This is a genomic window from Shewanella fidelis ATCC BAA-318 (assembly GCF_000518605.1).
Classification (GTDB): Bacteria; Pseudomonadota; Gammaproteobacteria; order Enterobacterales; family Shewanellaceae; genus Shewanella; species Shewanella fidelis.
Map to the genome: position 1 here is coordinate 1 of NZ_KI912462.1, position 46,407 is coordinate 46,407.

Below are 46,407 nucleotides of genomic sequence, written 5' to 3' on the forward strand. Positions count from 1 at the left end.
TGTGCCGTGTCAGTGGATGCGCATTATAGGGAGTTTTGATCTCAGTGCAAGCGCTTTTTGAAAGAAAAATCATGTTTTTTCAAAAAGATATTATAAGCACATCATACACACTACATACCCCCAGACTTATCCACAAAAGTGGCTATAAACGCCGTTTTAATAGACTTTAATTGAGATTGCATCAGCTAGTGTACAAGCAATAAAAAAGGGTGACTCTGCGAGTCACCCTTTTTCAATATCTCTGAACGATTAGCTTTAACTGAATGTTCTAGTGTTCTAGTGTTCTAGCTTAGCTTACCGTGGCATTGCTTATACTTCTTACCTGAACCACACGGACATGGATCGTTACGGCCAACTTTCTCGCCATCTCGAACAACAGGTTGTGTTGCCGCTAATGCCGCTGCCTCTTCTGCACCGACTAGTGCTTCAGCTTCAGCATGTTGGTAATCACGACGGATCTTGGCATCTTCTTGACGACGACGCTCTTCCATCTCTTCTACATCAGATTGTGCCTGTACTTGTACTTTAGACAGAACACTAATTACATCATGCTTTAGAGATTCAAGCATTTGTTGGAATAGCTCAAATGATTCACGCTTATACTCTTGCTTTGGATTCTTTTGCGCGTAACCACGTAAATGAATACCTTGTCGCAAATGATCCATCGCAGATAAGTGCTCTTTCCATAAACCGTCTAGCGTTTGCAGCATAACTGCCTTTTCAAACTGACGTAGAACTTGCTCACCCACCATCTCTTCTTTGGCTTTATAAGCATTTACCCAAGTTTCAACAATACGCTCACGTAATGTTTCTTCGTGTAAGTCGTCTTCCTTATCCAACCATTCTTGAACAGGAAGGTTCATTGCGTATTCTTGTTGAAGGCGTTTCTCTAACCCCTCAACGTCCCATAGTTCTTCGACTGATTGACGAGGAATGTATTGGTCGATTAAGCCATTAACCACATCTTCTTGGATGTTAGTAATGGTGTCTTGAATGCTATCTGCATCCATAAGTTCGTTACGTTGGGCGTAAACAACCTGACGTTGATCGTTAGCAACATCATCAAACTCAAGTAACTGCTTACGAATATCAAAGTTACGTGCTTCAACTTTACGTTGTGCATTTTCAATTGCACGTGACACCCATGGGTGCTCAATCGCTTCACCTTGCTCCATACCTAACTTCTTCATCATTGATGAAACACGGTCTGAAGCGAAGATACGCATTAAGCTATCTTCCATCGATAAATAGAAACGTGATGAACCAGCATCACCTTGACGACCTGAACGACCACGTAGCTGATTGTCAATACGGCGAGATTCGTGACGCTCAGTACCAAGAATATGCAAACCGCCGGCAGCAACCACTTCATCATGACGGATCTTCCAATCCGCCTTAATTTTGGCTTTCTGCTCGTCGGTAGCGTTGCCTAAGGCTTCGATTTCCATGTTCCAGTTACCGCCAAGCACGATATCTGTACCACGGCCAGCCATGTTAGTTGCAACCGTTACCGCACCAGTGCGGCCTGCTTGCGCTACGATGTCTGCTTCGCGCTCATGGAACTTAGCATTCAAGATCTCATGTGGGATCTTTTCTTTCTTTAATAGGCTATGCAGTAACTCTGATTGTTCAATCGAAACTGTACCAACCAATACAGGTTGGCCACGCTCACGACAACCTACGATATCTTTCACGATAGCCGCATACTTCTCTTCAGCTGTTAGATAGACTAAATCAGCATGATCTTGACGGATCATTGGGCGGTTAGTCGGTACAACAACAGTATCTAGACCATAAATATGCTGGAATTCGAATGCTTCGGTGTCAGCTGTACCCGTCATACCGGCAAGTTTTTCATACTGACGGAAGAAGTTCTGGAATGTAATTGACGCTAATGTTTGGTTTTCATTTTGAATATGAACACCTTCTTTAGCTTCTACCGCTTGGTGTAAACCTTCTGACCAACGACGACCTGGCATAGTACGACCAGTGTGTTCATCAACGATGATCACTTCATTATCTTGAACGATGTAATCTACATCTTTCTCGAATAACGTGTGTGCACGAAGTGCAGCATTTACATGATGCAGTAATGAGATATTAGCAGCTGAATATAGCGAGTCGCCTTCAGCTAACATGCCGCGCTCAGTCAATAGCACTTCCACTTTCTCTTGACCGCGCTCAGTCATGTGAACTTGCTTTGACTTTTCATCAACAGAATAGTCACCTTCACCAATAAACTCTTCTGTGTCTTCTTTCTCTTGAGCGACTAGATTAGGGATCAGTGTGTTGATCTTGATGTATAGCTCAGAGCTATCTTCAGCTGCACCAGAAATAATTAACGGTGTACGCGCCTCATCAATAAGGATTGAGTCAACTTCGTCAATTAGGGCGTAATGAAGTGGACGTTGAACGCGTTCGCTTGGCGAAAACGCCATATTGTCTCGTAGGTAATCGAAACCAAACTCATTGTTGGTACCATAGGTGATATCTGCGTCGTAAGCCGCTTTCTTTTCTACTTGTCCAAGACCAGCAACGTTAATACCAACGGTTAAACCAAGGAATTCGAATAGAGGACGGTTATTTTCAGCATCACGAGCTGCAAGGTAATCGTTCACGGTAATAACGTGTACGCCTTTACCTGTTAGACCATTTAGATAAGCAGGCAGAGTTGCCGTTAACGTTTTACCTTCACCTGTACGCATTTCTGCAATACGGTTACTATCCAAAATCATGCCGCCAATAAGTTGGACATCAAAGTGACGCATTTCAAACACGCGCTTTGATGCTTCACGTACCGTTGCAAAAGCTTCTGGTAAAACACCTTCTAATGATTCACCACCGTCTAAACGCTCGCGGAAGTGGGCTGTTTTTGCTTTTAATTCTTCATCTGATAGTTTTTCATACTCAGCTTCTAGTGCGTTAATTTTATTAACCACTTTACCAAATGCTTTAAGAGTACGATCGTTGCGACTACCAAATACTTTTGTCAGTAATTTACCAAACATCTGAACCACTTCTATGTTGTTGGCCAAGTCCCTTTTAGAGCCTGAAAGCCGATTTTACGATTAACCTGCCTTGCGGTAGACATATTTTTGCGGATCTATCTGTTGTCCACCGCGCAACACTTCATAGTGTACATGAGGCCCTGTTGAGCGCCCTGTACTCCCCATAATAGCGATTATATCGCCTTTAGCGACCACATCACCCACATTTACTGACAAAGCTTTATTATGACCGTAGCGAGTACTAAGACCATTTCCATGATCAATTTCTACTAAATTACCATAACCAAACATCTTGTCCGCCCATGTCACCACGCCACCTGCGGTCGCGATAACACCGGAGCCCTCTTTTCCAGCAAAGTCGATACCTTTATGCATCGTACGTTTGCCATTAAAAGGATCATTACGTAAACCATAAGGCGATGATAACCAACCTTTCTGAATTGGTCGCCCAGATATATAACGTTCTTCATCTATATGGAGATTAGATGCTACTGTTTCAAGTAGTGAAAGCTGAACATTATTATTATCTATTCGTGATACCAGCTCATCCATATCGGCAATAAGCTGATCGAGTTCGATGTTAGTACCTAGTTCACTGATACCACCCACACCGACTTCTGAAGAGAAATCAAATTGATCTTCTAGTTGATTATTTACTGCAACTTGCTGGCCTAATGCCTCTAAACGCGTGAGTTTAGCTTGCATACGCGCAACATGGGCTACCAACATCGAAAGCTGAGTCTCAGTTGCATTTTTTAATGCAATTAATTCCTCTTTTTGTGCTTCACGCGCTACGCGCTCATTATCGACATTAGCTTGTTGCTGTATAAGTTGCTTAGCATTATGCTGATATAAACCTGTTCCTGCTGCAATCAGCAAGATAGGTAAAAGCAGCCAACGCTTTCCTGGTTGCCAGCGGGTGGCACCATTTCGACCTTGAATAAAAACTGTTACACTCATAGCCTAATTAAGCCATTTTATTATCATATGAAAAAGCCCCCTCAGGATCTCAGCCAGTTACTGCATCAGCAAGGCACTATGCCTCATTTAGCTGAAAAATCAGAACTGTTATTACACTTAGATCAATACGTGAAACAAGTGCTAACTGGTCCAGTGACAGAGCAACTCAAGGTTGCTAATTTACGTCAAGGGATCTTGGTTATTGAAACAACAACGGCTGCTTGGGCGGCAAGAATAAACTTCCAAAAACCCAAAATACTACAATTACTACAAGCCGAAACGCTCCCCATGCTTACCGCAATCGAGGTTAAAGTCAACCCAAGCTTGTTAATGTATCAAACAAAACCCAAAGCCGCTCACAACCTGATTAGTGAAAATGCTGCCGCTCACATCGAAGCATTAGCAGAGCATACAGAAGGGACATTAGCGCTAAAACTAAAACGGCTGGCTGCATTAGCCAGCCGTTCAAGGCAATCTTAATCGCGATTAAGCGAACACTGCACCAGCTGGTACAGAGAAGCTAACTGGTGCATCAGCTTCTTTTTCAAAGCTCACTATTTCCCATGCGTCTTGTTGTGCAAGCATGGCACGCACTAGTTGATTGTTAAGCGCATGTCCTGTCTTATATGCGCAAAATTCACCAACAATTGCGTGACCAGCAACGTACAAATCACCAAATGCATCAAGAATTTTATGCTTAACGAACTCGTCCTCATAACGCAGGCCATCGGGGTTGAGGACGCGATATTCGTCAAGTACAACAGCATTTTCCATGCTGCCGCCTAATGCAAGATTATTAGCTCTTAGGTACTCGATATCTCGCATAAAACCAAACGTTCTAGCACGGCTGATATCTTTTACAAAAGCTGACGATGAAAAATCCATAACCATATGTTGTTGACTACGAGCGATTTCAGGGTGGTTAAAGTCAATTGCGAAATTAACACGGAAGCCTTTAAATGGCTTCAACTCTGCCCACTTATCACCGTCTTCAACGCGAATTGGTTTAGTGATCTTTATATACTTTTTAGCAGCGCTTTGCTCTTGGATACCTACTGATTGCAGTAGGAATACAAAAGGACTAGCACTACCATCCATAATTGGAATTTCAGGTGCATCGACTTCGATAATAGCGTTATCGATTCCTAATCCAGCCAACGCTGCAAATAGGTGTTCAATTGTTGAGATACGAACACCATCATCGTTAACTAATGCGGTACACATAGTCGTTTCACGTACTTGATCCGCGACTGCTGGAATCTCAACAGCTGGTGTCAGATCGGTACGCACTAACTTAATACCTGTGTTAACTGGCGCGGGCTTAATGATCAAAGTCACCTTGTTGCCGGAATGCAATCCAACACCAGTAGTCTTAACCATATCTTTGACAGTTCTTTGAAAAATCATGTATTTACCCGTTAATTATCTCAACAAAAAAGCAGCTTTCACTCACTTTTTAAGCGTGAGCGAGCGATGCTGGTCGGATATCCTAGCATATCTTTGCAAATTAACCAAAATTCACGCAGCTTTTAGACAATATATTAGTATCGCCCCAAAGCTATTAACTATTTATTAACACTGAATTTAATCAGCTTGCTTACGCAAAAATGCTGGAATGTCTAAATAGTCAAGTTCGTTCTTCTTCTCGCTTACTGGTGTTGCAACTTGCGGTTGCACTGCTGGTGCAGTATTACCGTGCGACACAGTTGGAGCAACCGTATCTTCAGCAACAAAAGTCTCTTGGCGAGTCTCTACAGGAACGATAGGTTCTGGACGTGGAGCTGGCTTTGAAACAAGCTGAATATCAGGTTTCTTTTCAGCACCTATGCCCGTCGCCACTACTGTTACACGTAGCTCATCTGACATTTCAGGGTCAATTACTGCACCCACAACAACTGTCGCGTTGTCTGAAGCGTAAGCTTTAACATGGTTACCTACAGTCTCGAACTCTTCGATACTCATGTCCATGCCAGCTGTAATATTAACAAGTACGCCGCGTGCGCCAGCTAGATCAATATCTTCTAGTAGCGGGCTAGCAACAGCAGCTTCTGCCGCCTCTTCAGCGCGATCTTCGCCGCTAGCAACGCCTGTGCCCATCATGGCATTACCCATTTCAGACATAACCGTTTTCACGTCAGCAAAGTCGACGTTGATTAGACCTGGACGAGTAATTAGTTCGGCAATACCTTGCACAGCACCAAGTAATACGTTGTTAGCTGCAGCAAATGCATCTAATAAAGATGTGCCACGACCTAGTACTTTAAGTAACTTTTCGTTTGGAATCGTGATTAACGAATCAACATGCTTCGCTAACTGTTCAATACCTTGATCGGCAAACGTCATGCGCTTTTTGCCTTCGAATGGGAAAGGCTTAGTCACAACTGCAACGGTTAGAATACCTTCTTCGCGAGCGATCTCTGCAACAACTGGAGCCGCACCGGTACCTGTACCGCCGCCCATACCCGCAGCGATAAAGATCATATCTGAACCTTTAATCGCATTACGAATGCTTTCTTTATCTTCTTCTGCCGCTAAACGACCAATCTCAGGGTTTGCACCAGCGCCCAAACCTTTAGTCACGTCACGACCTAATTGAATTGTGGTTGATGCAGCAGACTTGCGCAGCGCTTGTGCGTCAGTATTTGTTGCTACAAACTCAACACCTTCGATGTTGTGTTTAACCATATGCTCGACAGCATTACCACCGCCGCCACCGACACCGATGACCTTAATCACCGCTTCGTCTGTATGACTATCCATGATCTCAAACATGGTCTTTTCTCCGTTCTGCCTGCGTTATTAACTAAAACTCACCTTTAAACCAGCTTTGGACCCGATTCCAAACACTGGTAACCCCTTGACGTTCAGGACGTTCGAACTGACGTTCGATCACTCTGCGCGCCCCATAATGAAGCAACCCAACTCCGGTAGAGTAAATAGGTTGATCCACATATTCATGTAAACCTTTAACTGGTAGCGGTTGCGCCATTCTTACTGGCATACCGAATGTTGCCTCGGCAATATCAACTGCACCTTCGATTGAAGCTGTACCGCCAGTAATAACGATGCCAGCAGCAATCTGGTCTTCTAAACCGCTTTCTTGTAACTGTTTTAAAATAAGCTCAAATAGCTCTTGGTATCTTGGCTCTACTACTTCAGCTAAGGTATGACGTGACATACTTCGAGATGGACGACCACCCACTGACGGCACTTCGATACTCTCTTCACGGCTAACCATTGAGCTGCGAGCGCTAGCATGCTGCACTTTGATCTGCTCAGCATGAGACAGAGGTGTGCGGAAAATCTTAGCAATATCATTGGTCACTTGGTTACCTGCAACAGGAACCACAGCACAATGTCGCAACGCGCCATTAGTGTATACAGCGATATCAGTGGTACCACCGCCCATATCAACTAAACAAACACCTAGATCTTTCTCATCATCAGTCAGCACTGAGTCAGCCGACGCTATTGCTGAAAACACGAGGTCATCAACTTTTAAACCACAGCGCTCGACACTCTTAGTAATGTTCTTCGCCATATCATTGGCACAGGTAACAATATGCACCTTAGCTTCCATACGCATGCCAGACATGCCGATAGGACTTTTAATCCCATCTTGTACATCAATTGCGTACTCTTGCGGTAACACATGCAAAATACGACGCTCTGTTGGTATTTTCACTGAGCGTGCTGTATGAATAACGTTATCAACGTCTTCTTGAGTCACTTCTTCATCGTTAATCGACACCATGCCATTTTCATTTTGGCATTCGATATGTTTACCTGAAATGCTCAAGTAAACCGAAGACACTTGGCAATCAGCCATGAGTTCAGCTTGATCGAGTGCTCGCTGTACACTACGTACAATAGAGTCGAGGTCGTTTACGCCGCCTTTATCCATGCCTCTTGAAGGATGGTTACCTAGGCCGACAATACTGATCTCACCGTCCGGCAACACTTCACCTATGATCACAGCGACTTTTGACGTCCCTATGTCCAATCCCACAATCAGATTTCTATCTAGATTCTTGGTCATTAATTAACGGCTCTCTTTTGTGCATCATCCCAACCTACGGCCAAACCTGTGTCGTAGCGCAAATCCACGGTTGCTACCTGCTTACCTTGTTGTTCAAGTTGCGGGTAAACGTGGATAAATCTTTGTATCCTTGCCATCTTGTCTTCTCTGCCAAGCTCTAACTTAATGCCATTATTGAGCTCAGCATGCCAAGCATGCCGTGGACTTAGGCTCAAACTTTGTAAGTTAAAGCCATTAATTCTTAATAGTTCGCCAAGCTGCTGGTAAGTAGTCAGCACTGACTTACCTTGTGCTTCTGGCCCAGTCAAAAACGGTAGATTAGGTATACCTTCTTTTACTGGAGCATCAAATACTTCGCCATAAATATTGAGCCAAGCATCACCATTCCAGTGAGCGACAGGCTTTTGCTCCACCAAATATATCTTTAATTTGGCTGGCCATTCCCGCCTTACCGAAGCTTGATAGACCCATGGTAAAGCCTCTAGTGCATCTTGCACTTGGTTCACGTCTGCAGAAAAAAAGCTTCTTTCCATCAAGTCTTGCAGTGCCAGCTGAATTTCACTGTCTTCGGTATATAAGCGCTCACCTTTAACTGCAACAGCCTCAATCGGCAAAGCATCAGCGTCGTTGAGTACGTTATTAAGCTTCATCGCTGCCATGGCAAATCCGACTAACACACACAGCAAAAACACCACACCGAAGCACAAGTACCAATCGGCTTGTAAAAGCAACACTCGAACACGCTGACCTTTCTCGCGCCAAGACACCTTTAGGCTTCCTTTTGCAACCGCAAACCCGGAAAATCGGCCATTATATAGGCCTTATTCCAAGCGTCAAAATTTGATGTGTAAATTAAGCTATCTGATTCTAAATTACACATTTTTTGTATCATTTTTAGCATCAAAGCCAAGATTTGACTCGGCTAAACTTTTTGACAACAAACCAATGTTGCCTGCACCTTGAGTTAGTAGTAAATCGCCATCTTGTAATATCTCTGGCAATATCGCTTCTAGCTGCTCGCTATCTGCAACAAATACCGGTTCAACTTGACCGCGCACACGAATAGAACGACACAGTGCTCGACTATCTGCTCCCGGAATTGCGGCTTCACCTGCCGAATACACATCTAACATCAACAAACAGTCAACTTGCGATAGCACTTCAACAAAGTCTTCGTATAAGTCACGAGTTCGACTATAACGGTGCGGTTGATAAATCATTACTAAGCGACGCTCTGGCCAGCCAAGTCTTGCAGCTTTAATGGTGGCAGCAACTTCACTTGGGTGATGGCCATAATCATCGACCAACTTAATTTCACCTTTGCCTGTGCTAAATTCACCAATTTGCTGGAAACGACGCCCAATACCTTGGAACTCAGCTAACGCTTTAACGATTGCTTCATCCGCGATCTCATCTTCTGTCGCAACAGCGATTGCTGCGAGGGCATTAAGCACGTTATGTTCACCAGGCAAGTTAACTGACAGTTCTAGATCATCAACACCTGAACGACGCACTGTAAATTCACAGCTATAACCCGTTTGCTTAAAGCTAACTGCTCGCACGTCCGCATCTTCACTAAAGCCATAAGTTACTACTCGGCGCCCAATACGCGGCAATAATTCCCGTACAATAGGATCATCAATACAAACAACTGCAACACCGTAAAATGGCAAGTTATGTAAAAAGTCGACAAAGGTTGTTTTTAGCTTTTCAAGATCACCTTCGTAGGTGTCCATATGATCAGCTTCAATGTTTGTCACCACACTCACCATTGGTTGCAAGTGCAAAAAGCTTGCGTCACTCTCATCCGCTTCTGCGATTAAGTAGCGGCTATGGCCTAAACGTGCATTTGTTCCAGCACTATTGAGTAAGCCGCCTATTACAAAGGTCGGATCACGATCGGCTTGACCATATACACTGGCGATTAAACTGGTCGTAGTGGTTTTACCGTGAGTGCCTGCCACTGCAACGCCATGACGATAACGCATCAACTCCGCTAACATTTCGGCGCGACGAACAATAGGAATTCTCAACTCCTTTGCTGCAACTAACTCGGGGTTATTCGCGCTGATAGCAGTAGAAACCACCACCACATCGGCATCTTTTACCTGACTTGCATCATGGCCGATATAGATGGTTGCACCAAGTTGAGTCAACCTTTGGGTTACCGTGCTCTCTGCGATATCAGAGCCACTCAACTTGTAGCCTTCATTAACCAATACTTCTGCAATGCCACCCATACCTGCACCGCCAATGCCAACGAAATAGATATGTTTGACTCGGCGCATTTCAGGGATCATCGATCTTAGCTGTGAATGCTTTTCTGCTGCGTTACTCATTTCAACCCTTCTCAGCTAATCGAATACAGACGTTAGCAACTCGCTGAGTTGCGTCTAAAATTGCTACGTCTCGAGCACGTTGGCCCATATTACATAATTCTTGTTTATCAGATGCCAACATCGACAACTTGGTCATCAGCTTGCTGGTATCAACTATTGGCTGTGGCAACAAGAAAGCCGCCCCAGCATTAACTAACACTTTGGCATTTTTAGTCTGGTGATCATCTACTGCATGTGGGTATGGCACCAATAAACTAGGCAAACCAACTGCAGCAAGCTCTGATACAGTTAATGCACCTGAGCGGCAAACCACGACATCCGCCCAACGATAAGCTGCTTCCATATCGTCAATAAATTCTGCAACACTGACGCTGCCATCTTGGCCTAAACGTTGATACTCCGCTTTGACCGCTGCCAAATTATCGCGACCAACTTGATGCCAAACCGTCATTGAATGAGTTTTACTCACTCCTTCAAGCACGCTTGGCATTACATCATTAAAAATTTTAGCGCCTAGGCTACCACCCACAACGAGCACCTTAAGTGAGTCATCATCACAAACTGGCTTGCGCTGTTCTCCCAAAGCAATGAGTTCTTTTCGAATTGGATTACCAACAGTTTCCGCTTTTACATCGGTAAAAGTACCCTCAAAGGCACATAAGACTTCTGCTGCGATTTTGGACAACAATCGATTGGTCATACCGGGGATCGCATTTTGCTCATGTAGCACCAAGGGAATACCGCATAACTTTGCGGCTACACCACCTGGCCCGCTAGCAAAACCGCCCATGCCCATGACAACATCCGGCTTAAAACTCTTAATAACTGCACGCGCCTGCATGATCGAACGTAAGATCTTAAAAGGTGCAGCTAACTTGCGTATAATCCCGTTGCCACGTACGCCTTTAATATCAATAAAATCGATATCAAAGCCATGTTGCGGAACCAATCGAGCTTCCATACGCTCAGCGGTCCCTAACCAACGGACCTTCCAGCCTTGCTGACTTAAATATTTTGCAACTGCTAGCGCAGGAAAAACATGACCGCCAGTTCCACCGGCCATGATTAAAATGCGCTTTTCTTCAGTTTGCTTAGTCATGGTTTTACTCATTATTTTCCTGCACGGCCATCAACGGCCTGAATAACACTTAAGCGTCGCTCATAATCAATACGGATCAGCATCATGACAGCTGCCGTCATCACCCATAAGCTACTGCCGCCATAGCTAATAAATGGCAGGGTCAATCCTTTAGTTGGCAGCATACCAATACTGGCGCCGACGTTGACCACAGTTTGAAAACAGATCCAAATCCCTATGCCATAAGCGAGGTAACCTTCAAATGCTCTTTCCAAAACCAAGCACATATTACCTAGCTTAATCGCTCTCAATGCCACAAAGAGCAACACAGCCAACACTGCGATAATGCCGATAAATCCAAGTTCTTCACCAATAACGGCAAAGATAAAGTCGGTATGCGCTTCAGGCAAATACTCTAACTTCTGAATGCTGTTTCCCAAGCCTTGACCAAACCAATCACCTCGGCCATAGGCCATTAGTGATTGAGTTAGCTGATAACCACTACCAAATGGATCCTGCCAAGGATCTAAAAACGAGGTAACTCGGCGCATTCGGTATGGTTCAAATAACACCAAAGCCACAAATGCTAAAATCCCCGCCAATATCAAAGCAAAGAAATCAAATAAGCGCGCACCAGCTAAAAACAGTAAACCCACAGTACCAACAAAAAGTACGACCACTGTGCCTAAGTCAGGCTGGGCTAAAATTAACACCGCATAAGCTGCAAATACTGCAATAGGCTTATAAAAACCTTTGGCGTTTTCTCTAATCTCTTGATGGCGTCTAACTAAATATCCCGCCATATATATCGCAAAAGCAAACTTTGCGATTTCTGCAACTTGAATACGAATTGGCCCTATTGATAACCAACGCGTAGCGCCATTTACGGTGGTACCTACCAGCAACACAGCCACTAACATCAAGCCAACAACGAGCAGCAGTAAAGGACTAAAATTCTGCCAATGTCGCATCTCAATCTGCAGCACTACGGCTGCAATCAACACGCAACCGATAAGATAAGCACCGTGACGCCACACAAAATGAAACGGGTTACCCGTCAATGTTTGCGCTTCTGGCATTGATGCAGACATCACCATCACAAAGCCAAAGCTAATAAGCGCCAACACAGCAAACAATAACGACCTATCGTAAAGATGCTTAGTCGGCGTGATGTCATCATTAAACAAATTTGCCAAGGGCCATTTAAAGCGCTCACCAAATAGGTTCAACTGCTTGATCTTACTGAGCATCGAGCGCAACAACCAAGCTACGGAACTCTTCACCACGAGCCATATAATTCGGATACATATCTAAACTGGCACAAGCTGGAGATAAAATAACAATATCTCCCGGTGTCGCAATTTCACGTGCAGCAGCCACAGCTTCAGCCATAGTTGCAACCTTAATTGCATCAGGCTTCAATGCGGCAATTTTGTCTCCATCTCGACCTAAGGTAATTAGCTGGCTAACTTTCTCTAGCACTGGTTCTAGGTTCGCTAAGTCCGCGCCCTTGCTATCGCCACCCGCAATAAGAATCAGCTCACCTAAGTGATCACTCAAACCATCAATAGCAGCAACGGTTGCGCCAACATTGGTTGCTTTAGAATCATTGATATAAGTGACACCATCGACTTCAGCGACAGTCTCACAACGATGGGCTAAGCCGTTAAATACTTTAGCTACGGCAACTTGATGTTCACGTGCTATGCCAACTGCTGTTGTTAATGCCATAGCCGCCAACACATTCGCATGATTATGGCTACCCACTAAGGCTACATCTGCAACAGGCATTATAGGGCTGCTACCCAAAACCAACATACCACCTGCGATTCCCCACGCATCATCGTTAGGAACATCTAAACCAAAGCTATTTTGGTTAGTTGGATGGTTAGGTATCGTCAGTGGGTCTTCACGATTAAACAGCACCATCTTGGTCTGCTCGTAGAGCTTTAACTTAGCTTGGCGGTAAGACTCTATATCGTTATAGCGGTCCATATGATCTTCACTCACATTCAAACAAGTCGCGATAGCGCATTGCAGGCTATGAGTGGTTTCTAACTGAAAACTAGAAAGCTCAAGAATATAAAGATCTTTTGGCTCAAGTAATAGATCTAACGCTGGCACTCCGATATTACCGCCAACAGCATATGAACAACCGCTTGCCTCAGCGATTTCGCCCACTAAGGTCGTTACCGTGGTTTTACCATTAGAGCCTGTAATACCAATCACTTTGGCGTCTGTTTTACTGACTTCCCTAGCAAAGAGTTCAACATCACCAATCACTTCAATTCCCATATCGAATGCGACTCTCACTTCAGGAGTTTCACATGCAATACCCGGACTAATAACGATTTGCTCAGCCTGAACGAGATAACGACAATCAAACCCGCCTGCCACTAATTGAACTTGCGGGAATTCAGCTGCCAATACGTCTGCACCAGGAGGCGCAGCTCGGCTATCCATCACCAATGGGGTGATACCTTGTCCACACAGGTAACGCACAACAGACAAGCCTGTTGCACCTAAACCTAATACTATGTGTGAATACTGCTGCGCCATATCAGACCTATTTCAATTCAGTTAATATCTGTTTAATGTAATTAATTCGGAAGCTTATCTAAGCTTCAATGTAGCTAGTCCAAGTAGAACTAAAAACAGTGAAATAATCCAAAAACGTACAATCACTCGCGGCTCAGGCCAACCTTTCAACTCATAGTGATGATGAATAGGCGCCATACGGAAGATACGTTGTCCACGGAGCTTATATGAGCCAACTTGCAAGATCACCGACACGGTTTCCATTACAAAAACACCGCCCATAATTACTAGCAAAATCTCTTGGCGAACCAATACAGCAATCGCGCCTAGCGCCGCACCTAACGCTAATGAGCCAACATCACCCATAAATACTTGCGCTGGGTATGTGTTAAACCACAAAAAACCTAAACCGGCACCAACAATTGCGGTACACACTATCACTAACTCACCAGAACCCGGCAAGTATGGTATGTGCAAATAGTTTGCAAACTGTACATGGCCTGAAAGGTAAGCAATTAGCGCAAATGCAGCAGCTACCATCACAGTAGGCATAATCGCTAAACCATCTAAACCATCAGTTAGATTTACAGCATTACTTGAACCGACAATAGTGAAGTACACTAACACAATAAAGAAAGCACCAAGCTGCGGCATAATATCTTTAAAGAAAGGCACGACTAATTGAGTTTCACCAGGGTTTTGCGCCGACGCATACAGATAAACAGCGATTGCTAATGCCGCAGCAGATTGCCAAAAATACTTCCAGCGCGCGATTAAGCCTTTGGTATCTTTACGTACGACTTTACGGTAGTCATCTATAAAGCCAATTAAGCCAAAACTGCCGAGAACAAATAGCACCACCCAAACGTAACGGCTGCCAAGATCGCCCCATAGCAATACACTCACAAATACACCGGCTAGAATGAGTATCCCCCCCATAGTAGGCGTACCACGCTTACTAAAATGAGACTCCGGGCCGTCATTACGCACCACTTGACCAATTTGCATTAGCTGCAAACGCTCAATCATCTTTGGTCCTAACCAAAGGCTCAATACCATCGCCGTCATCAAGCCTAAAATGGCCCGAAACGTCACATATGAAAATACGTTAAACCCGCTGTAAAATTGGGTTAAATACTCAGCCAGGTAAACCAGCATTAAACAAACTCCCCGCGACCAAAGGCCATTGTTAAAGCTTCAACTACTCGTTCCATTCTCGCACTGCGAGAACCTTTTACCAGCACTGTAACCTCAGCTGGTAAACCGTTAATATAGTGAATAAGCCCTGCAACTAATTCATCAATATCATGGTAATGTTTAGAGCCAAAAGCGTGACTAGCACCTTCACTCAATGAACCGACACAAAACAGTGCATTTATGCCTTTTGTTTTAGCTAATTCACCAAGCTGACGATGCAAAAGGGCGGCATTGTCGCCTAATTCGCCTAAATCGCCCAGTACTAAACAGCGATTTCCTTTAATTTCTTGAAGCCAGTCAATAGCAGCCCCCACCGAAGCCGGGTTTGCGTTATAACTATCATCAATAACAGATACTCGCCCAAGCTGACTTGGTAACATACGCCCTTTGACAGGCTGTAATAGACTAAGACCCTGACAAATATCAACTAAAGGCAATCCAAGTGCTAAACACATGCTGGTTGCTGCTAAGGCATTCGATACTTGATGGCGTCCTGCCAGTGGCAGGTTTACCGCAACACGCTGAGTTGGCGTACACAAATTAAAACCATAGCGGCCATAAGCATCTGCAACTAAATCTGTAGCAAACACATCTAAATTAGTTAACACGTCAGTTTGCACACCAAAACGAAGCTGCTTAAGGTGACTAGAAGCCTTGAGCATGACATCAGCAAAGCCATCATCGGCATTAATCACTGCCGTACCATTGGCTGCTACATGGTTAAAGATCTCTGACTTGGCTTTTGCCACACCTGCCAGTGAGCCAAAGCCCTCAAGGTGAGCTGAGGCTACATTGTTAACCATAGCCACACTCGGCTTCACTAAGCTTGAGGTGTAATCAATTTCACCAGCATGGTTCGCACCTAACTCAAACACACCAAACTCATCGCCTTGTTGTAAGCGCAATAATGTCAGCGGTACACCAATTTCGTTATTAAAATTACCTGCCGTAAACAACACTTGATGCTTTTGCGACAAAATCGTTGCGATCATCTCTTTAACACTGGTTTTGCCATTAGAGCCAGTCAATGCAATACAAATTGGCGCAACCTTTTCACGCACATAAGCGCCGATCTCACCCATTGCCTTTTGGCTATTTTCAACGATGATTTGACTGACCTTAATAGGCAGTTCTCGTTCGACTAATAACGCATTGGCCCCCGCATCAACTGCTGCTTGCGCAAAATTATGGCCATCAAAGTTCTCACCTTTTAACGCCACAAATAAAGTCTTATTATTAACCGCTCGACTGTCACTAGAAACGCAGTCTATTTCAACGCTCTCACCAACTAATTTGCCATTAAGGTGGGTCGTCAATTCAGCTAAAGAAACCTTTATCATAAATCACCTTCCGCAATTGCTTTGGTGAAGGCTCTTTCATCGTAATCCAATTTTACACCGTTCACTTCTTGATAAGTTTCATGACCTTTTCCAGCTAACAACACCATATCGCCAGGCTTTGCCTCTGCGACAATCGTTTGGATAGCCAACTTACGATCAACTTGGGTTAAAGCATCTTGCGGGCGTCTAAGACCTGTCAAAATGTCATTAATAATGGCTTGGGGATCTTCACTACGGCTATTATCACTGGTCACCATCACCTTATCAGCAAACTGTTCAGCGCTGGCAGCCATCATAGGCCGTTTACCTGTGTCTCTATCGCCACCACAGCCAAATAGACACCAAAGCTCACCACGACAATGAACTCTTAATGCTTTTAGTGCTTGCTCAATTGCATCTGGAGTATGGGCATAATCCACCACCAGCGTGACATCATTTGCAGTGGTAAAGCGCTCCATACGCCCAGGGACTGGCTCAAGCAATGCTGCTAGTTCTACTAACCGCAACATATCTTCACCAAGCAAGTAAAGTGCGCCAATTGCAGCAATTAAGTTAGCTAAGTTAAAGTCGCCTAATAATGGCGAGTTAAGCTGTGCCTCCCCTTGTGGCCACACTAAAGTGCAACGCACGCCGCCATCATGAAAGTGGCAATCTTTGGCATATATATCTGCAGGAGCGTTGCCTTTTACGCTGTAAGCTAACAACTTGTCTGAAGCCAACTCTGTAAGCCACTCTTGACCAACAGCATCATCGGCATTAATTAAACCTGCACGTAGACTGGCAAACTGAAACAAGCGCTTTTTCGCTGCGCCATAAGCTTGCATTGTGTGGTGGTAATCAAGATGGTCACGGCTTAAATTGGTAAAGACAGCCACATCAAAAGGAACCGCCTCCACTCTACCTTGCACTAAACCGTGACTAGATACTTCCATTGCACAAGTATCGGCGCCTGCCTGTTCAAATTGCTGCAGCTGTTTGATTAAAGTAATAGGATCGGCTGTGGTATTGCCGCTATCTACAAGCTGGCCCCATAAACCGTTACCTAAAGTGCCCATTACGGCAGTTTGTTTAGCTTGCAGTAACTGCAGTTGCGCCACCAACTGAGTAATGGAGGTTTTACCGTTAGTACCAGTAACCCCTATGATTTGCGGACGCTTGGTTGATAATGGGTATGCCTGCGCAGCTACAGCTGAAATCTGACGGTTTAGCTGAAAAAACAGGATCTGTAAGCCTGCATCATTAACCGTTTTACCATGCTCTTCAGGCGAATCGGTGTGCACTAAAGCTGCTATCGCACCGCGTTCAAAGGCCGCACCGATAAATTTGCGGCCATCAGCTTGGTACCCCGGAATTGCGACAAACACATCGCCAGACTCAACCGCTCTACTATCTAATGTTAAGTTTTGGAAGCGCTCAGCTCCCGAATAATGGAACCATGGCGCCAATAAATCGCGTATTAGCATCATTCTACACTCCTAGAATTGGCAGCGAGGCGTACTTTTTCACGCTTTGAAATCGGCTCGACGTTAAGCATCTGTAAGGCACCGGACATCACAGCAGCAAAAACTGGCGCGGCAATATCACCACCATAGTAGCGATCACCCTTAGGCTCATTCACGACCACAGCAATCGCCAGTTTCGGGTTATGCACTGGCGCAACCCCAGCAAACAGGGCAACGTAATCCTCACCATAACCACCAGCAACCGCTTTACGTGCTGTACCTGTTTTACCTGCAACTGGGTAACCTTCAATATGCGCTTTTAGCGCGGTGCCACCTTTTTCGGTTACTCCCACCAGCATCTCCATAACACTCTGCGCTACTTCTGGTGATAACACCTGTGTGCCTTCAGGCTCTTGCTTAAGCTTTAAAATTGAAACCGGATAAAGCACACCTTTGTTGCCTAAAATTGAATACATTCTGGCTAGCTGCAACGGCGTAGCCATTAAGCCGTAGCCAAAAGATAAGGTCGCGCGTTCAAATTCAGACCATCTGCGACGATCATGAATAAGTCCGGCACTTTCACCTTCTAAATTAATACCTGAATAATTGCCTAACCCCATGGTTTGATAGGCGCCAAGTAACTCTTGCACTGGCATAGAAAGGGCAATTTTAGTCATCCCCACGTTACTCGAATGCACCAAAATACCGCTTAGGGATAAATCACCATAATTGCGACCATCGCGCACAATTTTACCGCCAATACGCATGCGCCCAGGATTAGTCTTAATGATGTCATCGACTTTAATCGTGCCCGCTTCAAGCGCTGCTGCAACCACAAATGGCTTGATAGTTGAACCCGGCTCATAAGAATCCGTTAATGCACGGTTACGCATACGGAAGCCTTGCAAATTTTCACGGGAATTGGGGTTATAAGATGGCGTATTAGCCATAGCAAGCACTTCACCTGTGTGTACATCAAGCACCACAATAGACCCCGAAGTGGCTTGGTTTGCCTCTGTCGCCTTTTTCAGCTCACGATAAGCAAGCTGCTGGATCCGCTGATCGATACTCAGTACAAGATCGTTCGGGCTCTCCCCCTCTTGCACCATATCAAGTCGTTCAACAACATGACCATCACGGGACTTACGTACCTTTTGTTTACTTGGTGTGCCAGTTAACCAGTCGTCATAGGTGTTTTCGATCCCCTCAATACCTTTATCATCGATATTGGTGATCCCCACCAGTTGCGCTGAAATTTCACCTGTAGGGTAATAACGACGCGATTCAGGCTTTAAATACACCCCCGGCAGCTTTAACTGCTTAATGTAATCAGCAACAGCAGGGGTTACTTGACGCTTAAGATAGGTAAAGCGTTTACGCGGGTTAGATTGAACTCGCTTGAGAATATCTTCTTTTGGCTCGTGCAATACATCGGCTAGCGCCTGCCAACGACGCATATCTGCAAAGCCATTTTTATCGTGCACCACTTTAGGATCAGCATAGACTGCTTTAACAGGTACACTCACAGCCAGCATTTCACCGTTACGATCTGTGATTAAGCCACGCTGCACTTCACGGCTCGTCGTGCGCAAAGTTCGCATATCACTTTCATGACGTAACTTTTCAGGCTCAATAATCTGAATATAAGCCGCCCGCCCAATCAAGCTGGTAAACATCAGGCAAACAAATCCCACAACGACGTATAAACGCCATTGGATTAGCTGTGGTTTTTGTTTACGTTTAGCCTGTTTACTCATGGCACCCTTACAACAATCTCATTTTTGGGTAGCGGACGATTCATATTAAGCTCCTTCGTCGCTATCCTGGTTATTCGGCTATGCTCTGAACGTGACTGCTCTTCAAGTAACAAATTGCGCCATTCAATATCTAGCCGATCTCTCTCTTGTAATAACTGATCCCACTGGCTGGTATACTTGCGCCCTTCATGGCTGGTGTATACCACCGCAATTGCATTTAGCACCACGAGTAGTGCAAGTAACATCACCCATTTGTTGTGCCAAAGGTCTTGCAGCACAATGCGAGTTAAATTCAATTGCGACTTACTCAAGTTGACCTCTAAATCGCTTCTACGTCATAAGGTAAGCGCTCAGCAACACGTAATACCGAGCTGCGCGCTCTAGCATTGCGCTCAATCTCTTCAGCAGACGGTTTAATGGCTTTGCCTACCCCTTTTAATTTACGTGATTTATTGATTTCAGCTTCTGTAATCGGTAAACCATGAGGCACGCTTTCACCTTGGCTATTGCGACGGATAAAGCGCTTAACCATGCGATCTTCCAGGGAATGGAAACTAATTACTGATAAACGACCTTCCGGTGCTAATACCGTTAGCGCACCTTCAAGTGCTTGGTCAATTTGCTCAAGCTCACTATTGATATAGATACGGATAGCTTGGAATACACGAGTCGCTGGATGCTTGTTACGCTCTTTATTTTTAGTAATCCGCGCAATCAGATCAGCTAGCTCAGTGGTACGTAAAAATGGTGTTTTTTCACGATCTGCTGCAATACAACGGGCAATATGACGCGCGTTCTTTTCTTCACCATAGGTTTTAAATACCCATGCCATATCTTCAATTTCAGCACGAGCAATCCACTGTGCGGCAGTTTGTCCTTGCGAGTTATCCATACGCATGTCTAATGGACCATCACGTAGAAAACTAAAGCCACGCTCAGCATCGTCTAACTGTGGCGACGACACACCAAAATCTAATAACACCCCATCAATCTTGCCCTTTAGGCCAAGCTCTTCAACATAATCAGCTAACTGCCCAAAACCGCCATGAACAATTTGAAAACGGCTATCATCTTTAAACTGCGCAGCAGCAGCAATGGCTTGCGGATCTCTATCGATTGCAATGAGTCGACCATCAGGTCCTAGCTGTTCAAGCACCTTGCGCGAGTGACCACCACGACCAAATGTGCCATCAATATAGATGCCATCTGGTTTAATGTTTAAGCCAGCTACCGTTTCTGTTAACAGTACTGATAGATGTTCAAATTCTTGTGTCATGGTTGTCTTCTATTTTTAAGTATCACTGCTTACAGTGAAAAATCTGCTAACCGCTCGTTAGCAGCCAAATCTTCATTAAGAATCGCAGTTCGACTCTGTTCAATCTGTTGTTGCCACGCTGCTTCATCCCATAACTCAAACTTATTGAGCTGACCAACCAGCATCACACGTTTATCTAAGTTGGCATACTGACGTAATGGCGTTGGTAATAGCATGCGGCCGTTACCATCTAATTCGCATTCGTGGGCATAGCCGAGCAACAATCGTTTCATTGCTCGTTCGGTAGGTTGTGTATCGGAAAGTGTCGCTAATTTAGCGGCTATCTGTTGCCACTCTTGAATGGGATACAAGAGCAAACACGCTGATTGGATATCTACAGTCACTACAAGTTGGTTATTATGACAGGCGCTCAGCAGCTCACGGTATCGCTTTGGTATCGCGATCCGTCCTTTGGTATCAAGATTAATAGCGCTTGCCCCAGAAAACACCGTATTGTCATCCCTGCCGTTCTATAAATGATCCACAAATATCCACATTTCCCCACAACAGCTAAGTTTAGGGATAGAACGCAAGACTTGTCAAGGAAAGGCGCTTATTTAAAATCCAGCAACCAAGCGGGTTAGCAGCTAATTAGCTGCTAACATTTAATGAAACGGGTTAACGTGGATTTATGTGGGGCTCTGCGACCAATTACTGACTAAAAAGCTGTAAAAACAGTCACAAAACTGCAGTGAATATTATGCTTAAGACCAATAATGTGGATATCGTCGTCATTTTTAACCCGGCAAATCAACTTTATTGCTTATACATTTAGTTTGTTGAGCGTGCTAAAGAGCCCTGTTTTAGGCCTTTGCATTAATCATAATTAACCCAAAAAATAGCGAAAGCTAAAGCCAAATACACATAACCGATTAAATATTCACCAAACGTGGCCGATAAACTAGATAGTCATCACAAGAATGGTAATTAAAGGGGGAGAGCATGAGCATTGATAGCATTTACGCCATGTTGGCTAAGCCCGTTATCGCTAAGGTAAAAGCCAAGCGCAAAGTTAAACAGGTCAGTGCGAGTGCAGCGGCAACTAACGATAACCCAGATTTACAAAACACAGCACTTGCAGAACATCTAGAGCGGCGAGGCGCAAAAAAGGATAGACGCCAGCAACAAGACTCAGCGTCACCACTTCCCCCTCACCTTGAAAGAAGAAAGGCGCCTGAAACAGATAGGCGTAAAAGACAACAAGCAACAGCATCGGAAGAGCCTGAAACTGTAACACCCGAATCCACCCACACTAGAATTGATATCAATGTGTGAGTAGTAAGTTTGTGCTCAGATAATCGCTATCTAATACGCGCCACAGCTTGTTGCCAGCCACGATACAAACTATCTCGCTCTTCGCTGCTAATTTGTGGCATAAAGCTACGTTCAACGCCGGCTTTAAGCTTCAGCTCATCGGTTGATTGCCAAAAGCCCACCGCCAAGCCCGCTAGAAATGCCGCGCCCATTGCCGTGGTTTCTGTAAGCTCAGGTCGTTGTACTTCCACGTTGGTAATGTCGGCTTGAAACTGCATTAAGAAGTCGTTAGCCACTGCACCGCCATCAACTTTAATCTGTTTTAACTTCACAGCGCTATCTTTGGCCATTGCGTCTAATAAGTCTCGGCTTTGATACGCAATGGCTTCTAGCGCGGCACGAATAATATGATTGCGATTTGCGCCACGGGTTAAACCAACCAGTGCTCCGCGTGCATCAGGATCCCAATAAGGAGCCCCCAAACCTACAAATGCCGGAATTAAGTAAACGCCATTAGTATCTGCCACTTTTGAGGCGAAGTATTCAGTATCTTGGGCATCTCGAATAAGGCCGAGTTCATCTCTAAGCCACTGCACTGTTGCACCGCCCATAAACACCGAGCCTTCAAGTGCATAATTGACTTCACCATCAGCACCAATAGCAATAGTAGTGAGTAAACCATGTTTTGACTGCACCGCTTCTAAGCCTGTATTCATCAACAAGAAACAACCCGTTCCATATGTATTCTTGGCCATACCTTCTTCGATACACAGTTGACCAAATAGCGCAGCTTGTTGATCGCCAGCCATGCCAGCAATCGCAATATTGCTACCTTCCCCCGCAATACGTGTATGACCATATACTGCTGATGACGGCTTAACCTCAGGCAGCAGCGATGCAGGAATATTTAACGCTTCTAGCAGTTTTTTATCCCAAGTTTGGCTATGAATATTAAACAACATGGTCCGAGATGCATTGGTTGGATCGGTAACATGGACTTTACCTTCTGTCAGCTTCCAAACTAGCCAAGTATCTATGGTGCCAAATAACAACTCGCCCTTTTCAGCCCGCTCTCTTACGCCATCAACGTTATCTAATATCCACTTTATCTTTGTGCCAGAGAAGTATGGATCGAGTAGTAAACCCGTAGCTTGTTTGACATAGTCTTCAAGACCTTGTGCTTTTAATTGTTCACAAATATCTGTGCTACGGCGACACTGCCAAACAATCGCGTTATACACCGGCTTACCTGTGACCTTATCCCAAATTACCGTGGTTTCACGCTGATTAGTGATCCCTATCGCAGCCACATCTTCACTGTGGATATCTGCACGCGCCAGAACTTCGATTAAGGTAGAGCTTTGCGAAGCCCAGATCTCCATTGCATCATGTTCAACCCAACCAGGTTTAGGGTACATCTGACTAAACTCACGCTGCGAACTAGCAACCATATTGGTGTTTTGATCAAATACAATTGCCCGAGAACTGGTAGTCCCTTGATCTAATGCGATGATGTACTTCTTTGACACTGATATTTTCCTTATTATTGCCGTGTTTGTTTCAGCACGCCTATTTCCGGCGGCACAATATCTAGATTAACAGCATCTCGCCAGACTTGCTCATCACAAGCGTGAGCAGGGTAATACCATACGGCATTAATTTTATCGCCATTGAGCTGATAAACACCTAAACTGCACTGGCTACTTTTTTCACCATCATGGCTCCATTGCACCTCTTCTACTGTACTGACGTAATTTCCGGTGACGGTAATTCGCCTTAATGTTGCTTTAGCATCATTCAGGCTCGCAAAGTAATCAGTCATTGCTGCACCTAACTCATTTTGGCTCGATGTCTGAATATCCATCTTCATTGCCGCAACATTGGACCAATGAATATTAGCAGTTGTGTATTTAAGCATCTGCTCAACGCTATGCTCATTAAACCCTTGAATAAACTGTCTGACCACAGTTACAGATTCAGGCTCATTAACAGCTTCAGAAGCTAAAGCTAGTGTAGACTCAACCTCTGTGGTATTGGCCTGTGATACCAAGCTAAAACATGCTGCGCTGAGCGCAAATAACCAAATTTGGGGTTTCATGGTAAACCTCTTTTATATTCTGCTATCTACAACCATTAATATCTTAAATGCTCAGGCCATCACATATTGTGCTGCCCTCATCTTTTTTACCATGAAAACAGTGCTACAGGCCAACTTGATAGTGCTTTATTTTAGGTAAAAAAAAGCCCCGCAAATGCGAGGCTTTTCGAGTAACGAAAGATGACTCTAACGTTAGAAGAATAACTTAGAAGCGGTAAGTTGCTTGAACACCAAGTAACGCAATGTTACCGCTAGTCGTACCAGAGAACGTACCACCAAATAGTGCTGATGATTTATCCGATTCTATACCTGGACGCGGCTCAACAACTGGTGACTCGTCAGCAAAAATGTAAGTAAAGCCTAAGTCCATGTCGAAGTTTTCGCTGAAAGCGTAACCCATACCAACACTTAGCCATAAACGATCCATTTCAGGAATAGTCAGTGTACGGTTAGCATCAGAAACCGCAGACATGTCGTAAGCAACACCACCACGCAAAGACATCTTTTCATTTAACTGATAAGTCGTACCCACAGCAAAACGGTAACTGTCTTCCCAATTTTCCTGTTTAACCAACTGTGTTGGATTAGTTAATTCTGGGATATAGGCTTCTAGCTTTTCAAATGAACTCCAATCAGTCCAGTTAACGCTTGCATGAAGAGCCAGCTTATCTGTTAGCTGATGGAAAGAAGCAATCTCAGCAGTTGCAGGAAGTGTTAGGTCCATCGAACCAGCATATTTCTTCTCTGGTGCAAGCTCTGGCGTCTGACCAGCCATAATAGAACCAACTGCCGCACCAATTACTTCTGGATCATAAAGGTTAAACGCTACACCGTTTGCTTCACCAGAAAGAGTTTGCTTAACTTCTGAACGGTAATTCACACCAATTCTGTTATTGGCGTTAATCTGCCAAGCAGCACCAAGCTGCCAACCCCAAGAAGTGTCATCGCCTTCCATATATTTAAGGGTAGTGCCTTTAGCAACAGGTATACCTTGGTTAATTCCCAAATCTGATAATGGGATCATTGTATCTGCAGAACTCTTAGCACCAATACTGCCTTCACCTAAGACAAATCGTACACCTGCACCAACGCTGAACTGCTCATTAATGCGATAAGCAATGTTAGGGTTGATTTCAACAGTGGTTACTGATGCTTCATTACCAAACTGAGTGCCACGGAAACTATCATCTAGCTCTGTCGCCATACCAAAGTTGCTGCCTAACGCTAGGCCTAAATACCACTGTTCATTTAATTGGTGTGATACATAGAAGTTAGGTACCACTGCATCACCAGCGATATCTTTTGCAGACGTAGAGTTAACACCATCAATGTAAGTCACTTCGCCATTGATATCGATGTTAGGCATAACCAAAATTGCACCTGTAGAAACTTGTGTGCCTTCTAGATAAGTTAGCATCGCTGGATTACGGAACTGTGCAGCCGCGTTATCAGCCATTGCAGCTTCACCAGCATAAGCACGGCCTAAACCTGTTGCCGAGTATTCAGCTAATTGAAAACCTGCTGCTTGAACTTGTGTAGCAGCTCCCAACATTGCTGTACTCACAGCAAGAGTAATTAAACGCTTTTTCATCGGTGATCTCAGTTGTGTTAACAATAAGTAGAGTAATAACTCCACTTTTTAATGGCGGCGATTTTACAATTGCAGAATATCTTTTCAAGTACTTTATATAAAACAGCATAAAACACTACCCAAAATAATTAAAAACAGCTTAAAACTGGATGAGATCACATTTCACTATGTAAACACGAGGTACAAAGTCAGCAACTTCGTCGCTGAACAATAAAAACCCAAAATAAAAACAAAGCATAAATACATACAAAAACAACAACATAACCAGATAAAAACCCAAAAACACCTGTACTGCTTTTTATTCATCAAAATGCAGCACAAATCACTAGCAGAAATAACTCACTGACTAGCAACGACAAATAACAAAACGAAAAGTCATTAAATTCAGATAAATAGATAGACGCCCACGTTAAGCAAAAACAAAAGCCGCCTAGAAATAAATCTAGGCGGCTTACTCAAATCCTAACGCTGGTACAAGTGTACGCTATTTTTCCAGCTTAAATTTAACTCGCGCTATGCTCTCCATGCTGGAATTTGCGCCTCGTATTTAGCAATTGTATCGGCATGTGACAGCGTCAAGCCAATTGCATCTAGGCCGTTTAACAGATTGTGCCGGGCTGAGGCGGCTATCTCAAAATGGAATACCGCTCCAGAAGGAGAGGTCACTGTTAACGATTCAAGATCAACTTCAATCTCTGCGCCCTCTTTAGCATCAACCTCAGACATCAATTGCTTCACTTCGGCATCAGTCAACCTAACAGGCAGCAAACCATTATTGATTGAGTTGCCATAAAAGATATCTGCAAAACTCGGGGCAATAATCACTCTTAAGCCAAAGTCAGCCAATGCCCAAGGTGCATGCTCTCGGCTCGAACCACAGCCGAAGTTTTCTTGAGACAACAAAATTGACGCGCCCTGATAACGCGGCTTATTCAAATTAAAGCTTGGGTTAGGTTGATCACCGGCATCATCTAAGTAGCGCCAGTCATGAAAAAGATGCACCCCAAACCCGTCACGTGTAACCTTAGACAAAAATTGCTTAGGAATAATTTGGTCGGTATCAACATTGGCACTATCTAAAATTACCGCAAGCCCTGTGTGTTTAGTAAATGGTTGCATTTTATACTCCTAATATGGCTTACGAATATCAACAAAATGACCAGCAACAGCCGCCGCTGCTGCCATTGCAGGACTGACTAAATGAGTACGGCTACCGCGACCTTGACGGCCCTCAAAGTTACGGTTACTGGTTGATGCACATCTGTCGCCAGCTTCTAACTTGTCATCATTCATTGCTAAGCACATAGAGCAGCCCGGTAAACGCCATTCGAAGCCCGCGTCAGTGAAGATCTTATCTAAACCTTCGGCCTCCGCCTGCTCTTTCACTAAACCTGAACCCGGGACTACAATTGCCTTCACACCAGCCGCGACTTTACGGCCCTTGGCATGATGTGCTGCCGCACGTAGATCTTCAATACGTGAATTAGTACATGAGCCGATAAACACCTTATTAATACTCACGTCCGTCATTAATGTACCAGCCGTTAAGTCCACATATTGCAGCGCACTTTCAATGCTCGAACGGACCGTTGAGTTAGGCTCGTTTTCAGGATTAGGCACCTGCTGGTCAATCGCTACCACTTGACCTGGGTTGGTTCCCCAAGTGAGTTGCGGCGCAATGTCTTTAGCATCCAACACGATCGATGCATCAAATACAGCATCTTCATCTGTTTTAAGCTGCTGCCAAGCAGCTAATGCTTGCTGCCAGTTGTCACCTTTCGGTGCAAACTCACGGCCTTTCAAGTACTCTGCGGTAGTCGCATCTGGCGCAATCATGCCTGCTTTAGCACCCATTTCAATCGCCATATTACACACTGTCATCCGCCCTTCCATTGTCAGAGCTTCAATCGCTTCCCCACAAAACTCAACCACATAGCCGGTACCGCCATCCATACCAATTTTACCGATAATCGCCAATACAATATCTTTTGCGGTGATCCCCGGCGCAACATGGCCACGAACTTCAATTTTCATGGTTTTGGCTTTTAGCTGACGCAAAGTTTGGGTTGCCATTACATGCTCAACCTCTGAAGTCCCAATACCAAAAGCCAAGGCACCAAATGCACCATGAGTCGCTGTGTGTGAGTCACCACATACAATCACAGTTCCCGGCAAAGTAATACCAAGCTCAGGCCCCATAACATGTACAATACCTTGGTTTTTATGATGAATATCATAAAGGCGCACACCAAACTCTTTACAGTTACGCTCAAGTGTTTCCACCTGAGTACGTGCCATTGGACTAAGTGCCTCTAAGCTAGCACTGGTGGTAGATGTGTTGTGATCCATAGTCGCAAAGGTTTTGTCTGCTGCACGCAAACGGCGCCCAGCCACTTCTATCCCACTAAAGGCTTGTGGTGATGTCACCTCATGAACTAAATGTCTATCGACATAAATGATGGGCGCTTCACCTTCTGGCGCCACAACAACATGGCTGTCCCACACTTTTTCATACAAGGTCTTAGCCATGTTTTATACTCCTTCTCGGATAAGTTGCGCGATGTAATCACCCATTTCACTGGTTGATTTCGCCTGATGGCGCTGATCACTTGCCAATAACTCACCGGTTAGGTAACCGTCACTCAATGCTTTACCAACGGCCGCTTCAATTGCCGTTGCTGCTTGTTCTTGCTTTAGACTATGACGTAATAACAGTGCTGCCGATAAGATCTGCGCCACAGGGTTAGCAATGCCTTGGCCAGCAATATCTGGGGCACTGCCGCCAGCAGGTTCATATAAACCAAAACCAGAACTATTCATGCTGATAGAAGACAGTAAGCCCATTGAGCCAGTTAGCATGGCAATCTCATCTGAGATGATGTCGCCAAATAAGTTGGAACACAGCATGACATCAAATTCATCTGGACGGCGCAGTAACTGCATAGTCGCATTGTCGATATAGATGTGCTCAAGCTCAACATCTGGGAAATCTTTGGCCACATCTTCAACCACCTCACGCCAAAGCACCGAGCAAGCCAATACATTTGCTTTATCTACCGAAGTAACTTTTTTGCGACGACCTTGTGCTGTTTCAAAGGCGATTTTAGCAATACGGCGGATCTCTTTGCGGCTATAGCGCATCGTATCGAAAGCTTGTTCATCTTCGCCTTCACCTTGGCGGCCTTTAGGTTTACCAAAATAAATACCGCTAGTTAGCTCACGAACGCAAAGCACGTCAAAGCCCCGAGATGAGATATCACTACGCAGTGGCGACATATGTTCGAGGCCTGCGTGTAACTTGGCTGGGCGCATGTTACAAAACAGCTCAAAGTGACCTCGAAGCGGCAGTAATGCCCCCCGTTCAGGCTGATCGTTTGGCGCTAAATGTTCCCACTTTGGGCCACCAACTGAGCCAAATAAAATTGCATCAGACGCTTCACAACCTTTAAGTGTGGCATCAGGTAACGGGCAACCATGCTTATCAATGGCTGCACCGCCGACATCATATTCACTATACTCAATCGATAACGCAAATCGCTCTTCAGTTGCCTTTAACACTTTACGTGCTTCAGCCATCACTTCCGGCCCAATACCATCTCCAGCCAGTACTGCAATCTGATAACTCATACTTCAGCTAACTCCTGTATTTTTAAACTTAAATTTTGTCGTTTATCGATGAATTTACACGCTGCCCAATGCTTGCTTCGTTTGCTGGATACGCTCTTTACAATCGGCTACCTTGTCGGCTCGCCAAGTTAAATTCATCACATGGATTAGTGCTTTAGCCGATGCCTCAACAACATCCGTTGCCAAGCCCAAACCATGAAAATTCTGCTCACGATATTTGGCAGTAATATCGACCTGCCCCAAGGCATTTTGCCCTTCGCCTTTAGCACTCAATTGGTAACTGGTGATATTAATTTCGCAGCCTGTTGCACGCGCAACCGCTTTATACGCTGCATCTACGGGACCATTACCCGTTGCCGCTTCAGTAATAACCTCACCGTCGATGATCACTTTCACCGTCGCAGTGGCACTACCTTCGGTTGAGTCTGAGTGCACCACTAATTGCTGTAGCTTATAATGATCATCCGTTTCTGCCTGTGCCTCCATAAAGGCAAGTGCTTCTAAATCGTAATCAAATACCTGACCTTTTTTATCAGCTAAAGCCAAAAACTCTTCATACAAAATATCCATGTCGTAATCTTGTTCGCCATAACCAAGCTCTGTCATACGGTGCTTAATCACATGGCGACCTGAGCGTGAGGTCATATTTAAGTTGTTTCGATTAAGACCAATGCTCTCTGGCGTCATGATCTCATAAGTATTTTGTGCCTTTAGCATGCCATCTTGGTGGATCCCCGATGAGTGAGTAAAAGCGTTAGCACCGACAATGGCTTTGTTAGCTTGAACTGGCATATTACAAAGCTGACTTACTAGGCTAGAAGTACGGTGGATCTCTTTAGCGTTAATACCAGTCTCTAAGCCTAACTCGCCTTTACGGGTCGACAAGATCATGGCGATCTCTTCTAATGAACAGTTACCTGCACGCTCACCAATACCATTAACGGTGCACTCAATTTGTCGTGCGCCATGCTGAACAGCAGTAATAGAGTTAGCCACTGACAAACCTAAGTCATCATGGCAATGCACCGAAATTACCGCTTGGTCGATATTAGGCACACGGTTGAATAAGGTTTGAATAATGCCGCCAAACTCACTTGGTACTGTGTAACCCACGGTATCAGGAATATTAATGGTACGAGCGCCGGCTTTAATCGCTTCCTCTACCATACGACAAAGATTATCAATCGGGGTGCGGCCGGCATCTTCACAAGAAAACTCCACGTCATCGGTAAAACGGCGAGCATACTTCACCGCTCCAACGGCCATATCAAGCACTTGATCAAATGAGCGCTTTAGCTTGCTTTCAACATGAATAGTCGAAGTTGAAATGAAAGTATGAATACGGAACTGTTCAGCCACAGACAATGCCTGTGCAGCAGCATCAATGTCCTTTTCTAGCGCACGCGATAGTGCACACACGCGGCTATTTTTAACCGTACGCGCAATAGTTTGTACCGACTCAAAGTCTCCAGGAGATGACACAGGAAAACCGACTTCCATTACATCAACACCTAAACGCTCTAGCGCGAGTGCAATTTGAAGTTTTTCTTTAACCGTTAAACTTGCTGCTAATGCTTGTTCACCATCACGTAGGGTGGTGTCAAATATAATCACTCGGTTAGACATCTACTTTCTCCATCAAACATCACTGTTCAGTTATGCGTTCACGTTGCTAGTTGTTAGATATAAAAAACCCCGCTATCTTCGCGGGGTCTGTTTATGCCGGCTTGTAAAAAAGCGTGTAGCACTAAATCCTCCGCGCAGATCCTGCGAGAATGAGAGTTTGGAGTTCTAGTAATGCACTGTTTGGCTTATTCACTTTTATTCAGTCCAGATAAATAATTATTCCACACAACACTGTGAGGACGGTTAATTTTTAACTTGCCAAAGCATCTATGTCAACCATGAATTCGCTTACTTCAGTAATTTTCAGGTGAATTATCGCTCATAAAAACAATTATATTGACTTTTAATTGCACAAAAACAACCTTATTTAACTTAAAATTGTTTTATTCACTTCAAAACATTAGCCTGCCGCAATATTTTCGCGCGACTAGCTTTTTTATGCATATTTTATTTATATTGGCTATAATGCTCGCTCAATCAAGAAGTAGCGGATAAGGATCACCCCTGGAGCGTTCTAAAATGGATTTTCGTATACTGGCTGCCAGCTTGTTGCTGTGGCTTTCGCCTGCGTATTCATTAACGCAAGACCAGTTCAACCAACTAAATCAAACCGTTTTTCAATACCCGACTTCCGCGCTAGATAGTATCTATCTTCTCGAAAAAAAGTTAGATAGCCATCCAGCTCCTAAAATCTCAAAACTCAGACTTAATAGCCTTAAGTGTGAAGCTTTTTTGCAACTTGGTGAAAACGCCGCTGCAATCAATTTAGCAAGATTAAATGAAGCCAAAGCAAAACAATTACAGTTAGATGAAGCACGGCCTTACTTCCTCAATTGCATGGCCAGTGCCTTTGTGAATTTTGGTAATTATCAGCAAGCTTTACCATTGCTCCATACTTCAATAGCCCTATCTCGTGAGCTTGAGCAACCACAGGCCTTAATCAATGGCTTGTGGTTACGTAGTCAACTCGACGCAAAAGTGCTGCATGATAATACCGCTATCGAAGATCTTAGACTTGCGCTGGATCTATTTCCGCTAATCGACAAGCAGCAACAACAATGGCTGCAACCTCCGCTTGTTTACCTAAAAGCATCAATGGCTAAACAGCTAATGGCAGACAACGAGCAACAACAAGCTTTTGCATTTCTTGATAAAGCACTTAAACATAAAGATAGCGAAGGTAAAGTAGCCTTAAGCCTATTGATCGATGCAGCCAACTTGGCGCAAATAAGTCAACGGCCGGCTTTGAGAGATAAGTATATCCAACAAGCGAGAACTAAACTGGCTGAACTCGGCAGTCCGCTAGAACTTGCGATAGCCTATAAAGAGATCGCATTTATCGACTATTCCAGCGGTAAATACAGTAGCGCAGAACAACTGTTGAGCCTAAGTTTGAATACATTGAAAAAGCAGTCTCATAGCAATGAAATGATGGCTGCATTGCGTCTATTAGGTCAGGTAAAGCTCGCACAGGGGAGTCAAGAAGCCGGGCTAGAACATATCGAGCAAGCTATTGAGCTAGCCAAAATAAAACAGCGATATACCGACTTACAGCTTTGTTATGCGATCCTGGCTGAATACTTTGCTGATAAGAAGGACTTTGAAACAGCCTATGATTACCAACTTAAGCAATTTGATGCGGCTCAGAGCAATACAGCATTTATTCATAGTATTTGGCTATCACACATAAAGTCAGATCTGAGCCGACAACAACAAGTATCTGTTACTAAACAAAGCAATAATGCGGCGATTATGCCAAGTCAATTACTGCCTAGCCCGTTTATTCCAATCTTATTTATCTTATTTAGCTTAATTATGTTTATTGCTTGGTATCACAGACAAACACCCAAAAAACAAAGCAATAATAAAGAGCTCCCCGTCATTAAGCCCATTGCGAGCGGAAAACAACGATTAGAGGACATGCTAACCGTAAGTAAACATGCCAACTATCCATTGTCATTACTGGTACTCAACCCGAGTGAAATTCAAACATGTGATGTGCCAATTATGATTGAGCAATTACAGACTAAATTACGAGAGCATGATTTGCTGTTTTTACAGTCGGAGCAGCAGCTATTAATTATGTTACCGCACACAACCGAATCTGGTGCAATTCATGTTATCAACCAATTATCGGATACCGTTGCCCTATGGCAAAATAGCAGCAAAGTGCATATAGGACTGGCTTGTATGCAGCAGTTTGATAATTTGCAATCAATGATCAAGCGAGCTAACGTCAGCCAATTAAGACAAGCAAAACTAAACCATCCAAGCCATGAAGGTGAAATTTAGCTTTCCGCTAAGTAATCGGCGATCTCATCCAAGAACTCGCCACCAAAACGTTCGAGTTTACGTTCACCAACACCATTAACCGCTAACATTTCACCTGGGCTGGTCGGCAAAATAGCCGCCATTTCAGCCAATGTAGCGTCGTTAAAGACAAGATAAGGTGGCACATCCAACTCTTCTGCCAGCGTGCGACGTAATAGTTTAAGTCTTGCAAACAACTTACGATCATAATTAAGCGGCGCCCTTGGGTTACTACTGCGACGCTTAGTCGTTTGAATCACTATTCTCGGCTCTGCCAATAATAATTCCACCTCACCTTTAAGCACTGCTCGTGCTGATGGATTTAGTGTTACTGAAGATCCACGAGTAATATCTTGATTAGCCAAACCTAAATGAATTAACTGGCGAATCACACTAAGCCAATGCTCGTGGCTCTTTTCTTTTCCGATCCCCCAAGTGGAGAGTTTGTCATGGCCACGTTCAATTACCGTTGCCGACTTAGAACCACGCAGCACTTCAATAAGGTGGTTAATACCAAAGCGCTGACCCATACGGTAAATACAAGACAGCACCTTTTGTGCATCTTGGATACCGTTATACTTCTTGGGTGGATCGAGGCAAATGTCGCAGTTACCACAAGCCTTGTTTGCTGGCTCATCAAAGTAGTGCAGCAGCACTTGGCGGCGACAAGTCTGTGCTTCAGCAAAGGCTGCCATGGTATTAAGCTTATGAAACTCAACCTGCTGCTGTGGCCCCGGCTCAGACTGTTCAATCAGATGACGTACTCGGCCAATGTCAGCAGGATCAAACAACATCAGAGCTTCTGAGTCTAAACCGTCACGACCTGCACGGCCGGTTTCTTGATAATAAGCTTCAACACTTTTGGGAATGTCGTAGTGCACCACGTAGCGCACGTTAGATTTATTAATCCCCATACCAAAAGCGACCGTAGCCACCACTATATCGAGCTGATCTTTTAAGAATCTATCTTGTACGTCGGCCCGTTCTTCCTGGGTTTTCCCCGCGTGATATGCTTCGGCTTGGTAGCCTTGCAAGCGCAAGCGCTCGGCCACTTCATCGACTCGGCGACGACTACTACAATATACAATGCCACTGCTGCCATTTTGCGCCGCAATAAACTGACGTAACTGATTAGCCGCATTGAGCTTTTCAGCAACAGTGTAACGAATATTCGGTCTATCAAAGCTAGTAAGTAATGAATGAGGAGTGATGGTTAATCGCTCACAAATATCTGCTCGAGTAGCTTTATCCGCTGTTGCGGTTAATGCCATTATCGGCACATAAGGAAACTGCTGGCGTAATCGCCCTAACGCCGCATATTCTGGTCTAAAATCGTGGCCCCACTGTGAAATACAGTGCGCTTCATCAATAGCAAATAACGACACATTAAGTTCATGCAGGCGATCAATAAAACTAGCCTGCAGCAAACGCTCTGGCGATACGTAAAGTAATTTAAGCTCGCCATAACGCATCTTTTGCAGCACTTGTAAGCTTTCTTCACGCGGTTGCGACGAGTTTAAATAAGCGGCTGCGACACCGGTTTGAATCAAGCTGTCGACCTGATCTTTCATTAACGAGATCAGCGGTGATACCACCACCGTAAGGCCTGGTAATACTAATGCAGGCAATTGATAACACAGGCTCTTACCACCACCTGTTGGCATGATAACTAAGCAATCTTGCCCCGCACAGATCTGCTCAATAACCTCTCGCTGCCCCTCTCTAAATGTACGGTAACCAAATACCGACTGCAGGGTAGAAGATAATTGATCGACTGGAGTCTCGAGCGCCGCCTGATCCATAGTGAACCTGTGTTAAAAATAAGGCCGACTATTCTAATGTAGGCTGGCGCGATTGTCTCTTAAGTTTGGTGCTAGTGAATAAATTTTAAGCTTGCACCGCGCCATCCATAAGCGATAGATTAAATACTCTAATAGGATAAATAATCAACATAGGGATGCCAAATGAGTCAGATAGTTCAACAACAAACCCTGCGCAAAGTAGCTGAAATTTTTGACCAACATATACCATTTCACAATCTTCTAGGCATGGATATCAAGCGCTATGATATGCAAGGTGTTGAGATTGAAGTAAAGATGAAACCTGAACTCATTGGCAATATCCATCAACAAATACTCCATGGTGGCGTAACTGCCACTGTGCTCGATGTGGTCGGCGGCCTTACTGCATTCTCAGGCCTTGTTGCTAGCCGCGATGATTGGAGCATTGAAGAACTAGAGCAGCGAATAAAAACCTTAGGCACAATTGACCTGCGTGTGGACTATTTACGCCCCGGGCGTGGCGAAATATTTACAGGCACTGGTACGGTGATCCGTGCCGGCAACCGTGTATCGGTTTCTCGTATGGAGCTTCACAATGAAAAAGGCGATCATATTGCTTTTGGTACAGGCACTTATATGGTTGGCTAGATTAGTTCAGCAACACACTATTTATCACTAACTAAACTGGCATTAAAAGTTGCCTTAGTGTCACTTTCTAATAACAGCAATCACGCCAATTATTGCGCTGGTCCGGCTTGAGTCTCGCTCGCTGCGGGACTACAATCTGCGCCTACTTTCCTATTTAGCACAATTCCGATGCAAGAAATTGAATACCGTAAAGGCATAGTCTATGCCGTTTGCGCCTATACCCTTTGGGGATTTGCCCCGCTTTATTTTAAGCTGCTAGAGAGCGTGCCCGCAGCAGAGATCTTGCTACATCGAGTGATCTGGTCATTTGTGTTTGTCACTGTATTGATTGCACTATTTGGTGGCTTTGCACGTTTACGTAATTTGCTCAAACAGCCACGCCAGCTTGCCGTGTTATGTTTAACTTCTGTGCTCATTGCAGGTAACTGGCTACTATTTATTTGGGCAGTGAATAACGATCATATGCTAGATGCCAGCTTAGGCTATTTTATTAACCCGTTGGTCAACGTGAGTTTAGCGATGATATTTTTGGGGGAACGCCTACGTAAGCTGCAGTGGGCAGCCGTCGCATTAGCGGCGACAGGAGTGATGATCCAGTTGATCTCGTTTGGCTCAATTCCATTAGTATCGCTTGGGCTTGCCTGTTCGTTTGCGTTTTACGGTTTGCTACGTAAAAAGGTTAATATCGATGCCAAAACAGGTCTACTCGTTGAAACAGCAATTTTACTGCCAGTTGCCTTAATCTACCTTTTTACCAATACTGGCGACTCATTGACTCATCTACTGGCCAATGATCTGCAGCACAATTTGTTACTCGTCGCAGCGGGGATTATTACCACAGTACCACTGCTATGTTTTGCGTCAGCAGCTGTGCGCATTCCATTTTCAATGCTGGGCTTCTTCCAGTATATCGGCCCAAGTATCATGTTTATTTTGGCTGTGGCTTTATTTAACGAGCCTTTTGATGCAGAAAAAGGCATTACCTTTGCCTTTATCTGGGCAGCATTATTTTTGTTTACCTTAGATATGCTCTATAAGCGTAAAGCCAAAAAATAGCTGACAGATACAACGAAAAAGCGAACCAAGTGGTTCGCTTTTTCATTTAATTTATGTTTATCAACTTTTCAGGACTTTCTAAACTCAAAATTAACGGGTAATTACGCGTTGTAGGCAATAAGACTAGATTATCTGTCGTTGTGGTTGCCACAAATGCCTTTTGTCCATTAGCAAGCCTAAACCAACCTAACTGAAAACCCGGCATTCCCACACCATTAGCCCTAAGATCAGGCTTTAACGCTGGGGTTTGGCTAAAGTCGATTCGCTCAGCCTTAGCTAGGTCAACTTCAGATAGCGGTATAGTAAAACCATAAAAAGGTACATCTAAGCTGACAGTGTCACTGCTGATAATTAACTTAGCGTCATTAACCTTGTAAAACATCCAGCTAAACGCCAACACCATAGGCAGCAACACTCCTATTGCCACCGCCTTACTCACTTTAGGCATCTGCTTGAAATAGATAAAAACCCCTAAGCCAATAAGAATGCCTAGTAACACAATAAAGCTCCAATGACCTGTAGACGTCAGCGGAGCAAGCAGGTATTCCTCAACCATAGCAGTACCTTTAAATGGTAAAAATTAGCTGCTATTGTTGCATGAAGACATAATATGTCAACAACCTAGTTTAGCTATAGATCTAACGCTAAAATTTTTGATTTACGTTGATAGTTATACAACTGTTTTTTCTTTTCAGGCAGTTCATCCACCTCAACCATGTTAAAGCCATGCTCAAGAAACCAATGGATACTGCGGGTTGTCAGGGCAAATAAACGGGTATAACCGCGCACACGCGCCTGACCAATGATGTTTTGTAGCAACAAACTACCTCTGTCTGCATCACGGTATTCAGGGTGCACTACCAAACAAGCAAACTCACCAGCGTTGTCTTCTTCAAATGGATAGAAGGCAGCACAGCCAATCACTAAGCTGTCTCGCTCAATCAGCATAAACTGCTCAATCTCCATCTCAAGCTGCTCACGAGAACGTCTGACCAAAATACCTTTTTGCTCTAATGGGCGGATCAAATCTAAAATGCCGCCAATATCGCGAATAGATGCACGGCGTAATCGCTCAGCACTTTCGGTTACAATCTGAGTACCTATCCCGTCTCGCGAGAATAGCTCTTGTAGCAAGGCGCCATCATCAAGGTAACTAACAAAATGACAGCGACTAACACCATTACGGCAAGCATCAATACTCGCTTGTAAAAATGCTTTAGTGCCAACACAAACTGTACTGTCCTCTGGCAACGCGTTGAGGATCTTTTGTGCATCAGTTGGCATTAGCTCAGCAATCACCTGACCCGTTTCATCCAAAATACCTTTTTGCGAACTAAAACCTATCATCTTGTCGGCTTTAAGCTTAACAGCTATTTGAGTCGCGACCTCTTCTGCGGTTAAGTTAAAACTCTCACCTGTCACAGAGGCTGCTACAGGCCCTAATAATACAATACCGCCACTATCAAGCTGACGCTTAAGGCCTTGGCTATCAACTCGGCGCACTCTGCCGCTTAAGCAGTAATCAACACCATCTTCAACCCCGAGTGGCTGGGCAATCACAAAGTTACCACTTACCACATTGATCTGGGTGCCTTGCATTGGGGTATTGCTCAAACTCATCGACAAACGTGCAGTAATATCTAATTGCAGCGCGCCCACAACCTGCTTAATCACTTTTAAAGCATCTTCTTCAGTGATCCTCACACCATTGTAATATTCAGCTGGCAGACTCTGCTGTGCTAACGCCTCATCAATTTGCGGCCGAGCACCGTGCACTAGAACAATGTTAATCCCTAGACTATGCAATAAAGCTATATCGTTAATGATGGCGCGAAACTGCTGTTGCGCTAACGCTTCGCCGCCCAACATAACGACAAAGGTTTTACCCCGATGGGCATTAACATAGGAAGCAGAATGACGAAATCCATCAACAAGTTCAGTTGTGCGCACGCTAAAATCACCTTAACCATAGTTAGAGAGCTAAATAGACCTTACGATCCCGTTACGCCTAAATACTACTGAATTAAAATTCATTTAAAAAGCATTAATTATCACATGCTGCAATTTATTTATTATCAGAACACATCTAATAATGGCTTATACAAAGCCAATTAAAGCTTGGAATAACTAGATAAGTTCAAATCAAAATATTGCGAGATAAAAGTGTTAAAAAAAATAGATATGCAAATTACGCAGAAGGAATGAGCGGTACGTCTAACGAACCTATTTTTAAATGAAGAAAACACAAACTGCAGGCAAAAAAAAGCCTCTATAAATAGAGGCTTTTTCCAAGATGCTTAAACAAGTTATTACTTGATTTTAGCTTCTTTGTACATAACGTGCTGACGTACTACTGGATCAAATTTCTTGATTTCCATTTTTTCAGGCATGTTACGCTTGTTTTTTTCAGTCGTGTAGAAGTGACCAGTGTTAGCGCTAGAAACTAGCTTGATCTTCTCACGGTTACCTTTAGCTTTAGCCATGATTTATTACACCTTCTCGCCGCGGGCACGAAGTTCTGCAACAACAACTTCAATACCTTTCTTATCGATGATACGCATACCTTTAGTAGATACACGTAGCTGTACGAAACGCTTCTCGTCTTCTAACCAGAAACGGTGGTTCTGTAGGTTAGGTAAAAAACGACGACGCGTAGCATTCTTCGCGTGCGAACGGTTGTTACCAACCATTGGTCGCTTGCCAGTTACTTGGCATACTCTTGACATGTCAATCTCTCCAAAACAATATTTAACGCTCGAGCATTAATGCACCTCGAACACGGCCGTCGCCTGAGGCACACAACAGAGGGCGCATTTTATACAGGATCTAAAATCAAAGATCAAGGAATAGATTTATCCATCCATCCCCTTTCAGCGAAAGAAACTATCTCTCGATCGCCCACAACCATGTGATCCAGTAAGGAAACATCAATAGTTTGCAGGGCTTGTTTCAATCGCTCAGTAATTCGTCTATCGGCTGAACTTGGTTCTGCAATTCCAGAAGGATGATTGTGACACACGATCACAGCCGCAGCCTTTTTTTCAAGTACCAGACTCACCACTTCACGTGGATAAACTGATGCTGAATTTATTGTACCTCTAAATAATTCAACAAATTGAATCACTCTATGCTGGCTATCTAACAATAAAATAGCGAACACTTCATAGGCACGATCAGACAATTGTCTCATTAAATAGTCCCGAGTTAAATCAGGATCAGATAAAATTTTTCCTCTTTGCAGCTTTTCTCTCGAAATTCGAGCGCCTAATTCAATCGCCGCCTGCATTTGAGCGTACTTTACTGGCCCAACGCCATCTAGTTGACAAACCTGCCGCTCTGACGCGCTAAACAAGCTTCTAAGGCCGCCAAACTTATTGATCATCATCTTTGCCAGCTCTACAGCACTTAAGCCCTTTAAGCCGACTCTAAGTAGCACCGCCAGTAACTCTGCATCTGATAACTGCTTTACACCGTGACTCAATAACTTTTCTCGCGGCGCTTCGCCCTCAGGCCAATCCTTTATTGCCATCACAACCTCCTTGTTGTTTGTTATCTATGAGTATGGTCTAGATTTTTGGAACTTGTGCATCACCCTTTGGTGGTTTGTGATATCTTAAGCCAACTTCTGCTGTGCAACTTGTGGTTTGCCAGCAACGTGATTATCAACATAGAGTTTAAGTATGGGTCTCACTAACAAAAAAGTACTATTGGGTATTGGCGGCGGTATCGCTGCTTATAAATCAGCTGACTTAGTGCGTAAATTAAAAGAGCGCGGCGCTGATGTACGCGTTGTAATGAGTCAAAGTGCGCAGGAATTTATTACCCCGCTAACTTTGCAAGCCCTATCTGGTTACCCCGTTGCTACAGACCTACTTGACCCAACAGCCGAAGCATCTATGGGCCACATCGAACTGGCACGCTGGGCTGATTTAGTTATAGTTGCACCTGCAACAGCCAACCTTATCGCTCGCATTAATGCTGGCATGGCCGATGAGCTTATTACCACTACATGCCTAGCAACTGAAGCCCCCGTTGTGCTGTGCCCTGCGATGAATCAACAGATGTATCGCAATAGCGCAACTCAAGCCAACCTAAAGCAAGTGAGCCAGCGCGGCTTGCATATTTGGGGCCCAGATTCAGGCTCACAAGCTTGCGGTGAAGTCGGCCCTGGCAGAATGCTTGAGCCTGTCGCGATTGCTGAAAAAGCGGTTGAGTTTTTCGGCCCACAATTACTGCAAGGCATGTCGCTGTTACTCACCGCAGGACCGACTCGAGAAGCGATTGATCCTGTGCGTTATATTTCTAACCATAGCTCGGGCAAAATGGGATTTGCATTAGCCAAAGCTGCTGCGGCAATGGGTGCAAACGTTACGCTAGTTGCCGGACCTGTAAACCTTGCAACCCCTACAGGCGTCAATCGTATTAACGTCGAGTCAGCTCAAGATATGCTAGATGCGGTAATGCCACAGGTTGAGAGTCACCAAATATTTATCGGTTGCGCCGCGGTTGCCGATTATCGCATTGCTGAAGTGGCCGAAAGTAAAATAAAAAAATCAGCCGAGCAGATGCAACTTGCGCTAGTTCGAAATCCTGATATCTTAGCCAGCGTTGCTAGCCATGCTAACCGACCATTTACGGTTGGATTTGCTGCAGAAACCAATGACGTAGAACAATATGCTCGTGGCAAGCTGAGCCGTAAAAAACTCGATATGATTGCCGCTAACGATGTATCAAATACAGATATTGGCTTTAACAGTGACACCAATGCATTAAGCGTGTTTTGGAGCGATGGTAGTACTGAATTACCCGCTGTTGATAAAGACACACTCGCTAAGCAATTGCTTACTTTAATCGCGAATAAAATAAACAACTGATGAAAACACCAATCGAATTAAAAATCCTCGATTCACGGATCGGTACTGAATTTCCACTGCCTGCTTATGCCACAACGGGCAGCGCCGGTATGGATTTACGTGCGATTACCGACACAGCACTCACCATAAATCCGGGTGAAACAGTGTTAATTCCAACTGGAATAGCCATTCACGTTGCAGATCCAAGCTTAGCCGCTGTGATTCTGCCGCGTTCAGGCCTTGGTCATAAGCACGGTATTGTGCTGGGCAATCTCGTCGGCCTGATTGACTCTGATTATCAAGGCCCACTCATGGTGTCGTGTTGGAACCGTGGTAGCGAGCCATTTACAATCGAAATTGGTGACAGACTCGCGCAACTGGTTTTTGTGCCTGTGGTTCAAGCTGAATTTAAACTGGTCGATGAGTTTAATCAGTCGGATCGCGGTCAAGGTGGATTTGGCCACTCAGGAACCAAATAACCGATTTAAGCGACTATCGCGGAATCATTTTTAATGGATAGCATGGAGCAACGTTTCCTTGCCGTCTCGCTCAGTAGTAATCGAGTGAAGGACAGATAAATGGCTGCAAGCCCAAAAATAAACCGTCGTGAGCATATCCTACAGTGCTTAGCGACTATGCTAGAAACCAGTCCAGGACAAAGGATCACCACCGCCAAACTTGCCGCTGAAGTCGGCGTATCAGAAGCGGCGCTTTATCGCCACTTTCCGAGCAAAGCGCGCATGTTTGAAGGCCTTATCGAATTTATCGAAGAGTCGCTATTATCGCGTATAAACCTGATCATGGATGAAGAAAAAGACACCATGAAGCGCTGCCAGCAATTACTGCAACTATTGCTAGTATTTGCCGAGCGCAATCCAGGGATTTCACGGGTACTTAACGGCGATGCACTGCTGGGTGAAAACGAGCGTCTACGCAGCCGCATTAGCCAATTATTTGCCAAGATTGAAACTCATCTAAAGCAAATTTTACGCGAAAAAAGCCTACGCGAAGGTAAAGCGTTCAATTTAGATGAAGCGGTATTAGCCAACCTACTATTGGCTGTTGCTGAAGGTCGAATCGCCCAGTTTGTTCGCAGCGAATTTAAGTTAAAGCCAACTAAACACTTTAACGAACAGTGGACTTTCATCCAGCAACAACTGCTACAAAGCTAATACTTCTCTAAAAATGGCAGCACTTCATATGTGCTGCCGTTTTACTCCTCTGCTATTGCCTCACTACAACTTTTAACTTACATTTCCAACATCACAATACTCTAACAATTGTTTCCACAAGGAAGTTGTATGAAACTCATCAAAGCTATTGGCCTAGTATTTCTTACTTGGCTAAGCTGCAGTGCATCTGCAAAAACAGATACCGCAGCACATCTATTCAGCCGCTCAGCGGAGTTCTCCCAAGTTAAAATATCTCCTGCTGGTGACTATTTAAGCACCATCACCAGTAAAGATGGCAAAAACATGCTATTGATTTTAGATGCTGCCACTAAAAAAGCTGTTCATGTGGTCTTTTTCGATGGCAATGCCCAAGTCGGCCACTATGAATGGGTCAACGATGAACGAGTCGTGCTACAAAAAGAATATCTGAAAGGCTGGAGCGATCACCCGCTTTACTATGGTGAACTGATGGCGGTAAACGCTGATGGCTCTAAAGAGACATACCTATTTGGTTATCAAGGTGGGCAACAAGTAGGCTCAAATATTAAGAGAAACACCGCAATTAGAGCAACCGCCTATATTTTAGATCCTATGCCTGAAGACGATCGCTTTATGCTAGTGCAAGCACTACCTTGGGGTAACGGCGGAAGTAACATGGCAGAGAACACCCAGAAAGTTTATCGCGTTGATGTTTATAAAGGTAAACGCAGAAAGGTAGCTGGCGCGCCTATCCCTTACGCTAACTTTCTAACAGACCACGATGGTAATGTGCGCTTTGTCAGTGGTACTCGTGACTACGTAAACACAGAACTTTTCTACCGAGAAGACCGCGAATGGGTAAATACTGACAAATTAAACCTCAATTTAGATGCAATGACCCCAATCGCATTTAGTGACGATGAAAACAGTGTTTATGTCACCGCTAACGAGTCTGGTAAGCCGTCAGGTGTTTATCTAATCAACATTAAAACTGGCGATAAAAAACTTGTAAGCCAAGATAAAGTCGTCAATCCAAGCAATGTTTGGATAAACCAAACCACGAAAAAGCTTTATGCCGTTGAATATGAAAATGGCTACCCAGAATATGAGTTTGTAGCTCCTAAAGATCCATCGGCAACATACGTTAAACAATTATTAGGCGCACTACCTGGGTACCAAATTCATTTGGTGAGCCAAACAGTCGATGCAAAAAAAATGATCATTAAAGCCTTTAACGATAGAACTCCTGGCAAGTATTACCTTTTCGATACAGAAAAATTAAACCTAGAGTTTCTTGTATCGCAAAAGAGCTGGATTGACTCAAATAAGATGGCCGAGATTAAACCGATTAGCTTTACCAGCCGAGACGGTTTAAAGATCCATGGATATCTAACTCTGCCCCATGGCAAAGAAGCAAAGGACTTACCTTTAGTCGTTAACCCGCACGGCGGTCCACACGGCCCAAGAGATTGGTGGGGGTTTGACTCACAAAATCAGATGATTGCGAGCCAAGGCGCAGCTGTACTGCAAGTTAACTTTAGAGGTTCTGGTGGCTATGGCACAGCCTTTGAAAATGCAGGCCACCAAAAATGGGGCACTGAAATTCAATACGACATAATTGATGCCACCAAATATGTTATCGACCAAGGCATTGCCGACAAAGACCGTATATGCATTGTCGGCGGCAGCTTTGGTGGCTACTCCGCCATTCAAAGTGCCACAATCGAGCCTGACTTATTTAAATGTGCCCTAGGTTTTGCTGGCGTGTACGATCTGCAATTAATGTTTGATAAAGGTGATGTTCAAGGCCGTAAAGCCGGTAAGCGTTATCTTAAAGAAGTCCTAGGCGAAGATGAAGCTGTACTAAAAGCCATGTCGCCAACCCATAATATCGACAAGCTTAAAGCAAACATTATGTTAGTTCATGGCGGAGAGGATGAACGCGCACCAATCGAACAATTTGAGGCTCTTGAAGAAGCATTACAAAAACACAAGTATCCATTTAAAAAGCTAGTAATGGATGATGAAGGTCATGGCTTTTACGATGATGCTCATAGAGCCAAATACTACAATGAGATGCTAGGCTTTCTAAATGAAAACCTAAAACTATAACCATTAAGAGCAATGCAGCTGAGCGATAGTAGAGCCATTTGGAGCAAACATACTTTGCTTTCAAAAGTGCCACTATCGCTGCCCAGCTAACTTGTTTTTGAGTTATTTTCTGTATTAACCCAAAAAACCGACTAGTTTAGTCGGTTTTTTTATGTTCATAGCGGTTTTCGGTGTATATTTACAGCAAATAGCGGTATCCTCCCGTCCTCGCTAAGTACAACGCCAATAGCTAGCGCTATCATTTTGGCTTTTATCAGGCACTATGCCCCTTATGCGAGACCAACGGCACTAGTACACAGGATACGAATATCACCACTCATTCTTTATGGTGAAGGAGGAACTTATGACAGCAAAAGATGCAATCCTCAGTGAATCTGCTCAAATCGTAAAGTCTGCACTTATCGAGCGCGGCCTTGAAACGCCAATGCTACCTAATGAGCTAAGCGCAGAAGTGCGTAAACAAAAGATTGAACAGCATATGCGTGAGATCTTAACCTTAATGTCATTAGATTTGAGCGACGATAGCCTAGCGGACACTCCGCGTCGTATCGCCAAAATGTACGTCGATGAAATCTTCTCTGGCTTAGACTACGCTAACTTTCCAAAAATCACCGTCATCGAGAACAAGATGGGCTTTGATGAAATGGTAAAGGTTAACGACATCAGTTTAACCAGTACCTGTGAGCACCACTTAGTGACTATTGATGGTGTAGCAAGAGTGGCTTACCTGCCACGTAAGAACATTATCGGTCTGTCTAAAATTAACCGTATTGTGCGCTTCTTTGCTCAGCGCCCACAGGTGCAAGAGCGTTTAACTCAGCAAGTGCTCGTTGCCTTACAAGCGCTACTTGGAACTAAAGATGTGGCAGTTAAGATGGACGCCGTGCATTACTGCGTCAAATCACGCGGTGTAATGGACTCAACCAGTTCAACCACTACCACGGCTCTAGGCGGGATCTTTAAATCGAATCCAGCGACAAGGGCTGAATTCTTAAGTAACTAAGGTAAAAGAAGGTTCTAGGACGCTTCGCTTCGAGGTCCTAAAAGATTAAAACACCAAGATGAAAAACCGAAAACGGAACACTCGCAGGCTCGTTAACAGATAACGGAACGGCCTTCGGTCTTACGGTAAAAATCATAAAAAATGCCGCGCTTACATTTAACTGTAATCGCGGCATTTATCTTTTATGTAAGCGTAGCGCTCCGTTATCCGTGAGCTCAGCGTTCCGTCATCCGTAAGCGCAGCGTTCCGTCATCCGTGAGCGCAGCGTTCCGTTATCCGTAAGC

General features: G+C 44.4%; 40 protein-coding genes. 10 read left to right on the forward strand and 30 right to left on the reverse strand.

Annotated elements, in window-relative coordinates; translation table 11 throughout:
* Window positions 1–284 precede the first annotated feature (284 nt).
* Both secA and L884_RS0120520 read right to left on the reverse strand, forming a co-directional pair.
* A complete protein-coding gene (secA, locus tag L884_RS0120515; RefSeq protein WP_028769243.1) occupies window positions 285–3,008 on the reverse strand; it encodes a preprotein translocase subunit SecA in 2,724 nt (907 codons plus the stop codon).
* A gap of 60 nt (window positions 3,009–3,068) precedes the next feature.
* Complete coding sequence (locus L884_RS0120520; protein WP_028769244.1) at window positions 3,069–3,968, reverse strand: M23 family metallopeptidase; 900 nt, start codon at window positions 3,966–3,968, stop codon at window positions 3,069–3,071.
* A gap of 27 nt (window positions 3,969–3,995) precedes the next feature.
* On the opposite strand from L884_RS0120520, the gene L884_RS0120525 reads away from it, so the two are divergent.
* Window positions 3,996–4,448, forward strand: a complete 453-nt coding sequence (locus L884_RS0120525; RefSeq protein ID WP_028769245.1) for a DUF721 domain-containing protein — start codon at window positions 3,996–3,998, stop codon at window positions 4,446–4,448.
* Between the two features lie 6 nt (window positions 4,449–4,454).
* On the opposite strand, the gene lpxC is transcribed toward L884_RS0120525, so the two are convergent.
* The 15 genes from lpxC to mraZ all read right to left on the reverse strand — a co-directional run bounded on the left by lpxC (window position 4,455) and on the right by mraZ (window position 21,462).
* Window positions 4,455–5,375, reverse strand: a complete 921-nt coding sequence (lpxC, locus tag L884_RS0120530; protein ID WP_028769246.1) for a UDP-3-O-acyl-N-acetylglucosamine deacetylase — start codon at window positions 5,373–5,375, stop codon at window positions 4,455–4,457.
* A 177-nt stretch (window positions 5,376–5,552) separates the two neighbouring features.
* Window positions 5,553–6,740, reverse strand: a complete 1,188-nt coding sequence (ftsZ, locus tag L884_RS0120535; protein ID WP_028769247.1) for a cell division protein FtsZ — start codon at window positions 6,738–6,740, stop codon at window positions 5,553–5,555.
* A gap of 31 nt (window positions 6,741–6,771) precedes the next feature.
* Window positions 6,772–8,007, reverse strand: a complete 1,236-nt coding sequence (ftsA, locus tag L884_RS0120540; protein WP_028769248.1) for a cell division protein FtsA — start codon at window positions 8,005–8,007, stop codon at window positions 6,772–6,774.
* A complete protein-coding gene (locus tag L884_RS0120545; RefSeq protein WP_028769249.1) occupies window positions 8,007–8,774 on the reverse strand; it encodes a cell division protein FtsQ/DivIB in 768 nt (255 codons plus the stop codon). The genes ftsA and L884_RS0120545 overlap by 1 nt, the downstream gene beginning before the upstream one ends.
* Before the next feature lie 105 nt (window positions 8,775–8,879).
* Window positions 8,880–10,346: a UDP-N-acetylmuramate--L-alanine ligase gene (murC, locus tag L884_RS0120550; protein ID WP_028769250.1), complete on the reverse strand. Its 1,467-nt coding sequence runs from the start codon at window positions 10,344–10,346 to the stop codon at window positions 8,880–8,882.
* Between the two features lies 1 nt (window position 10,347).
* Complete coding sequence (murG, locus tag L884_RS0120555) at window positions 10,348–11,445, reverse strand: undecaprenyldiphospho-muramoylpentapeptide beta-N-acetylglucosaminyltransferase (protein ID WP_028769251.1); 1,098 nt, start codon at window positions 11,443–11,445, stop codon at window positions 10,348–10,350.
* A gap of 11 nt (window positions 11,446–11,456) precedes the next feature.
* Window positions 11,457–12,674, reverse strand: a complete 1,218-nt coding sequence (gene ftsW, locus L884_RS0120560; protein ID WP_028769252.1) for a cell division protein FtsW — start codon at window positions 12,672–12,674, stop codon at window positions 11,457–11,459.
* Window positions 12,664–13,983: a UDP-N-acetylmuramoyl-L-alanine--D-glutamate ligase gene (gene murD / locus L884_RS0120565; RefSeq protein WP_028769253.1), complete on the reverse strand. Its 1,320-nt coding sequence runs from the start codon at window positions 13,981–13,983 to the stop codon at window positions 12,664–12,666. Before murD ends, ftsW begins: the two co-directional genes overlap by 11 nt.
* A gap of 54 nt (window positions 13,984–14,037) precedes the next feature.
* Complete coding sequence (mraY, locus tag L884_RS0120570; protein ID WP_028769254.1) at window positions 14,038–15,120, reverse strand: phospho-N-acetylmuramoyl-pentapeptide-transferase; 1,083 nt, start codon at window positions 15,118–15,120, stop codon at window positions 14,038–14,040.
* A complete protein-coding gene (locus L884_RS0120575; protein ID WP_028769255.1) occupies window positions 15,120–16,499 on the reverse strand; it encodes a UDP-N-acetylmuramoyl-tripeptide--D-alanyl-D-alanine ligase in 1,380 nt (459 codons plus the stop codon). Before L884_RS0120575 ends, mraY begins: the two co-directional genes overlap by 1 nt.
* Entirely contained in the window at window positions 16,496–17,965 is a 1,470-nt protein-coding gene (gene murE, locus L884_RS0120580) for a UDP-N-acetylmuramoyl-L-alanyl-D-glutamate--2,6-diaminopimelate ligase (RefSeq protein ID WP_028769256.1), read from the reverse strand. Before murE ends, L884_RS0120575 begins: the two co-directional genes overlap by 4 nt.
* A complete protein-coding gene (locus tag L884_RS0120585) occupies window positions 17,962–19,698 on the reverse strand; it encodes a peptidoglycan D,D-transpeptidase FtsI family protein (RefSeq protein WP_028769257.1) in 1,737 nt (578 codons plus the stop codon). The genes murE and L884_RS0120585 overlap by 4 nt, the downstream gene beginning before the upstream one ends.
* Complete coding sequence (gene ftsL, locus L884_RS0120590; RefSeq protein WP_028769258.1) at window positions 19,695–20,009, reverse strand: cell division protein FtsL; 315 nt, start codon at window positions 20,007–20,009, stop codon at window positions 19,695–19,697. The genes L884_RS0120585 and ftsL overlap by 4 nt, the downstream gene beginning before the upstream one ends.
* Window positions 20,010–20,017: 8 nt before the next feature.
* Window positions 20,018–20,974, reverse strand: coding sequence for a 16S rRNA (cytosine(1402)-N(4))-methyltransferase RsmH (gene rsmH / locus L884_RS0120595; protein ID WP_028769259.1), 957 nt, complete (start codon window positions 20,972–20,974; stop codon window positions 20,018–20,020).
* Window positions 20,975–21,003: 29 nt separating this feature from the next.
* The gene (gene mraZ, locus L884_RS0120600) at window positions 21,004–21,462 is read right to left on the reverse strand and encodes a division/cell wall cluster transcriptional repressor MraZ (protein WP_028769260.1); all 459 of its coding nucleotides are present in this window, start codon (window positions 21,460–21,462) and stop codon (window positions 21,004–21,006) included.
* A 493-nt stretch (window positions 21,463–21,955) separates the two neighbouring features.
* Here mraZ and L884_RS22485 point away from each other — a divergent pair, with 493 nt between their 5' ends.
* Window positions 21,956–22,288, forward strand: coding sequence for a hypothetical protein (locus L884_RS22485; protein WP_037411380.1), 333 nt, complete (start codon window positions 21,956–21,958; stop codon window positions 22,286–22,288).
* Between the two features lie 26 nt (window positions 22,289–22,314).
* On the opposite strand, the gene glpK is transcribed toward L884_RS22485, so the two are convergent.
* The 7 genes from glpK to leuA form a co-directional block, all read right to left on the reverse strand.
* Window positions 22,315–23,796, reverse strand: coding sequence for a glycerol kinase GlpK (glpK, locus tag L884_RS0120610; protein ID WP_028769261.1), 1,482 nt, complete (start codon window positions 23,794–23,796; stop codon window positions 22,315–22,317).
* 14 nt (window positions 23,797–23,810) lie between these two features.
* Window positions 23,811–24,365: a nuclear transport factor 2 family protein gene (locus L884_RS0120615; protein WP_028769262.1), complete on the reverse strand. Its 555-nt coding sequence runs from the start codon at window positions 24,363–24,365 to the stop codon at window positions 23,811–23,813.
* 205 nt (window positions 24,366–24,570) lie between these two features.
* Complete coding sequence (locus L884_RS0120620; RefSeq protein ID WP_028769263.1) at window positions 24,571–25,956, reverse strand: outer membrane protein transport protein; 1,386 nt, start codon at window positions 25,954–25,956, stop codon at window positions 24,571–24,573.
* Between the two features lie 513 nt (window positions 25,957–26,469).
* Window positions 26,470–27,075 carry a 3-isopropylmalate dehydratase small subunit gene (leuD, locus tag L884_RS0120625; RefSeq protein ID WP_028769264.1) on the reverse strand — a complete coding sequence of 202 codons (606 nt, stop codon included), beginning with the start codon at window positions 27,073–27,075 and terminating at the stop codon, window positions 26,470–26,472.
* 9 nt (window positions 27,076–27,084) lie between these two features.
* Window positions 27,085–28,485: a 3-isopropylmalate dehydratase large subunit gene (gene leuC / locus L884_RS0120630; protein ID WP_028769265.1), complete on the reverse strand. Its 1,401-nt coding sequence runs from the start codon at window positions 28,483–28,485 to the stop codon at window positions 27,085–27,087.
* 3 nt (window positions 28,486–28,488) lie between these two features.
* Complete coding sequence (gene leuB / locus L884_RS0120635; protein ID WP_028769266.1) at window positions 28,489–29,583, reverse strand: 3-isopropylmalate dehydrogenase; 1,095 nt, start codon at window positions 29,581–29,583, stop codon at window positions 28,489–28,491.
* Between the two features lie 54 nt (window positions 29,584–29,637).
* The gene (gene leuA, locus L884_RS0120640) at window positions 29,638–31,209 is read right to left on the reverse strand and encodes a 2-isopropylmalate synthase (protein WP_028769267.1); all 1,572 of its coding nucleotides are present in this window, start codon (window positions 31,207–31,209) and stop codon (window positions 29,638–29,640) included.
* Between the two features lie 519 nt (window positions 31,210–31,728).
* On the opposite strand from leuA, the gene L884_RS0120645 reads away from it, so the two are divergent.
* Window positions 31,729–33,501 carry a tetratricopeptide repeat protein gene (locus tag L884_RS0120645; protein ID WP_028769268.1) on the forward strand — a complete coding sequence of 591 codons (1,773 nt, stop codon included), beginning with the start codon at window positions 31,729–31,731 and terminating at the stop codon, window positions 33,499–33,501.
* Here the strand turns inward: L884_RS0120645 and recQ are convergent.
* Complete coding sequence (gene recQ, locus L884_RS0120650) at window positions 33,498–35,321, reverse strand: DNA helicase RecQ (protein WP_028769269.1); 1,824 nt, start codon at window positions 35,319–35,321, stop codon at window positions 33,498–33,500. The genes L884_RS0120645 and recQ overlap by 4 nt on opposite strands.
* A 162-nt stretch (window positions 35,322–35,483) precedes the next feature.
* Here recQ and L884_RS0120655 point away from each other — a divergent pair, with 162 nt between their 5' ends.
* Together L884_RS0120655 and rarD are read left to right on the forward strand one after the other, a co-directional pair.
* Window positions 35,484–35,948, forward strand: coding sequence for a thioesterase family protein (locus L884_RS0120655; RefSeq protein WP_028769270.1), 465 nt, complete (start codon window positions 35,484–35,486; stop codon window positions 35,946–35,948).
* A gap of 168 nt (window positions 35,949–36,116) precedes the next feature.
* Window positions 36,117–37,004: an EamA family transporter RarD gene (gene rarD, locus L884_RS0120660; RefSeq protein WP_028769271.1), complete on the forward strand. Its 888-nt coding sequence runs from the start codon at window positions 36,117–36,119 to the stop codon at window positions 37,002–37,004.
* Between the two features lie 46 nt (window positions 37,005–37,050).
* On the opposite strand, the gene L884_RS0120665 is transcribed toward rarD, so the two are convergent.
* From L884_RS0120665 to radC, 5 genes are all read right to left on the reverse strand, one after another.
* The gene (locus L884_RS0120665) at window positions 37,051–37,560 is read right to left on the reverse strand and encodes a PH domain-containing protein (RefSeq protein WP_028769272.1); all 510 of its coding nucleotides are present in this window, start codon (window positions 37,558–37,560) and stop codon (window positions 37,051–37,053) included.
* Between the two features lie 74 nt (window positions 37,561–37,634).
* Window positions 37,635–38,954 (reverse strand): amino-acid N-acetyltransferase, encoded by a 1,320-nt coding sequence (gene argA, locus L884_RS0120670; RefSeq protein WP_028769273.1) that lies wholly within the window; start codon window positions 38,952–38,954, stop codon window positions 37,635–37,637.
* Window positions 38,955–39,313: 359 nt separating this feature from the next.
* Window positions 39,314–39,487: a 50S ribosomal protein L33 gene (gene rpmG / locus L884_RS0120675; protein ID WP_012275560.1), complete on the reverse strand. Its 174-nt coding sequence runs from the start codon at window positions 39,485–39,487 to the stop codon at window positions 39,314–39,316.
* Window positions 39,488–39,493: 6 nt separating this feature from the next.
* Complete coding sequence (gene rpmB / locus L884_RS0120680; RefSeq protein ID WP_028769274.1) at window positions 39,494–39,730, reverse strand: 50S ribosomal protein L28; 237 nt, start codon at window positions 39,728–39,730, stop codon at window positions 39,494–39,496.
* A 113-nt stretch (window positions 39,731–39,843) separates the two neighbouring features.
* Window positions 39,844–40,533 (reverse strand): RadC family protein, encoded by a 690-nt coding sequence (radC, locus tag L884_RS0120685; protein ID WP_028769275.1) that lies wholly within the window; start codon window positions 40,531–40,533, stop codon window positions 39,844–39,846.
* Window positions 40,534–40,684: 151 nt separating this feature from the next.
* Between radC and coaBC the strand changes: the two genes are divergently transcribed.
* The 5 genes from coaBC (at window position 40,685) to folE (ending at window position 46,123) form a co-directional block, all read left to right on the forward strand.
* Window positions 40,685–41,878, forward strand: a complete 1,194-nt coding sequence (gene coaBC, locus L884_RS0120690; RefSeq protein ID WP_028769276.1) for a bifunctional phosphopantothenoylcysteine decarboxylase/phosphopantothenate--cysteine ligase CoaBC — start codon at window positions 40,685–40,687, stop codon at window positions 41,876–41,878.
* Complete coding sequence (dut, locus tag L884_RS0120695; RefSeq protein WP_028769277.1) at window positions 41,878–42,336, forward strand: dUTP diphosphatase; 459 nt, start codon at window positions 41,878–41,880, stop codon at window positions 42,334–42,336. The genes coaBC and dut overlap by 1 nt, the downstream gene beginning before the upstream one ends.
* A gap of 99 nt (window positions 42,337–42,435) precedes the next feature.
* Window positions 42,436–43,029 (forward strand): nucleoid occlusion factor SlmA, encoded by a 594-nt coding sequence (gene slmA / locus L884_RS0120700; protein ID WP_028769278.1) that lies wholly within the window; start codon window positions 42,436–42,438, stop codon window positions 43,027–43,029.
* 129 nt (window positions 43,030–43,158) lie between these two features.
* On the forward strand, window positions 43,159–45,120 hold the full coding sequence (locus tag L884_RS0120705) for an alpha/beta hydrolase family protein (RefSeq protein WP_028769279.1): 1,962 nt from the start codon (window positions 43,159–43,161) through the stop codon (window positions 45,118–45,120).
* 343 nt (window positions 45,121–45,463) lie between these two features.
* Entirely contained in the window at window positions 45,464–46,123 is a 660-nt protein-coding gene (gene folE, locus L884_RS0120710; RefSeq protein WP_028769280.1) for a GTP cyclohydrolase I FolE, read from the forward strand.
* The last annotated feature ends 284 nt before the right edge of the window (window positions 46,124–46,407 follow it).

Coding starts and splice junctions, on each gene's coding strand:
- dut (WP_028769277.1), top strand. CDS start 41,878: ATGAAAACACCAATCGAATTAAAAATCCTCGATTCACGGATCGGTACT.
- leuD (WP_028769264.1), bottom strand. CDS start 27,075: ATGCAACCATTTACTAAACACACAGGGCTTGCGGTAATTTTAGATAGT.
- slmA (WP_028769278.1), top strand. CDS start 42,436: ATGGCTGCAAGCCCAAAAATAAACCGTCGTGAGCATATCCTACAGTGC.
- L884_RS0120585 (WP_028769257.1), bottom strand. CDS start 19,698: ATGAGTAAACAGGCTAAACGTAAACAAAAACCACAGCTAATCCAATGG.
- lpxC (WP_028769246.1), bottom strand. CDS start 5,375: ATGATTTTTCAAAGAACTGTCAAAGATATGGTTAAGACTACTGGTGTT.
- rsmH (WP_028769259.1), bottom strand. CDS start 20,974: ATGACACAAGAATTTGAACATCTATCAGTACTGTTAACAGAAACGGTA.
- L884_RS0120645 (WP_028769268.1), top strand. CDS start 31,729: ATGGATTTTCGTATACTGGCTGCCAGCTTGTTGCTGTGGCTTTCGCCT.
- secA (WP_028769243.1), bottom strand. CDS start 3,008: ATGTTTGGTAAATTACTGACAAAAGTATTTGGTAGTCGCAACGATCGT.
- L884_RS0120525 (WP_028769245.1), top strand. CDS start 3,996: ATGAAAAAGCCCCCTCAGGATCTCAGCCAGTTACTGCATCAGCAAGGC.
- L884_RS0120615 (WP_028769262.1), bottom strand. CDS start 24,365: ATGAAACCCCAAATTTGGTTATTTGCGCTCAGCGCAGCATGTTTTAGC.
- mraY (WP_028769254.1), bottom strand. CDS start 15,120: ATGCTGGTTTACCTGGCTGAGTATTTAACCCAATTTTACAGCGGGTTT.
- folE (WP_028769280.1), top strand. CDS start 45,464: ATGACAGCAAAAGATGCAATCCTCAGTGAATCTGCTCAAATCGTAAAG.
- murG (WP_028769251.1), bottom strand. CDS start 11,445: ATGACTAAGCAAACTGAAGAAAAGCGCATTTTAATCATGGCCGGTGGA.
- murE (WP_028769256.1), bottom strand. CDS start 17,965: ATGATGCTAATACGCGATTTATTGGCGCCATGGTTCCATTATTCGGGA.
- murC (WP_028769250.1), bottom strand. CDS start 10,346: ATGAGTAACGCAGCAGAAAAGCATTCACAGCTAAGATCGATGATCCCT.
- leuB (WP_028769266.1), bottom strand. CDS start 29,583: ATGAGTTATCAGATTGCAGTACTGGCTGGAGATGGTATTGGGCCGGAA.
- rarD (WP_028769271.1), top strand. CDS start 36,117: ATGCAAGAAATTGAATACCGTAAAGGCATAGTCTATGCCGTTTGCGCC.
- L884_RS0120705 (WP_028769279.1), top strand. CDS start 43,159: ATGAAACTCATCAAAGCTATTGGCCTAGTATTTCTTACTTGGCTAAGC.
- L884_RS0120665 (WP_028769272.1), bottom strand. CDS start 37,560: ATGGTTGAGGAATACCTGCTTGCTCCGCTGACGTCTACAGGTCATTGG.
- L884_RS22485 (WP_037411380.1), top strand. CDS start 21,956: ATGAGCATTGATAGCATTTACGCCATGTTGGCTAAGCCCGTTATCGCT.
- recQ (WP_028769269.1), bottom strand. CDS start 35,321: ATGGATCAGGCGGCGCTCGAGACTCCAGTCGATCAATTATCTTCTACC.
- rpmG (WP_012275560.1), bottom strand. CDS start 39,487: ATGGCTAAAGCTAAAGGTAACCGTGAGAAGATCAAGCTAGTTTCTAGC.
- leuA (WP_028769267.1), bottom strand. CDS start 31,209: ATGTCTAACCGAGTGATTATATTTGACACCACCCTACGTGATGGTGAA.
- coaBC (WP_028769276.1), top strand. CDS start 40,685: ATGGGTCTCACTAACAAAAAAGTACTATTGGGTATTGGCGGCGGTATC.
- murD (WP_028769253.1), bottom strand. CDS start 13,983: ATGGCGCAGCAGTATTCACACATAGTATTAGGTTTAGGTGCAACAGGC.
- L884_RS0120655 (WP_028769270.1), top strand. CDS start 35,484: ATGAGTCAGATAGTTCAACAACAAACCCTGCGCAAAGTAGCTGAAATT.
- radC (WP_028769275.1), bottom strand. CDS start 40,533: ATGGCAATAAAGGATTGGCCTGAGGGCGAAGCGCCGCGAGAAAAGTTA.
- ftsW (WP_028769252.1), bottom strand. CDS start 12,674: ATGCTCAGTAAGATCAAGCAGTTGAACCTATTTGGTGAGCGCTTTAAA.
- ftsZ (WP_028769247.1), bottom strand. CDS start 6,740: ATGTTTGAGATCATGGATAGTCATACAGACGAAGCGGTGATTAAGGTC.
- L884_RS0120520 (WP_028769244.1), bottom strand. CDS start 3,968: ATGAGTGTAACAGTTTTTATTCAAGGTCGAAATGGTGCCACCCGCTGG.
- L884_RS0120620 (WP_028769263.1), bottom strand. CDS start 25,956: ATGAAAAAGCGTTTAATTACTCTTGCTGTGAGTACAGCAATGTTGGGA.
- leuC (WP_028769265.1), bottom strand. CDS start 28,485: ATGGCTAAGACCTTGTATGAAAAAGTGTGGGACAGCCATGTTGTTGTG.
- rpmB (WP_028769274.1), bottom strand. CDS start 39,730: ATGTCAAGAGTATGCCAAGTAACTGGCAAGCGACCAATGGTTGGTAAC.
- L884_RS0120575 (WP_028769255.1), bottom strand. CDS start 16,499: ATGATAAAGGTTTCTTTAGCTGAATTGACGACCCACCTTAATGGCAAA.
- ftsA (WP_028769248.1), bottom strand. CDS start 8,007: ATGACCAAGAATCTAGATAGAAATCTGATTGTGGGATTGGACATAGGG.